The following is a 57,671-nucleotide window of genomic DNA, read 5'->3' on the forward strand; positions in this document are numbered from 1 at the left end:
TGATCACTAAGCTTTTGAAGCTCCTCTAGTAATAAACGCATGAGCAGCGTACAATCAATCGGTTCACCGATTAATTCTGATAAGGATGCCATCGTATCCGGCTGTATATCAGGAAATACTGCCTTCACTTCTTGCCGTTTATCCTTTAAGGCGGCGTCATAAAAACGGCGGATCAAGTCGGCACGTTCACGCCCGCTTCCATCTGCACACAAATAAATTTGCACAGCGACCCCACCGCGTAATCTACGCTGAGAAATGCCTGCAAATTTCTTTCCATTGATACTTAAATCGTAGCTGCCTGGACAATAAGAGCCGACTATTTCATAGGCTTCAATGTCCACCTCGTACATCGACAGCATCCGGCGGATCAATTCCACCATCGCATCATATCCGCGGTCAATATCAATGCCCTTCTTTTGTTCCGCAAAGATTAAAGACACATTCAGTACACCTTCATCCAGCACCACAGCAAGACCGCCTGAGTTGCGCACAATCACTCGATATCCCTCTTCCTCAAGCAGCTTTACGCCATCTTGGAGAAATGGAAGTCTTGTATCCTGAATCCCAAGCACAATCGTATTGTGATGCACCCAAGAACGGGCTGTCGCTGGTGAAAGGCCCTTCCCCACCGACGCGCAAAGCGTATCATCCATCGCAAAGGATTGCTTCGGGTCCACATAAAGACCAAGACTCGACTGATCGATGATCCGCCATTTTGGCTGTGTCAGTAACTCAATAGGTTCATTTTTCATCTCCTGCATATCCTCTCGTTCATAAACTGTGTTTATTATACCATGGGATGAATGGGGGGAGAATGCAAAAAAGCTCTATGACATTTGGCGTCACAGAGCGTTTCAGTTGGATGATTTGGTTTTCTTGTTCTTGCTTTTCGAGATGAAATAAACAATTGCAATTAAAACGACAGGAACCCCAACCACGAGGCATGCAGCGATCAATGTATTCCACGGCAAATCGATCATCTCCTTAATAGACTAAACTTCTATGAAACAGCCCTCATTAACCCAGCTCAACAAGTCTTCAGCGACCAATTCCGCATGCTGAGGGTCCATTACACCAGCATCCACGATCCATACCTTTTTCTCCTCTTCAGCAAGCCGCATGAGAAATACTTGCCCGCCGCCATCGTCGCCAATGGCTACATATCCGCTTGCATATTGCTGAACCTCCCATGTTGCATTTCGTTCCGCAATGTCCTCAGTGCCGTATAGAAGCACCTCACCGCCAATGGAACATCCATTTGTATGTTTCAGCAGTTCCTTATAAACATGGGGCAGCAGCATGTTTAGCTGGGATTCTGCCTCTTTGATATGTATGTCACTGGCTGGTTTGTTCACGTGCAGATGTGGGATTTGGGGTAAATTGATCATTTTTAAGGCCTCCTCTATTTTAAGTTGCTGATTTTTTCATCACCCTTTTATACAAACGAAGAAGCATTTTTAAAAGAAAATAGAAAATGACCACGTCAAGTATAAAACCCCACACTAGAAATTCAAAAGTATGATGTCCGTGCAGAACTAGCCAATCAATAGGGAAACCGCGATAATCAGCATCTGAGTAAGAAACTCCTCTCAGCAAAGCTGTTCCTATAACAATCAGAACACTGATACTTAATAGCCAGTTGGATGTTTTTTTGTTTTTGTGTTGTTTATGTTCCATATGCATTCCTTTCTCTGTTTTGCTGCCCGATACAAGACTTGATTCCAGTACTACAGACAACCGTCCTATCTATGACAGCATTTCTTTAAGCAAACTCTCTGCTTTATGTAATTCATCTAGAAAGGGGTTTAGATAGTCATTATAACTATCCAAATAAGCTCTCACCCCGCCAATGATCAAAATCTTTTGGAGATCTTCATTGTTCTGAATGATCCTTTGTGCATTTTTATATCTTTTGTATATTAATTGGAGAACACCTTGATTGATTTCTTGTGGATATTCTTTTTCTAGGATGTTGATGACTGTTTGGATTTGTTTCGTTAGTTGTTGTTTTTTGTTCATTGAACGCTCCTATTTTCAAGGTTTTATTTAAATCATTCAATGATACTTTACTGTTAATAATATTTATTGAGCTTTGATGATACACATGCGCTACCATATTTCAGCCCAAACTGCCCCAGTTATGAACCTACAGAAACCGATTTTGCCAACGATCAACTTGAAGCATATTTCGCTAACTCATAAATAATAAAAAGGCCCTCTTACCGAGCGCTTGTCAATTGTTACTCATCTGCCAATTCCCATACTATTTGACCATCTACCAAAATCTTATTTGGTGGATCATCATAAAGAGATATCTCAACTAAAGAGCTTTTCTCTTGAATTAACCAATCGTATACACTGCCACTGTTTTCATTAGGATGAGATAGAATATCATTTACTTGGAAAGCAGCAGCAATATATTCTGTAAAATGAATATCATCTTCATCTAACATATTATTTGTTTCAAAAACTGTATCTAGTTTTCCCAAGATTTTCAATCCACTATTCCATTCTAAAATCATATCTTTTTTTTCATACTTTATTAATGTTCCAATCAAAGAATCATAACCCATTTTTTACCTCCAATTCATCATTTTAAGGCCTCGCTGGTACGATGTGAGCACCATCTTTCCCATAATGTATCATTCCCTTAGTAGTCTCTTCATACTTTCCAGTATCAATATTATAGTATTTTCCTATTGCTTGGCCAAAGTCTATTCTTTCTTTATTCTTACCCAATTCTTTGCCTGTCCCTGCATATTGATCCAGCAATTCTTGTGCTTTTTTATTATCTCCGTAAAAAATGCTTTTCTTTTTTCCATTTGCTACTTCTTGCTTATAATTTGGTGTTTCTGGAATATGTTTTTCTTGAGCTCCTGATTTTACTTTTGCAGGGAAACCATTTACTTCACGGTACGGTCCTTTTGGTACGGATTGTTTACCGTAAGTAGGTGTTTTAACCCTCTTCACATTCTTCCCTTGATCCAACCTAAAAACATATTTCCCAACCTTCACTATTTTCGTTATTGGGATGATAGAGGCGGCGGATAGAGCTTGGTCTGTGCTGCTGATATTTTGGCTGGTTTCTGGGTCTTTGCCAGTAACGGCTCGGTAGCCGTCGTAGATGCCGCTGTATTCTAAGATGATGTTTTCAGTGGTTGAGACGACTTCACCGTCTAATATGCGTTTAGCGTTGCCACGGCTGCGGCTTTCTGGAATTTTGTCGACTTCTTCTATTCTTATTTCGCCGTTTGCGATATACGTTCGGATGATTTGTTTATTGGCGTAAACGGTGTATCTTCCACCAATAAAGTCAATATCCGCCGGGTCCGTGACGACTTCATCTGCGATGTCGAATTCTTTCAACTTTTTAATGCCTTTTACGTTGAATAGTTTACCATTTATGACCCTGATGTCTCTATGAATCTTGTTTTTCCCGTTCACAGCTTCCTTTTGCAATGTCGTAAGCGATGGATCGTTTTCTGTGACTTGTTTACTGATGTTTTTATAGATTTCATTCCGAACAACCGTCTCCACATTCGCCTGTTGTTTCTCTTTCAGTTTCTTCAGCATGATCATCAATGGATTGTCTTTTTGGTTGTCTATTTTATCTTTCAATCCACTGATGGTGCTGCTTATTTTCTCTTCTTTTCCATCTTTGAAAATAGAACCCTTTTGATAGCTCGTGATGTCGATTTTTGGGCCGGTGAACATGGTACTTAAGATATCTATGTATTGCTTCATTGTTTGAAGAGAGCTTTTGGTTTCATGTAAAGCACTTGTCTGCTCCCTGTCAAATGCATGAAGCAGACCGATAGTTCTTGAAGTCTCAAGCCATGCCTTTTGATAGTTCTGCTGAAACACTGATTCGTCTACATTTGGCAAATGAACAATATGACCAACTCTGCCGATGGCATGGTGTACCTCTGATACAATTTCAGAAATTGTTCGTTCAGCTTTTTTTAAGCCTTGATCAAGATCATGTTCGATAAATGCTTGTGATATATAGCCGTGCTCATTTGATTCTAGCGCGCTAAGAGCCTGCTTTGTGTTTTTCAATGCGGCGCTATATTCCTCAATGACGACCTGGAAGAATTGCAGGAAGGGAATATGGCATTCTGTATAAAAGGCGCGGATGGCTTGTCCCGCCTCTCCCTTTAGTGCGCCATCGAGTGAGATGATGTGATTGATTTGTTTTTCTAGGGAGCTGATTTGCTGTGACTGCTGCTTTAACGCATTCAGCGTTTGATCTATTCCGTTTATTAGCGCAAAGGCGTCAAGGGTTTTCATTGCGTTCTCCTTTATTTTCTTTTACTGCTGGAAGCAAGCGCCTTGTCCGTTTCAATCATGGTGTTCACCGCTTGTTCTGTTTGTACAAGCTGTTTCTGAAGAATGCCTATATAGGATGTACTTAATTCGTTCAGCTGCTGATTGATCTTTTCTAATGAGTCTGCCGTCAGGAGATGATTTCTCCCTTTGATGGTGGTTGGAAGGGCTGCATTCATTTGAGCGCCTGATTGCTTTGCATGCTGTAATACTTGTTTGACCTGACTGGCATCTATTTTAATTTCTCTCGTCATGTGACTACCCTCTTTTTTCTTCCAGTTGTTGCTGCTTTTCTTTCTCTATTTTTCTTTCAACCGAATGAATTTCATGTTCTAACGAATGGATATCGGATGTTAAATCACTGATTTTCTCATTGATTCGATTTAATAAATTGGTTAGCTGTACACCTTTTATTTCCTGACTGGCGGAAGCCATTTCGTTTCGAATGTCATCAAACGTGTCTGCCAAATGGCCAAACCATGTATGTGATGTCAGGTCTGGATGTGTGATTTTTTTGCTGGCATCTGACAGGGCCCATTTTGCCTCTTTGATTTCTTTTCGGCACATATTGAGTTCGATGATTTGTTCTTTTTTGATAGATATATCTGCCTTTAATGAATACAAGGCTGCTTTATATCCGATGATTGCTCCAGATATGGTCAAACACCTCTATTCCTTAAATAGTCCTCCGTTATGTTACCATTTACTAGCACAAGAGGCATATGATTGAAAGTGAATTTACCAAAAAATGAATCGTACGTATTGGGTTTTAATACCTATTTCTCGCGCGCAAAAAAGCTGGATTCATTTACTGAACCCAGCTTTTTATTGCTTATTTGAGCGATTCACCTGCTGATGCAGATGGATGATCGCTAAATGAGGTGTCTTTCTTTTCAGGAATATAATTTAGAGAGAAACCGACAAGACTGAAAAAGGCACTTAACACCAATGTTGGGTTTTTGAATAGGTTTGTACTTGCAATGATCATATCTCCCTTTTGCAAAAGAATCCCTAGTATTTGACCGAATACCAACAGGGCTCCTGACGTTAAGAACAGGACAAGCAGCACTTTAAATAAAAATTCCATCAATGCTCTCATGTGTTTCTCCTTTCTATACTGGAAGTATTCCCATTCCGATGAGCCAGCCAATTCCTACGATCGGCAGCATATAGTAGAGAATCAGCGGTATAAACGTTTTCTCCGGTCTGGCTCCTGCAAGACCAGAAGCAATGAAAATTGATCCTGATGCCGGCGGGGAAGCGCCTTCTGTTGATGAAAAAGCAAGAATGGCGACAACAGCCACAACTGGATCCACTCCGACTGAGACTAAAGCTGAAAATGAGACAAGTCCAACAGCTGTTAATGTGGCTGTAGAAGATAATGGTCCAGCCACCAGCGTGACAAGAATACCCACAATGAGCACCATGAGCCATTTTGGAATGGTAAGTACTGATGTGATTTGCGTCAAGTCTTCTGCCAATCCTAATTCAGCAAGCACCTGACTAGCAGCAACAGCAAACAGCATCAAGGCACCGATCGTTGTAAACTTAGGAATAGCCGACTTGAAAAACTGAGACCAATCTAGTGCAGACGCCTTTTTTCTTCCAATTGTTAAACTAATTAACATCATGAGAATCGGAATCCACGTAATTAAAGAAATTTGATCCATAGCCTCTGGTCCAATGTTTGAATTACTTTTCAAGTAGTTTGCCAGTGGACCTATCGTGACAATGATAGGAATCAAGGCACCGAAAAAAATAAAGATCGACTTCCACCCTTGTTTCACAGCTTCCCTAAAAGGAAGAATATCATCTGGCGGCATGGCCTGAATTTTATTCTTTTTCACCAGAATATACACAAGAATAAATCGGTATACAACTTGATACAGTCCTCCTATTAACAGGGCAATATATAAATCTCCCTCAGATACAAGGGCTGCAATTGGTGCAAACCCCAGCATGATAAACATTGAAGAGTTCGGAGGCAGTGCCGCCCCAAGTCCGCCATTCCCTGCTAAAATGGTCGCTGTATGCGTTCGGCTCCAGCCTGATTTAATCATCCAAGAGGCTGTGATAGAGCCAGTGGCCGCTGTGTTTGCAGAATTTGAACCTGAAAGTGCACCTAAGACTGCTGAACCTAACGTACTCATATAAGCCGCTCCACCGGGAAGTTTTCCTACAACCGAATTTAAGATTCGCAAGAGTGCATGAATTAATTCCAGCTTTTCGATTAAATAAGCCATGAATACAAATGCGACAGCTGCATAGAGCACCTCATATGTGGATGCAAATTTTAATCCATCCCAGAAAAGTCTTAATGCATCCAATCCGCCAAATAATGTGGTTGCAATAAAGCCTAATAGCATGGCTTCTCCCATATTCCGCTTCACGACGACATTCCATATAATGATGACAGCTATGAATACAATCAACGCAATAAAACCCATATCGTTTTTTCGCCTCCCCTTCGTTAAATAAAACGCTTACAATTTATTGCCCCTGCTGCATCACGTCAATGACTTCTTCCCAGCTGGCCGGCTTTTTCCCGTCAAACCGTTCAACGAATTGAAACTCTGCTAATCTCTCTAGCTTCTGTTGTGCTGCCCGAGACATACTGGCATCAACCTCTGCTTCATCCAGCATTTCAATCGAGCCAAGAAGCTCGATCGCTCGTCTTTTCGCATGAAGTGCACTCCCTGTCACAAGACGGTTCATGGTCTCTTCAAAACTTTTGCTATCCATTGTATCGCTAAGTGAAGAAATCACTTGATGTTCCACGTTGTACTTTTTTGAAATTTCCAAAAATTCAACCATGAGACCAACGATCCCCTTCATATAAACGCTTCTGATCAGCTTCAAGGCCGAAGCATCTCCTGGCTGGTCACTGATTTTTGTGATATTCATGCCATAAGCATTCATTACTTTCATGAATTGGTCAGTTCCACTTCCGCTTGCCGTGATCGGAACCTTGTGTTTGTTGACTGGAAGAGGCCCTAGCATGGCAGCATCTACGAATAGAGCTTTTTGCTTTTCAATTTCATTTGCCACTTGTTTTTTGATGTCTGGTGTTGATGCCGATACATCTACATATAATTGATTCTCTTTCAAACTTCCCGATACGGATTGGGTCACTTCTAAGGTTTTATTTGCTGGCACAGCAGCAATGACAATATCAGATTTCTCAATGACTTCACTAATACTGCTGGTTAATTGAACTCCTGTCTGCGATGCTTTTTCCTTCAACGCACCAGACAATTTCTCATTTTGTAAAAGTACATCATACGCATAAAACTGATCTAATCCTTCTGTTTTCAATCCCGTTGACAACTCATATGCAGCTTCTCCATATCCAATAAAGCCTATCTTCATCACCGATTCTCCCCTATCCCTGATATTTTTTCATTCTGCCTTCCAGCCATGCCGGTGCTAAAAGACTGATGTCTTGCTTTCCTTCGTCCACATACTGTTGAATCGTTTTTAATCTCTGATTTTCATACGCTTGTTTCTCTTCCGCTAGTGTCAGCAGATGTTCCGCCTTCTCCTTTGGAACGATGACGACTCCATCATCGTCTGCAATGACTAAGTCACCTGGTGCTACTTTGACACCGCCGCAAGAGATGATTTGATTTAATTCCCCAGGACCATCTTTAAAAGGTCCATTTGGCATAAACCCCTTACTGTATATCGGAAACGCCAGTTCCTCTAAAGCGAGTTTGTCGCGAACAAGCCCGTCAATCACGATTCCTTCTATTCCTGCAGCCTTTGCTACACCTGCCATCAATTCCCCTAAATATGCATGACCCTTATGGTCTTTTCCATCAACAATCAGTACATCTCCTTCTTTCGCAGAGTAGATCGCTTGATGTAGAAATAAATTATCCCCTGGCCGTAAGCTGACGGTAAAAGCTGTACCTACTATATTCATGCCTCTTGCAACTGGTTTGATTTGATGATCCATCGCGCCGGTGCTTCCCATCACATCTGCCAGCAAGGTCGAGCTCAGTTTTTTTGCCCGATCTATTAGATCATTTGACACGAATTGAACAGTACCCATTGTTTCCATCATCCCCTTTGAGTTATATTCATTACATTTAATTTTATATAAAGTAATATATATTACTTTTGTGATAAGATCATACCATCTCATTTTTATTTAGTAAAGCGCTTTCAGAAAATTTTAAAATAAAAAAAATGAGTCACCACACGACTAATGTGTTGTGTGATAACTCATTTTCGTTAACATATGATTGATTTGATCTAAACGAGGTTTTGTCCTTTCAGGGTCATTAATGGCTAAGGCACTTAAAATGTAATCTACGATAAAGATAGCAGATACGACAGAGTTATGAGAGCCCGCACTTGCTGAGGAACATGGTAATACATATTGTGCATACTTGGTTAGTGGAGAGCTGTAGCTGTCTGTAATTAAAAGCACTTCCACCCCATATGACTTCGCTGCCTCCAGCAAATCCTTTATACGCTTTGCATAGCGAGGATAGCTGACCGCTATAATGAAATCATCAGATTGAAAATGAACGAGTTCGTCGACCCAGTCACTTTTGTCTGCATCAATATATTGACAGTTCCCCAACAGCCGATTGATTCCAAATGACAGATACTCTCCAACAGGTCTTCCACTTCGGACACTTGTACACAGAACCTGGCGAGAGCTGGCTATTTTTTCAACAATATGCTGAAAGGTTTCTTCTGTGATATTGTCTAAAGCGTACTGGATATTTTGAAATTGCAGCTCGACATGATTATGCAAAAGCTTACTTTTATTTGAATGCTTGAGGTTCGCTTCAAGTCTCGTTTGAGGGGCAGCTTTATGCTTCATATTTGATTGAAGCTCTTTTTGAAGCTCTGAGAAACCGGAATACCCTACAGCAGCAGAGAATCTCATGATGGTCGCTGTACTCGTCCCTACTTTTGACGCCAATTTATCTACAGTTAAAAACGCAACCTCCATTGGATTTTGCACGATATAATCTGCAATTCTCCTTTGTGCCTCGGTTAATCCTGCGACCTTATGCTGAAGCTTATGTATTAAATCGTCCATTATAGCACCTGCCCATTCTATCGGCTTTATCTACGATCAAAATTTTTTCTTTTCCCCCTATATTGTACACATTTGTCATCAAAAAAACAGCCAGCACGAATCTATCGTACTGGCTGCCTTTGTCGAGATCATTATAGTGCTTGAGCTGCTGTGATAAGCGCAAGGTTGTAAACGTCTTCGGCATTACAGCCTCTTGATAGATCGTTTACTGGCTGGTTTAAACCTTGAAGGATAGGACCTACAGCTTCAAAGTTACCTAAGCGCTGTGCAATTTTGTAGCCAATGTTTCCAGCTTCGAGGCTAGGGAAAACAAATACGCTGGCGTCGCCTTTGATGACGGAATCTGGCGCTTTTTTCGCTGCTACTGAAGGAACGAAAGCTGCATCGAATTGGAATTCTCCATCAAGTACAAGCTCAGGTGCCTTTTCTTTTGCAATGCGGACTGCTTCAGATACTTTTTCTGTTTCGTCTGATTTTGCTGAGCCTTTTGTAGAGAAGCTAAGCATTGCCACACGTGGCTCGATATCAAACATTTTGGCTGTGTTTGCACTTTCAATCGCAATTTCAGCTAGATCTTGGCTGTCTGGTGCAATGTTGATTGCGCAATCAGCAAACACATATTGCTCTTCGCCGCGAGCCATGATGAAGACGCCAGATGTTTTCTTTACGCCTTCTTTTGTTTTAATGATTTGAAGTGCTGGACGCACTGTGTCAGCAGTTGAGTGTGCCGCACCGCTCACAAGTCCGTCTGCAAGACCTTTATACACAAGCATTGTACCGAAGTAGTTTTCATCCAGTAATGCTTTTCTTGCTTGCTCTTCTGTTGCTTTGCCTTTACGTCTTTCAACGAAAGCTTGTACAAGCTCTTCAAAACCTTCATATGTATGAGGATCATACACGTCAACACCATCAAGTGTAAGACCTAATTCTTTTGCTTTAGCTTCAACTTCTTGTTTTTTTCCTACCACAATTGGCTGCAATACTTTGCCATCTGCTAGTTTTTGAACGGCTGTTAGAATGCGTTCGTCCATTCCCTCAGGAAAAACGATCTTTACTCCTTTACCTGCAACCTTTTCCTGAACTGTTGAAAAAATATCTGCCACTTCAATACCCTCCTTGATTTTACAAAAAAAGCGTTCTCTTTTAAGCATACTCTTCTTCTACCTAAATTCAAACTACCAACTTATATTATAGCGCTTACAAATTAAATTCTTATTTTTCAAACTAATTTAATCAATTTTGAGAAAAGCTGTTTTTCTCGTTCAAGTTTTGATCACATCTCCATTTGGACAAACTATGTTATAGTTGGAACAGATGGAAAACTGTTAATAGGAGTGAAAGAAATGAGCGAACAACATACAACAAATGAAGCAGCTCAAACACTAGATGGCTGGTATGCGCTGCATGATTTTAGAACAATCGACTGGACAGCTTGGAAGCTGCTGACAAGTGATGAGCGCCAAGCCATCATTCATGAATTCACAGGTCTATTGGAAAAATGGAAAACAGCTGAGCAAGATAAAGCTGGAAGCCAAACAATCTATAGTATTGTCGGCCAAAAAGCAGATATTATGCTCATGATTTTACGTCCGACAATGGAAGAACTAGGTGAAATTGAACTCGAATTCAACAAGACACGACTAGCAGAGTTTACGATTCCAGCTTATTCTTATGTTTCAGTTGTTGAGCTCAGCAACTACTTAGCAGGAGGCGGCGATGGGGGAGATCCTTACGAGAACCCGCATGTACGTGCTCGCTTATATCCAGAGCTTCCTTCTTCTCAATACGTGTGCTTCTATCCAATGGATAAAAGACGTTCTGGCAATGACAACTGGTACATGCTTTCTATGGATGAGCGTAAATCTCTTATGAGAAGCCACGGTTTAATTGGCCGAAGCTATGCTGGAAAAGTAAAACAGATTATTACAGGTTCTGTTGGTTTTGATGATTATGAGTGGGGCGTTACACTTTTCTCTGATGATGTGCTTCAATTTAAAAAATTGGTTTATGAAATGCGCTTTGATGAAGTCAGTGCACGCTACGGCGAATTTGGTTCCTTCTTTGTTGGAAACCGATTAGCAAACGAGCAGCTGGCGTCTTATTTCCATGTATGATAAAATCTTAAAGCTTCGGATCTCTCCGAAGCTTTTTTATGTATTTGTTTAGAAAGGTGATCACATCATGAAAAACTTCCCCATCGCTATTTTTGCGTTAACGCTCGGTGCGTTTTCGATTGGCATGACTGAATTTGTCATCATGGGACTTTTACCAAATGTCGCGAACGACCTTCATGTATCAATTTCTGCTTCAGGACAGCTGATTACTGGATATGCACTTGGTGTCGCAGTTGGCGGACCTATTTTAACGTTATCGACTGGAAAAATGTCGAGGAAACGTCTCCTCATTCTGTTAATGATTCTTTTCGTTGCGGGAAATGCTGCTGCCGCTGTCTCGACCTCTTATGGTCTATTAATGGCCGCCCGTATTTTAACGTCATTTGCTCATGGAACCTTCTTTGGCGTCGGAGCCATTATGGCTGCACGGCTTGTGCCTAAAGAGAAAAGCGCAAGCGCAATCAGCTTCATGTTTACAGGACTGACAGTTGCCAATGTACTCGGTGTGCCGTTCGGTACCTTTATCGGAAATCAATTCGGCTGGCGTATGTCTTTTCTAGTCATTGCCGTCATTGGGCTCATTTCCTTAATTGGTATCATCAGCTTAGTCCCAAATCAGTCGAAAGAAGAAGTACTCGATATTCGAAATGAAGTATCCGTTTTGAAAAAACCACAAGTACTCGTTTCCTTTGCAATGACCATCTTTGGTTTTGCTGGTGTATTTACAGCCTTTACGTATATCAGCCCAATCTTGCTGCAAGTCACTGGCTTTCAGGAAAATGGGGTGACGCTCATCCTTGTCCTATTTGGACTTGGGGTCACTATCGGAAATTTAGTTGGCGGAAAGCTTGCTGACTGGAGGCTGATGCCAAGTATTATGGTGACACTGATCCTGCTCATTGCTGTCCTGTTATTGTTTACAGTCACTTCCGAATTCAAAGTGCCTGCCGTGCTGACCATTTTTGTTTGGGGAATCATTTCATTTATTCTTGTTCCTACCTTGCAATACCGCACGATGAACATGGCACATGAAGCACCGACACTCGCATCAACGCTCAGCCATTCTGCCTTTAATATTGGGAATGCCGGCGGTGCAGCCCTTGGCGGTCTTGCTATCGAAATCACACATTTACAGCTTGTTCCGTTATTTGCTGCAGCTGTGACATTTATTGGTCTTATCATTACAATTATGAGCTATCAGTCAGATAGACAAACAAAAAGGACCTGAGTCAGGTCCTTTTTTATTTCACCGCGGTCATTTCTGGCTCTTCTATTTGTTTCAAGCGTTCCTGAATTGGATGGGAAAAAGAGTGCTCTGACAAGACAATATGGGAGACGGTTTTTGTAAATCCAGACACTTCTTGAATAAAGACTTCAATTTCTTCAAGAGAAGAAACTGACAGCTTAATGAAAAAGCAAGACTGCCCTGCCACTCGATAAGCAAAAAAGGCGCGTGGATGCTCATTCATAAAAGTCACAAAACGCTGATACTCTCCATTTAACACCGTAACTTCCAGCAGGCAGTCAATCAGAAGTCCTAATTTTTTATAATTGACCTGAACAGAATACCCTTCGATAATCCCTGCATCCTCTAATTTACGCACTCTTTCTGCTACCGCAGGTGCTGATAAATTCACTCGTTTGGACAATTCCCTCATGGATAAGCGGGCATCTTCTCTCAATTCATTTAAAATATGCACATCTACATCGGTGATTTTCATTCGTACCTCTCCTATTCAAAAATCGTTCCATTTGAAAAGTATTTTATGATAATACTTATGATGCGAAATGTAAAATAAAACTAAATAATGGTAGAATTTATTTTAACGGAATTGAATGAAAAAGCAAGTATGGAGGGATCACTTGATGAAAGAATCTTTAGACAGCCAGGCTTCTAAAACATTTCCCATCACACTTGCCATTGCACTCACACTTGGCGTTTTTGCGGCGGGATCGGAAGAGCTGGTGATTTCACCACTGCTGCCTGATTTATCAAACTCCTTTCAGCACTCTCTTGATATTCTCGCTCTTTCCATCAGCATTTATGGGTTAGCTGTGCTGGTTGGGGCTCCGCTGCTCGTTCCTTTAGGGGACCGGTATTCAAGAGAGCTGTGTTTGATTATTGGGCTGTCTTTCTTTTTGATTGGAACTGTGATGTGTGCTGCTGCCCCAAATTTGGCCGTGTTTTTTGCAGGCCGTGCTATTTCTGGGCTGGCGACTGGTGTATTTGTGCCAACAGCCTATGCTCTCGTGGGCGACCGGGTTCCATATGAATATCGCGGCAAAGTGATGGGACTCATTGTATCGAGCTGGTCTCTTTCTCTTGTTCTTGGTGTGCCCATTGGCGCCTTTATTGGTCAAAGTTTGAACTGGCGCTGGACATTTTGGATTTTCGCCATGATGAGTCTCGTTGTCCTGCTGCTCGTCATTCTTGAATCTCGAAAACAAGACGCAGCAGCTGATCCGAAGGCATCTCAAGCGAGGGAGAAATCAGGCTCTATCTGGGGGGCTTTAAAAATCGACCGAGTCCCTGCCTATTTGACCGTGACATTTTGTAACATGCTTGGATTTTATGGCATGTACTCATTTTTAGGGGCTTACCTGCAAAGTCTGTTTTCCGGGGGTCAATCAACAGCTGGACTTCTGATCATGGCTTATGGCGTTGGCTTTTCCATGAGTATGTTTACCGGGAAATTAGCTGATTGGTTTGGCAAAACACGCTCACTTTTCTTTGTGCTGGGCGGCATTACGCTCGTTCTTGCCTTACTTCCTTATGCACCGTTCTCATGGACATTGCTCATTTTCGCTTTATTTATTTGGGGTGCCATGCAAAGTTTATCCGTCACGCTTTTGAGCACCGTCCTGAGCGACTGCTCTCAAACCCACCGAGGCAAAGTGATGGCTTTTTACAGCCTTGCTTCCAATCTTGCCGTTATGCTTGGGTCCGCTCTGATGGGACCTGTTTATGTCCATTTCGGCTATCATACGGTAGGGCTTGTATGTGCACTCATTACGCTTGTTGGTTTTCTCATCAGCTTCGTCAGCTATAAACGCGAAAAAACTTTACAGCAGAAACATAAAAATACATTTGAAACGTGAGCTCATTTCACTGCACATCTTGATATGTGCAGTTTTTTAGATCAATTTTTAATATCATCATAAAATACATTTTTTATAAATTTTGTTGACAATTGCCAATTTTATTTTTTATAATCTAGTAAAAATTTGAAAAAGATTGGATGGTAAACATGATCTTAAAGAATGATGTTTTTCATTTCAAAGAAGAGCCCATCGTTTCACCTAAGATGTTTACAGTCAATACATTAGGCCCTAAGGGGACAAGCAGTGAATATGCAGCAAAACATTTCATCTCTCATTCCACCACTACACTCGGCACCCATACGAAACTATCCCTTTACGACACATTCGAAACTTGCATTGAACATACTCTCTCTAACGCACTCCAATACACTCTCGTTCCACACGCATACGAAGGAATCAAACACTTCTACATGAGACCTGACCTACAGCTTTTACAAATATTCAGATGTGACACGCCCATGTATGGGTTGGCTGTCAGACCAGATTTCCCCTTTCAAGAACAAATGCTTCACCATTTAAAAATTGTTTCTCATCCTGCACCTGTGAATTTGATTCAATATTTTATTCATCAAAATGCTGAATTTGAGCTTGTCAATTCTACAAGTACAGCCGCACAAAAAGTAAGAGACGGAGAATTTGATTTCGCTTTAACCAATGAGGTGGCAAGAGCTACATACGGGCTCACCTTCATTCGAACATTTAAAAGCATTCCTATGAGCTGGTCTATATTCGGAAAAGGAGAGATGTAACATGACAACTGAACAAAAGGTGCAAGAATTATATTTTCCTCAAACGAAAAAACGAGAATGGGATAATGGTGTCATCCAATATTCTACTGTCAGAGGCGATACGGAAGTGTTAATTTCACACGTCCCTCCTCACACGATCATCGAACCTCATGACCATCCAGAAGCACAAATCGGCATCGTATTAAAAGGCGAGCTTCAAATGACGGTCGGCCAATCGACCCAATTGCTGACCCCATTAGAATCAGCCTATATTGCACCACCATTCGTTCCTCACGGCGCATCGAATCTGACAGATGAAGAAGTGATCGCCATTGATATTAAGAGATTAAAAGATGGCGAAGAATATACGGCTCCTCCTACTTATTTCTTAGACATTTTCAAAACGCGTGATTTACTTCCTGGCATGGAAGTGACTTTTTTTGTAGAGGACTGGATGGAGCTTATGATTGCCAACATTCCGGGAAATGGCGGGGAAATGCCTTTCCATAAGCACCGTAATGAACAAATCGGGATTTGCATTAGCGGTGGGTACGATATGACGATTGAAGGCTTTACAGAAAAGATGGAATTTGGCACGACCTACTTCTGTGATCCAAAAGAAGATCACGGCGCCATTAATCCAAAGCCAGAAGCATCAAAGTCTATTAATCTCTTCTTCCCTCCACGCTATAACCGCTTAAAGCCAAAAGCGTCTAAGGTGAAGAAATGAACATTGCCGGAAAAGTCGTCCTGATTACAGGAGGTGCGTCTGGGATTGGGCTTGCCGCCGTCAAGCTTTTCCTTGAGCACGGAGCAAAAGTAGCAGTGGCTGATATCAATGAAGATAGCGGTAAACAACTCGTTGAATCATTGCCTCATGAACATGCTGCGTTTTTCAAAACAGATATTACGAATGAGTCTGACTGTCAAAAAACCGTTCAATCCGTGCTGAGCCAATTCGGGACAATTGATGTTTTGATTAACAATGCAGGCATCGAAATTGTCTCACCTATTCACGAGATGACTCTGGAGGATTGGAACCACATTCTACAGGTCAACCTGACTGGTGTATTTCTTATGAGTAAGCATACATTGCCCCATATGCTTGAAAAGAAAAGCGGAAGTATTATTAATACTGGATCTGTCGGAGGTCTCGTTGGCTGGCCTGACATTCCTGCATACAACGCAACAAAGGGCGGTGTCATCCAGCTCACCAAATCGATGGCGATCGACTATGCCGCTCATCAAATCAGGGTGAATTGTATCGCCCCAGGCATCATTGATACGCCATTAAATGAAAAATCCTTTTTAGACAATCATTCAGAAAGTCTTGAGGTTGTCAAAAAGGAAAAAGCAAAGGTGAATCCCTTGCTTCGTCTCGGAAAACCCGAAGAAATTGCGGGCGTGATGCTGTTTCTCGCCTCTGATCTATCCAGCTATATGACTGGAAGTGTTGTCACAGCAGATGGCGGATACACCGCTAGATAAAAAGGAGTGCTTTCATTGAGTAAAAAAACCGTACTTGTCATTGCTGACTTAGGAGGATGCCCGCCCCATATGTTTTATGAAAGCGTGGCAGCATCTTATCATATCGTTTCTTATATCCCGAGACCCTTTGCCATTACAAAGGGTCACGCTGAACTAATCGAAAAATACTCCATTGCCGTCATCAAAGATCGTGATTATTTTGAGACACACCCTTCTTTTGAACACCCTGATTCTATTTACTGGGCACATGATGATTATCTGAAATCAGAGGAAGAGGTGGTGGAAGACCTAGTCCGTGTGGCTTCCTTTTTCAAAGCTGATGCCATCACCACCAATAATGAATTATTCATTGCACCAATGGCAAAAGCAGCTGAGCGGCTGGGACTGCGCGGCGCTGGGGTAAAAGCAGCTGAAATGGCACGTGATAAAAGCCAAATGAGGGCTGCATTTAACGCTGCTGGTGTCAAAGCGGTGAAAACTCAGCCTGTCACGACTTTAGCTGATTTCCAGCAAGCCATTGAACATATCGGGACACCGCTTATTTTAAAGCCTACATATTTAGCAAGCTCCATTGGCGTGACCCTTTTTCATGACAAAGCCGGCAGTGATGATCTCTTTTTAAACGTACAATCCTACTTGCAAACGATTCCCGTCCCAAACGCTGTGACATATGAAGCACCATTTGTCGCTGAAACGTATTTAGAGGGTGCTTACGAGGATTGGTATCAAGAGGATGGCTATTCTGATTATGTCAGTGTAGAAGGGTTCGTCGTGGAGGGAGAATATATCCCTTTTGTCATACATGACAAGACCCCTCAAATCGGTTTTACAGAAACGGCTCATATTACTCCCTCGATCCTAGACAATGAAGCCCAGCAAATCATCATTGAGGCAGCAAAGAAGGCAAATGAAGGGCTGGGCCTTGAAAACTGTGCGACCCATACAGAGATCAAGCTCATGAAAAATCGAGAAACAGGACTGATCGAATCCGCAGCTAGATTTGCTGGCTGGAATATGATTCCGAATATCAAAAAAGTGTTTGGGGTGGATATGGCTAAGCTGCTGATCGATGTATTAGTCGATGGAAAAAAAGCGGCGCTGCCAAAAGAGCTGCTTTCTGGACATACGCATTATATAGCAGACTGCCATTTATACCCTCAGCATTTCAAAGAAAGCGGACACATACCGGCAGAGGCCACACATATCACCATTGATCATATCCATATTCCGCAGGATGCTTTAGTTGGAGATACTGTGATCGTCAATAAATCCGTCCCGTCCAAAGGCACCTTTGTCGATCTATCTTTATTTGAAGCCTTTAACGGCATCGTGTCGCTTGAGTTAAAAGGGTCATCCTCACAGGATGTTGCCGCATCCATCCGCAACTTACAGAAGCAAGCTGCCATTCATTTAATGGATGAATTAGTCAAGGGATAGAAAGAGAGGGTAACGTGGTGGAGATCTTACCATCTAACATGATTAAACGGCTGCCAGAACAGAAATTTGGAACCGTATTTGAGAAAATTGCGCAAAAAGCACAAAACGGAGCGAACATCATAAACCTTGGTCAGGGAAATCCCGATCTTCCTACTCCTGCACATATCGTAAGCGCCCTTCAAGAGGCAGCAGCCACTTTGCAATTTCAGCAATATGCACCTTTTAGAGGCTTCGACTTTTTCAAGCAAGCCATTGCAGATTTCTACAAAAAGGAGTTCGGCACTGAGATAGACCCACAGAAAGAAGTGGCTCTTTTCAATGGAGGGAAAACAGGCCTTTATGTCATGAGTCAGTGTCTGCTTGACCCTGGGGACGTTGCCCTCATCCCCGATCCAGGATACCCGGAATATCATTCTGGGATCTTGATGGCAGACGCTAAGCCCTACTGCATCAAACTTGAATCGAAAAATGGCTATTTGCCAAATCTCTCTTCAATTGATCCGGAAGTGCTTAAAAAGGCAAAGGTTCTTTTCTTAAATTATCCGAATAACCCAACAGGTGCTGTGGCAAATGATGCATTTTTTGAAGAGGCTGCTGATTTTGCATCGGCTCACGGACTGCATGTCATTCATGATTTTGCCTATGGTTCATTTCATTATGAGCAAAAACCAGTAAGCTTTCTGAACGCTCCTCTTGGGAAAAGCGTAGGAGTGGAATTATATTCTCTATCCAAAACATTTAATATGGCAGGGTGGAGAGTCGCTTTTGCTGTAGGTAATGAGGACATCATCCAATCCATTAACGCCTTCCAAGATCATGTGTTTGTCAGTATGTATGGCGGATTTCAACAAGCCGCAACCGTCGCCTTGCAAAGCGATGACTGTCACATACAATCATTAAAAGAGGTCTACCTTGAACGAATTCACTTTTTCATCCGTCAGGCCGAAAAGCAGCTAGGATGGTCCATCGAACGTCCAGCTGGCGCCTTTTATTTATGGGCTCCCATCCCTGATGATTTTGAACATTCTCATGCATTTGCAGACTATTTACTCGAACATTCTGATGTTGTTGTCACGCCTGGGGGTGTGTTTGGAGCACATGGAAGCCGTCATGTCCGCATCTCAATGGTTGCTCCAATTGAACAGCTTGCCCTGTTTATCGACCGGCTTCGCATCCTTCCGATTCGCTTTAATCAAAAAACCCGCATATAGCGGGTTTTTTGATGTCATATACTTTTCATCGAACCACCATCGACGGATATTTGTTGTCCTGTAAGATAGGAGGCTTCCTCTGATGCGATAAAAGCGGCCAATGAAGCCATTTCACTAGCTGACCCCACTCTTTTCATTGGAATTCCTGACGCTACAGCCTGTACAGCTTCTTCCCTCGATAATGCCTGTTTACGCATCATGTTTCCGATAAATTGTTCATACCGATCTGTAGCTATAAATCCCGGATTTAAACAATTCACTGTGATCCCTGAAGGTGCAAGCTGTGTGGCAGCATTTTTACTAGCATTAATAATCGCTGCATTCATCATACTGTTCGTAAACATTTGGTCACCGGGCTCCTTCCATAGGTTCCCGACAATTTGAATGATCCGGCCATATTCATGTCGTTTCATCATCGCTGCCGCACGCTTCATCATATCAATGTACGCAATGGCTTTTTGAGAAAATGCTGCCATCATCTGCTCGCTGTCACATGAATCAAAAGTATCTGGCTTCCCCCCTGGAATGTTATTAATCAACACATCCAGTCTGCCAAACTCTTTTTCTATTTTCGTAAAAGCCTCAGCCCTCACTCCTTCATCTGACATGTCCCCACAGAAAAGAGCCACCGGCTCCTTTGTTTCTGCCATACGCCCAATGTGCTGCTGCGCTTCTTCTAGTGAGGATTGATTTCTAGAATTGATGATGATCTTTACATTGTCTTGAGCGGCAAGCTTTATGGCGATGGCCTTTCCAATCCCTGTACTTGCTCCTGTTACAAACGCAATTCTTTTAGACAAACTCATCCACATCCCTTTTCTTATCAGCTTAGTACATATACATAAAATGACACATATAGAATGTATTTCAACAAAAAAAGACCTTTCTCCTGCGAAAGGCCCCCGTTCTCTATTTAAATGTCGTTTCCCAATTAAACCCGATCGTTTCGTCATTCCAGGCGATTCTCTTTTCATCTGGGTTTTTCGGGTCATACGATTCTGTTGTGAAATACACAATTTGCAGCGGCGTCTCACCTAGTACACGGTAGCCATGCGCGACACCCTTTGGGATGAGAAGCAGCATCGGATTGTCTTCCCCCATATAATACACATCGGTTTGCCCCTTTGTGGGAGAGTCCTCACGCAAATCGTATAACACGACCTGTGCATGACCTGCCGGGAAGAACCAAACGTCGTCTTGTTTTTCATGATAATGAAAAGCTTTGATCACGCCTGGAAAGCTTTTCGACCATGACGCCTGACCAAAGCGTTTCAGCATCGGCTCATCATCTCGAATGAGCTCTGCAAAAAAGCCGCGGTCATCACAATGTTTCATGAGTTTTTTTGTTTGAACACCATCAATCATACTGTTGCCATCTCCCTTCTTTCTGCAAATATTCGTGAAGTGCATCCTTCCAATGCCTCGGCTGCCAGCCTGTGGCTTCAATCGCTTGAAGATCTAAGACAGAATAGGCTGGGCGTGGCGTTTGGAAGCCGTACTCTTCCGTGGAAATCGGCTCAATTGTAGCGGACAGGCCGCTTTTCATCACAATTTCTGACGCAAAATCAAACCAGGAACAGCTTTCTCGATTACTGACATGGTACACGCCTGCCTTCTGATCAAACAAATGAATCAAGGCCTCGGCTGCATCCTTTGTATAAGTAGGAGACCCTATTTGATCGTTCACAATGCGCAAATGATCCTTCGTTTCAGCGAGCCGAAGAATGGTATTCACAAAGTTATGCCCCTCATGTCCGTAGAGCCACGAGGTACGAATGATTTTCACTTCGTCTGACACAAGCTGAATCAATTCCTCACCAAGCTTTTTACTCTTTCCATAAATGGTTTGAGGATCTGCTTGTGCATCGACTTGGTAAGGGGTGTCCGCCTGCCCGTCAAACACATAATCTGTACTGACATGTAACACATCAGCGCCTGCGCGCTTTGCTTCCAGGGCTGTATAGTAGGCGCCAATGCCATTCACAAGATACGCCTTTTCGGTTTCTGTTTCACATTGATCAACAGATGTATAGGCTGCTGCACTGACAACAATATCAGGCTGATAGTGTCTCATCGCATGTCTAACTGCCTGCTGGTCTGTGATATTGAGCATGTTCCTCGTTAAGGCAATGACGGTCATGTCTTTTTCTTTGAGCTGTCTGCTCAATTCTTTCCCTAATTGGCCGCCTGCACCGGTGATTAAAACTTTCATCCGTCACCCTTCTTCGCTCTGATCGTATTTGGTTCGATACCAATTGATCGTTTTTTCGATACCTTCTTCAAATGACGTCTCCTGCGTCCAGCCGAGCTCGCCTTTTAGCTTACTGGCATCAATGGCATACCGTCTGTCATGTCCTTTTCGGTCTTGAATAAACGCAATTTGATCATGACTGATTCCGAGCTGCGATAGAATCGTTTTGGTTAAATCGAGATTTGTTTTCTCATTGCCGCCGCCAATATTGTATACCTGCCCGGCTGTGCCGTTTTCGAGCACCTTCTTCACAGCTCTCGCATGGTCCTCTACATACAGCCAATCGCGAATTTGCCGGCCGTCTCCATAAATCGGGATTTTCTCTCCATTGACTGCTTTTCTAATAATGGTCGGTATTAATTTTTCCTCATGCTGATACGGTCCGTAATTGTTGCTGCATCGTGTAATCATCGCGGGTAATTGGTGAGTGTGGATATAGGATTTCACAAGCAGGTCTGAACTCGCCTTGCTTGCTGAATAAGGATTATTCGGTGAAAGTGGTGTTTGTTCTGTGAAAGCAGGATCATCTGGCTCCAAATCTCCATATACTTCATCTGTTGAAATATGAATGAGCTTTTTCGCCTTTCCTTTTAAGACTGCTTCAAGCATACGATACGTTCCGAGGACATTTGTTTGAATAAAAGGCTCTGCCGATTCAATGCTGCGATCAACATGCGATTCTGCCGCAAAATGAATGATTGCATCATAGACTTCGTCAAATGCTTGATCCAGCTCATGCTGAAGGGTAATATCCCCCTGAATAAACCGAAAATGAGACAACTTTAATAATTCATCCATCTCGTCTGGATGACTGGCATATGTTAATTTATCAAAAACGGTGAGCCTGATATTTGTATCCTGAAGCAGCAGCTTCACAAAATTCAGTCCGATAAAACCCGCTCCACCTGTAATTAAATAAGACTTCGTCATTCGGATCCCTCTTTTTTCTTCATCGTTTCAAACATTTTCGCAGATGCTTCGTGGAGAGATTCATGTGTTCCTGCATCAATCCACCACCCTTTTAACATATCATAGGTCAGCTGGCTATTTGAGATATAGAGATTGTTCACGTCTGTAATCTCTAATTCGCCTCGATCTGACGGCAAGATTCTCTCAATATATTGAAAGACTTCTTGATCATAAAAATAGATGCCCGTGACGCAGTAAGATGAGCGCGGATACTCCGGCTTTTCTTCTATTGATAAAATCCGTTGGCGCGTGGCATCAATTTCTGCAATGCCAAACCGGTTTGGATCTGCCACTTCTTTCAACAAAACCTTGGCTCCTCTATCTTGCCGCTGAAAGGCTTCAACAAAAGGGTTTAGCGAATCCTCAAATACATTATCACCAAGCATCAGCACAAACTTCTCCCCTTTAACAAAGGGCTTTGCATAGGATAAGCCGTCTGATATCCCAGACGCTTCAGGCTGTACCTGATATACGATGTTCATCCCCAGTTCCTGATCGCTTTCAAGCAGCTTTTGAAACAGCGGGATTTGTTCTTCTTGTGATATGACCATCACATCTAAAATCCCTGCTTCCTTCAATTTGAACAATGACCAATAAATCATTGGATATGGACCAACCGGCAATAAATGTTTATTGAAAATCTTCGTTAAAGGCGCCAGTCGTGATCCCTTTCCTCCTGCTAAAATAACTCCCTTCACATCTACACATCCTTATGTTCTTTTTGGTGATGATTCATGAGGTGTATAAGAATGTTTTTCACTCGTTCAGTTCCTTTTCCATCGATGAGTGTCCGTCCATTGAGATGGATGCTCCTGCGGAGAAAATAGCTGCCGGACAGCCTTTCCACAGCACATCGTATATCTTTTTCATCCACAAGTTCACCTAATCCAAGATGACGGCAGGCTCCCTTTTGTGCAAAACGAGCGGCTGTCACTGCTTGGTGATCGACTTGTGAAAGGACAATACTGGGCACTCCGATACAAACTGCCTCGTATAACGTCATCCCGCCAGCCACTATTGCCAGATCAGCTTCCGAAAGGCGTGCAAGTAATTGATCTGTATGACGAATGAATTGAATATGCTCAGCCTCTATTTGTTCTTCAATGCGGGAGGCTTTTCCTGTAACCGCTAAGATGTGTAAGTGGTCAGCTTCGAGGAGTGCTGATACAGCCTTTGATAACAATCCGCATGGGTCACTGCCCCCAAGGCTGATGACCACCTTTTTGCATTCTTTTCGAACCTCATATGTGTCTTTTAATCGGCTTATCTCTTGATCTAACAATAAATAAGGTGTTCCATAAAAATATTCTGTCCCATCTACTTGCATGTGCTTTTCGTCCAGACCGCCATAAATGCCGTTCACGACAGCATCGGCAAGCTGACAAGCTTCTGCTCTTATTTCTTCAAATAAAACCAGCCTTGCAGAGCCGGAGGACGCTTTGATCAATCGAAGAAATTGGAGGTCACAATCAAGTACATCAATCAGCAGAAGATCTGGATTCAGCTCTTTTATGTCCTGCTCCATCTGAAGGAATGCCTTCGACTCCTGCACCAAATGAACGTGCCAATCTGGACCTGAGAGCATTTCTACACAGATCTGTTCATTTGTATAGAAAGATATGTCGTTTCCTTCTTGAAGCAGTTGATTTGCCAGCCGTTTCATTCTGACGACATGCCCCATCCCTCTTAAAAACCCACCATACACAACAATCATGATTTTCTTGTTCATTCAGCATCCTTCTGTTTCACAAATTGATTCAACCGAACAATATCAGGGTCTTGTTCGCAAATGGTGATGAGTTCAGCCGTAGGCACAGCAATGGAGCCGCCAGCTTTCTCTAGTAAACGGGTCGCAAACACATAATCTTCTTCTGTATCAATCGTGAATCGATAAGCAGGATATGCAAGTTCTTTGGGCGGTGTGAATAATTGCAGGTGAAATTGCTCAGGATGCTTTCTGATATAGAGCGTGACATGCTCACGCTCTGGCTGCGTAAGGGGAAAATTGTCGATTTCACTTAAAATCTGTGCGTCGATCATTTCCCCGGAAATACCCAGTGGCGTTCCAGCCGTATACGTGTAATCAGCCTTCTCTTGTCTATGTTTTTCAAGCATTTTCGACAAAAGGACTGGATCTATAAATGGGTTATCTCCCGTTAAACGCACAATGGTTTGCGGTTCAAAATGACGGACAATCTGCGCAAATCGCTGCAGTACATCCGTCTCACTGCCACGAAATACTTTATAGCCCTTTGATAAACAATAATGAGCCAGCAGATCATCTTCTGCCTCAACTGTTGTGGCGATCATAAGGTTCTGCGTTTTGTGATTGTAATGAGCTGATTGCTTTACCCGTTCAACAATCAGGTCGATCAGCGCCATACCGCCGATCGGTTTCATTACCTTTTTTGGCAGCCTTGTTGAGCCCATTCTCGCCTGTATGACAAAAAGGACATCATTGTTCATTTGGCGTCTCCTTCATGAGTACATCTTTCCACGAAACCCCTGTATGGGCTGGGATATCTCTGACAGCCTTTGCGCCAAGTAAAACCGCCATATACCTTGGATGCAGACCTTGGCTTTTTTGTCCTGGACGTAACACAGCTAGATTTTCTGCGGTCAATGTCTCGCCCTTCGCAATGCCTTTTGTCGTAAAAATGCCTCGATACGCAAATTCACGAATCTTGCCTTCAATAGCTGTTGTCGTTTTATAAGAACTGCCAAGGAGCTCTTCTGGCACTGAATGAATGTCAGCTTCTTTTAAATTCCGCTGCTTTTCTGCCGCTCGAATATGCTGAACCATTTCCTTCAATTCTTCAGGATCAAGCGCAAAGGAATGATCAGCCCCAGGTAACGTTTTATCGACTGTAAAATGCTTTTCAATGATTGCCGCCCCAAGCTTCACAGCAGCTACAGGCGCTTCAGTTGGATGCTCACTATGATCAGAAAAGCCAATGACTGCGTCGGGAAATGCCGCAGCTAAAGTTTGAAGCACGCGCAGATTCGTGTAAGCTCTAGGTGCTGGATACTTTGCTACGCAATGCATGATAGCGACCTGCTGATTTTGCTCGCTTGTAATCGCCTCGTATGCTTCATGGACATCCGAAATGGTTGCCCCGGCTGTTGAGAATATGATGGGCTTTTGAAAAGATGCCGTGTGACGCATAAGAGGCAGATGATTGATTTCATAGGATGCCAGCTTGAAAGCCGGCGGATCGGTTTGATTCAATAGATCCGCAGATTCTTCGTCACACACTGTGCTTAAAAATATCAGCCCTTTTTCCGCGCAGCGTGACAATAACACCGGGAGCCATTCTGGCGGCAGCTCCATTTGTTCCACTAAAGAAAAAATAGACACCTCTTCCCCCTTGGCTGTTTCGTACAAACCCGGTTCCTTTTGATACATCCGATCAGCTTGAAACATTTGAAACTTCACCGCATCGGCACCTGCTTCTTTTGCCACATCAATTAAAGCAAGCGCCTGATCCAGCTTTCCATCATGGTTAATGCCTGCCTCTGCAATGATAAAGACAGGCGCACCATCCCCTACTTTGCGATCTCCGATATAGAAATGCGCCATCTTACCTCTCTCCTTTTTTCGGCCACACATGGTAATACAAGAAGGCATTTTTTGTTCTAAAGCCCAGCTTTTCGTACAGCTGAATCGCGGTTGTGTTATGCATCTGAGTTCCGGCAGACATAAACCGATGCCCTCTCTCATAAGAGGCTTTTATTATCGCCATCACGAGCTTTTTTCCGATCCCTTTTCCTTGTGCATCCGGTCTAATGGACAATAAATCAAGCACTAGTTCATCGCCCTTTGTCACCCCTTGAATCAAACCAATGACTTCATCGTTTACCTTTGCCGCGAGATTGATATCTGCACGTCCGAGTAAATTGTTTCTCATCCATTCCTGAAAGAAATGCTGGACGACATTCTGATCTAAAAAAGGATCAAGTGCGTACCGGCTTTTCCCAAACGCCTGATGAGCAAGTGAGACCGCCTCATCGTAATCCTTTTCATTCGGCAGACTAATAACCACATCTTCACCTGTTGATGGAAGCTCCATATGAACAGGCGGCGCCTCAAGACGAGTGAGACCTCCCACATAGTACACATGTGACAGTCTTTGAACGATACGGTTTTTTACAAGATCAGACGCTTCAAGACGTAAAAAGAAAAAATCGCATTTTTCAGTTCTCATCCAATTGATGAAACGCTCCATCAATTCTTGAAAAGAAGACGCTGACTCCGCTTCCACAAACTTCACATGAAAAATATGCTGATCAAAAATGCCGCTTTCCCATTTTGACCATTCATATAACAGGACTGCTTTGAGCTGGGCGCCATTAACAAGAGCAAACTGCTTGAATCCGTTCATTTGTTCCGCTTGTTGACCGTATTTCTCCAGCCAAGCAGCCAGCACCTGATCATCTACAGCATGAACGACCTTCATGATGATGCCCTCTGTTCTTTTAAAATAGACAACACCGCTGTGATAACATCCTGCACATCTTCATCTGTCATACTTGGATAGAGCGGCAGTGAGAGCGTCTGCTTGTAGTATGCGAGTGACTCAGGGAAATCCTCTGGTGAATAGTGATATGTTTCCTGATAGTATGGATGCAAGTGAACAGGGATAAAGTGAACACTCGTGCCGATTTTATATTCCTTTTGCAGCTGATCAATCAGTTCATCCCGCGTGATGAATGCTTCTTTTGGATTCACTTGCAGTACATACAAATGCCATGCATGTCTTCCATCTTGATGCACAGGCGGCAGGATAAGACCCGCTTCTTTTTGAAAAGCCTGATTGTATGCTTTTGCAATCTGTTCTCTCCGTGCCTGCATCTCATCCAGACGGTTTAGCTGAACAAGCCCTAACGATGCCTGCACGTCAAACATGTTCATTTTATAGCCTGGTTCCTCGACCTCGTAATACCACGTTCCTTTTTCTCCATAACGATTCCACGCTCCCTTGCTCATCCCATGCAGCGCTAGTCTTCTAATCCGAGCAGCAAGCGCATCATCATTTGTTGTCAGCATGCCGCCTTCACCAGTCGCTAGGTTTTTCGTTGCATAAAAGCTAAAAGCGGTCGCATCACCAATGGATCCAACGGGCTGACCGTGGTACGTTGTGTAAAGAGCGTGGGCAGCATCTTCAAGTACAAATAGATCATACTTTTTGGCAATCGCTAAAATTCGGTCCATGTCGCACGATTGACCGGCAAAGTGAACAGGAACAATCGCTTTTGTATGTGGTGTAATGGCCGCTTCTATTTTCTCTGCATCTATGTTGAGGGTCGCTGGATCAATATCGACAAATACAGGCGCTGCCCCCGTATGGATAATCGTATTAGCTGTTGCGCAGAATGTCAGAGGGGTTGTAATCACCTCATCCCCAGCCCCAATCCCTCTTGCCTTTAAGGCTAAAAATAAAGCAGCCGTACATGAATTGACAGCGATCGCATGTTTTGCACCTGTCAGCTGCTGAAATTCTTCTTCAAACTGTCTTACTTTTGGTCCAGTTGACAGCCAGCCGGACTTTAATGTTCCAATGACTTCATCAATTTCCTCCTGCTCAATGAAAGGCAGAGCATAAGGAAGAAATTGTGCTCTCTTTTTTCCCATATCGCTTGCACACCCCTATCTTCATCTCTGAAAATCCACACCAGTTTTTGTTTTGAGCAGAGAAAGCAGAACATCGATAGATCGCGCATGCGGATAATGTTGTTTAATGAACTGAGCTCCTTGCTGCTTTGCCAGTTTCATCTCTTGTTCATCCGACAAAATACGAATGGCTTTCTCAGCTAGTTCAACAGGGTTTTCCATATGATAACTGCCAAGCGACTCGTAATATGGGTATCTTCTGCCTTCTGTCATTTTCCCGATCAGCACACTCTTTTCAAAAAGCATCGCTTCAAGACCAACTGTAGATGTGAGCGTAATCACGATATCCACATATGGCAGCAGGTCATACAGGTCAATTTCTTTTTTAATCAATTTCACATGATTTCCCGCTCGTTCAATAGACACATAGTCATTTAATCGATTTCGAGCAATTTCCCAAGGATGCGGCTTCATGATCAGCTGAATGTCTTTCCGTTTGGCGATCGTTTTAAGAACATCGCCATAAAAGGCTTCAGAAAACGGCTGCGTTGCCACAAGCACGGTCTTTTTAGCCGGACTGAAATTCAATTTACGAAAAATGAGGTCCTGTTGAAGCGGCGTTCGCTCCTTCACCAAATCAAACCTCGGATGACCTGTGATTTCCACCTGTTCCGGCTGACAGCCTTTGTCTACATACCAATCCTTTTCATACTTTCCAAACACCCCATGACAAGTCGTAAAAATCGGTAAAAAGGCTTCGTCTCCCATAAGCGCGCCGTGCTGAAGACAGATACTCGTAAGCTGGCGTTTCACTGTTTGCAAAGCGAGTACGCGGCTGTAGACATCCTCTGTCGTTCCAACAATAACAGCTGCAATCGGCTGCATTTGAAATAGCATTTCTATCTGGTCAATGACATCAATAAATTGCACAATGTCCTTCCGCAATTTTTCTCTAAAAAAGACATTGCCAAAGACAGGGTGGTGAGCGTAAGGTTTAAGGAGAGCATTTGCTTTTTCAATATATTCAGCGTGGGCTTCTTTATTAACCTCTCCGGCTAATTCCGGCTTACTGATCACGGGTAATCCGTAATAATCCGCCTTCTTCCAGCGAGCGAGCACCACCGTTTGGTTTGGATGGAACCGCGTGTAATTTTGTTCCGTAAAACGCAGGTGTTCAAAGTGAAGCAATACCTTTCCATTCGCCGGACGATAAGCCACACGCTTGATCTGCTGTTTATGCTGATCAAAAAATGGCTGAATCTCTTCCGGTAATGGACAAGCGGTTGTCAGTTCTTGACCGAATGCTTCATCTTCCATGCGTTCCCTCACTTCAGGACTAATATATTGATAAAAATTACTGATCAACCCAAGAGGAATTTGCTTGTAGGACAAATCCTTCATCAGATTCACATACTCAAAGTACACCTGCCAATAATGATGAATATAGTGCGACACTTCAGGTCACCTCCCATGTCTTTGTTTTAATATACTGCGAAGCTCCCAGCAGGTGGACTGCTCGGGAAGTGCTTGAATAAAGGCACTTTTCTCTTCTTCTGCCAGCTGATAATGAATGGACTGTTCTGTAATGTAATTTGTATCTAATATTTCATCAAAGGGATAGAACGGATAAAAATGATTTAAGCGGAAAAAGAAACGGGCATCCCCTATTCGGTAAAAATGCGGACTCTCGTCCCAGTAAGACCCAAATTCCTCATGAATTTTTGATAAAATGGATGTACGATGCACGACCGAGCAATGATCTATGGCGCAGGGGGCATTCCATTGCACTGTTTGCGCCGGCCGAACTGTTTCCTTCACTGGCTCTTTTTTGCTATTTAAATAGATCACTTTAGAACTAGAATAGACAATATCTTTACCTGGATGGGCATCTAGATAATGAGTGAGCTTCTCTAAACGGTCCGGGGCGTAGACATTGTCATCTGTGGCATAGGAAATATACTCCCCTTTTGCCAGTTCTAATGCTTGATTAATCAGCACGGCGTAGCGAGTTTTCGCTGTTCTCTCTTCCAGCGTTTTGACACCGCTTTTAATAAAATGAACGCGGGGATCTTTGCGAAACGGTTCAATAGCAGCAAGGGTTTTTTCGTTTGATCCATCATCCATGATAAAAAGTTCAAAGTCTGACAGCGTCTGCTGCAGGACCGCTTCAATCGATCTGCCGACGTAAGCCGCCTTGTTATAGCTCGTCATAATGACAGTTACTTTTGTCAAAGTTTTCACCTCGGTCTCTTTCAAACTATGTTTATCATATGTGTCTCCTCTTAAAGAGACTGTAGAGTGACCTATTTTTTATAAAATTGTATTTTTTTATTGATCTATCTTTGAAAAATGCGAACTTTTTGGTAATATAAGTAATCATTTGTGTGTATTAAAGGAGTAAAGAACATTGGAAGCTATGAAGAATGATCACTCCCAAGAAGAGGAAGTAAAAGGATTTTTTCGATTTTTTAAAATTTTCGTCGCAACAAAAACGATTATTCGCTCATATCAACATTCCAATATTCCCATTTGGCTGATGATGCTCCTTGCAAGTATCGCCGGTACAGGCTGGATCTACGAAGGGTATTTTAGCGAGTATATGGGCAATCATATTCCATTCCCTTTTATTCTGATACAAGGAGCGGGATATGGTATTTTGGCAGGCAATATGATTCTATTTTTCGGTGTCCTCATCATCAAGTGGTTAGGACGTCTCTTTTTCGGCTGTCAAACGGCGTATCGAGATATACTCAAAGCGTGCACACTGACGGTCTTTTTCCCTTCTGCTTTATTTTCACTTACTTGGATTTTCACTGTTGCGATGCTTGGTCCGTACACGTTTGTTAAAATCTCACCATATTTAGATCAGCATTATGAAGTATGGTATTATCTCGATCTTTTACCTCTTACGGAAGCATATGCAAAGACGTGGATATTGGGAATGGCTGTTTTAGGCATTGTCGCTGTGATGAAGCTCAGATTATGGCAAGCCTTCATCATTGTGATTACACCGCTCGCCGCTTTTTTTCTCATCATGACACTTTTATTTGATATTCAGCACGCTATAAACTGGATCATGTAAAAAGGACGAGTACCGATAGAATACGAGGGATTGTCTTCACGCTGAGGAATTGCATAGCAGTTCCTTTTTTTCGTTCAATGTACATATTCTCCCCTCCTGTCTCATAGTGTGAAAGAGAGAAAGAATGCTATGGAAACAACAGGTGCTTTAGCGCCTTCTGTTTAGAACACCATGAGGAAAGAGGAGGAACGTTATGAAATTGAAAAATCAATTTGGGCAAGGTTCGGGTTTCGAAGGTCAAGATTTCCGCCAGCAACAATATGGAGCAAATCCGTATCCTGCGCAGCAGATGGGTTATTCAGTCCCTCCCCAAACGCAGGGTCAAATGCAGCAGGGGTTTTCACCAATGCCGTCAACCGGTACTTCACAAGGAGGCCAAGGAACGCAGGGCGGCGGTCAGCCCTATCAAATTCCTTCTGGACCGGTTTATCAGCAGAATGTCACAGGACAGCTGCCTATTGAGCAGTCCTATATTGAAAATATTCTACGATTGAACCGCGGCAAGGTAGCCACGATTTATATGACGTTTGAGGCGAGTAAGGAATGGAATTCGAAGATTTTTAGAGGCGTCATAGAAGCTGCAGGGCGTGACCACATTATCATTAGTGATAATAAGACAGGAACACGATACTTACTATTAACAATCTATCTTGATTACATTACGTTTGATGGAGAAATTCAATATGATTATCCTTATTCGATGTCAACATATTCTCCGAGATAACGTCAAGCATGGCAAAAGCAAGGACTCAGGTGCCCTTGCTTTTTTCTTTTGTCTAGGTTTTTGTCACACCTCTAGAGCGCTGCTCATAAGATGCCTAGTAGTTTTTATCAAAAGCCTAGAGGTGACATCAATGACTGTTGAGCTGGATTATACATCACCAAATGTCAAATTTTCATACGATCTGAATCAAAGCCCCCTTGTGAAATTCGATCAGCATAACCTGATTAATGTGTTAGGAAAAAAACAATTAAACTCGTTGGATCAAGTGTCCCTGCTGGATATATATTTGAGTAAAAGCAAAGTCGTAGAGCCTCATTATCATCAAAATGCGGCAGAGCTTGTTTATTGTATAGCCGGTTCTGCTGCCGTATCGATGCTGAATCCATTTACAAAAAAACTGCACACCTACACCATCACACCTGGACAGGTGGCAAACGTGCCTCAAGGCTGGTGGCACTATGAAGTCGCTCTCCAAGACAGAACTCATTTGTTAGCCATTTTTAACGCATCTACACCTGAAGTGATCCTAGGCTCAGACCTTCTCACCCTCACCCCTTCTCACATCATGGCCCATACTTATTGCATGAACGAAACACAGTGGAAGCAGGCGATAAAGCCTGTGAAACCAAGTGTGTTTATCGGACCATTTTGCCACCGGGAGGAAGAGTCTCAAACGCATCCTGTCCCTCCATCTCACTACGTCCCATATTATCAAGCACCGCCCAACTATACCCCTTACTGGAGTTAAGAAAAAAACCGATGCCCCTATGAGAGCATCGGTTTATTGGCTTATAAATTTTTTGCTGCTGCAATGACAAGCATGATCCAAGAGGCGATAAATGCTACTCCGCCAATAGGAGTAATGGCACCTAAAATCTTCACCTGCGTCAATGCCAGCACATAAAGGCTTCCTGAGAAGAAAAGGATGCCTGCAAGCATCACCCATCCAGCGGTTGGAACTAGGGAAACACCTGACAGCTTATCTGCAAGAAAGGCGACAATAAATAGTCCTATCGCATGGAACATCTGATATTGAACACCTTTATTCCATATTTCTATATATTTTTCAGGGATTTTCCCTTCTAGACCGTGCGCACCGAAGGCTCCAAGTCCAACAGCAAGCATGGCGTTAATGGCACCTAAAATGAAAAATAGTTTCATTCGTCATTCTCCTTATCTCGTCAATTATATTTATCATAGCGCGGGTGAAGGGCGACATTCAACTTTCCCTTTACGTTGACACGAGATTGTCGGATTTCTTTTTCTTTCGTAACAAGACTTGGTCGACCACGATCGCAATGAGTGTGCCTAGAACAAGACCGTTGCTTAATAATGAAATGAGCACAGGATGCATCCCTTTCAAGGCCCCCTGAGGCACAAACATCGCCCCTACGCCCGCTAAAACAGCAATCCCAAGAACAAAGCGAATCCGCGGAATTTCTTCTTTCTCATACTGATCAAACTCCGACATCGCAATCCCAATCATAGAAGAGAAGACCACAAAGTTTACAGCAAGCCCCACAGGGGGTGGCAATGCAGAGAAAAAGCTCATGAGCAGGGGAAACAAACTAATGAGAACAACAAGCAGACTTCCTATGAAAAAAGGCTTTCTCGAAGGAATTTTGGTTGTCTGGATAAATCCGGCTGCCCCCGAAATAGGTACAGGCGCAATCGCCCCGATCAGCCCGCTTAATAAATGACCAAATGCTGCGACAAAACCAGCAGGACGTGCTCTTTTCCGCTCACGCAGTTCACCAAATGCCTTCACTGAGCTTTCCACAATTCGAATACTTGCCAGCATGTTCACAATGAGTAAAATCGTTATAAAAAAGGACGTGACAAGCAATCCACTGTCAAAGACCGGCATACCGAATGGAAACAGCTTCGGAAACTCGATGATTTGTTCTGGAATTCGGACCGGCTTCGCCAATCCGAGTAGAGCGAATAACAGCCATCCGCCTGCAAGTGCGAATAACACAGAAAACTGTCTTAAATAATGCCATTTTGAGCGGCTGATCATGAAGGTAAGGATAATAATCAAGATCGATAAGCAAAAGACAAGCCCGTCTACTTGATTTCCCCGATAGCCGATGCCCATCAGCCCTTTCATAATTGGCTGACTTAGCTGCACAACAAGCAGCAGCAGGTAAATGCCTGTGACGACTGGCGTAAATAAAGACGCGAGCCAATTGATGATTTTAAATAGACTAAAAATAAAAAAGAAAACAGCACTAAAAATTAAAGCCCCTTGTAATGCTTGCAGGGTTTCAGGATACGTCGCAAAGATTGTACCTGTCATGCCGGCATAAAGGGTATACACACCCCACCAAAGCCCTGCTGGACTTTCATTAATCGGCAGCATATGGCCGCATAAACACTGCACCATTGCCACAAGACCAAGTGAAAAGAAAGTACTTTGAATCAGCTCCGCCGATTGCACTTGATTCAATTCAAATGCTTGTGCAATCGCAATTGGTACGGCAATAGAAGCTGCGATAAAAAATGCCATCCACTGAATGGCGCCCAAAAATAGTTTCAAACCGATCACCTTCCCTTTGTCGTGACAAGACCATTAAAAATCAAAAATAGAGTCGCCGTTCCCGTCCTTCTCTTTTTGACCCTCATCATTTTGCTGAAATTTCTTCGCACCACTTGTGCCCATGAGTTTCTCCAGCATGGCTTGATCTGCAGACACAGATGGTGCTGATGGTGTATGTATCGATGAAGGTGGTGAAATGACCGGCGACTGCGGCATTTGCACCTGTGATGGTGCGTCGAGAATGACATCACATAGTGAAGAAATGGCCGCCACTTGACGTTTCACCTCTTCATCATTCCCACTTTGTTTTGCTTTTTGAACCGCTTCCTCCATTTTTTGAAGCAGGCTTGATATATGAATATTCAAGGGTAGACCCTCCAATCTAAAAAAATCTCTTTTCAACATTATTTTACCAAATGAACAAACCAAATGGGTTCATTTTTTCAAAGCAGTGCGCTCACGACTCTCTTATTTGACCCGTCATCTTCATTCACACATAATAAAAGAAACAACATCGTCTATGAAAGGATTGAATAATGGACAAGCTCACTGCTCTATTTCAGAAACAAAAAGTCTTTCAGAAGCCGGCGGTTCAAGAACGCATCCGCATTCTTCAAGACTTAAAAGCAGCAATTAAACAGCATGAAAAGGATATTTTACAGGCCTTAGCCCATGATTTACATAAATCCGAACAGGAAGCCTATACAACAGAGGTCGGGATAGTGTATGAAGAAATCAATCATACCCTCAAGCACCTTCACAAATGGGCGAAGCCAACTCGCGTGAAAACACCGCTGACTCATATCGGATCAAAAAGCATGATCATCAAGGAACCCTATGGAAGTGTGCTCATCATTGCTCCTTGGAACTATCCTTTCCAATTGGCCCTTTCTCCATTAGTCGGTGCGATTTCTGCGGGAAATGCCGTGATTTTAAAGCCGTCTGAGCTGACGCCGGCAGTCTCACAAGTGATCAGCACTATCATCAAACGTGTATTTCAAGAAGACCATGCGGCTGTCGTAGAGGGCGGTGTTGAAGTCAGTACAGAACTGCTGAAACTGCCCTTTGATTATATCTTCTTTACTGGAAGTGTGGCAGTTGGCAAAGTCGTCATGGAAGCCGCCGCAAAACATTTGACCCCTGTCACACTTGAGCTTGGCGGAAAAAGTCCCAGCATCGTCATGCCTGATGCCGACATCAAATTAGCAGCGAAGCGGATCACCTTTGGAAAATTCACCAATGCAGGGCAAACCTGCATTGCACCAGACTATTTGCTCGTTCATGAATCCATCAAAGAGGAACTTTTGCGAGAAATGACGGCCTGTATCCGTGACTTTTATGGTGAACATCCCGAAACGCATCCGCACTTTGGAAAAAATGTCAGCCAGCGTCATTTTGACAGGCTTACACAATTTCTCTCAAATGGAACGATCGTCACAGGTGGACAGCGCAATGAACAGGAGCTCAAAATCGCTCCGACCATTTTAGACCACATCACATGGGAAGATCCCGTCATGCAGGAGGAAATTTTCGGACCGATTCTGCCTGTCATGACCTTTGATTCTCTGCATGAGACAGTTCATATGATCAAAGCAAGGCCAAAGCCGCTTGCGCTTTACTTATTTACAACAAATAAAGAAACAGAAACCTATATTCTAGACAACCTCTCATTTGGCGGAGGATGTATCAATGACACGCTTATGCATGTCGCTACACCTTACCTGCCATTCGGAGGCGTCGGCGAAAGCGGCATGGGGCGATATCACGGGAAGGACAGCTTCTTTACTTTTACGCATGAAAAAAGCGTCCTGCGGCAAACCAATCGCTTCGATTTTTCCTTCCGTTATCCAAATGCGAAAAACGGACTCGACTTGGTTCGTAAATTTTTAAAATAAACAGGACGAAGGGTCTCTCCCCTCGTCCTATTTTCATTCAATATCCTTGATACACCAATTGATTTCTTCAATCCCCATTTGCTTTAAATACGCGTTTACCTTTGAAAACGGCCGGCTGCCAAAAAAGCCGTTTCTTGCAGAAAAAGGACTTGGATGAGGTGACTCAATGATGAAATGCTTGTTTTGATCAATGCGTTCTTTCTTGTTTTGAGCATGTCTTCCCCATAACACAAAAACGACGGGCTGTTCACGCTGATTCAGCACATCAATCACGCGGTCTGTCACACGTTCCCAGCCCTTGCCTTTATGAGAATTCGCCTCGCCTTTTCTCACAGTCAGCACAGTGTTTAACAGCAGCACACCCTGCTCTGCCCAGCTGACAAGTGAGCCGTGGTTTGGAACAGGACAGCCAAGATCATCCTTTAGCTCCTGAAAAATATTTCTCAAAGATGGCGGGTGTTTGACGCCCGGCTGAACAGAAAAGCTTAATCCATGTGCCTGCCCTGGGCCATGATAAGGGTCTTGTCCTAAAATCACCACTTTGACTTTTTCATATGACGTCAAATGAAGAGCACGATACACGTCATCTGGTTTTGGAAAAACGGTCTGCGTGCGATATTCTTCCTTCATCCATTCACGTAATTCCTGATAATACGGCTGTTCAAATTCACTTTTCATCACAGCCCACCAGCTCTCATTTAAAAATGGCTTCATTGTGGTTTTCCTCCTTCTACTTGCTGCGCTAGTCTGGAGATCATCGGTTTTCCATCCCACACAATCTCACTCTCTGATTCTCTTTTTTTCATCGCTGGTTCTTCTAATAATATAGCAAAGTTCGCTGTCGGCAGATTGCCCAGTTCATGCTTTTCACTTAAATCATCTAAGTAGTTTTTCCTTGTTTCACCAAGATCACTAGACTGATTTCCACCGCCGTCAAAAAACGCATAGATCACGCTCGCAGCTGGCACCCGTTTCACTCGGGCATGCTGTGATACACGCAAAAAGAAGTCCCAGTCCCAATAATGATGCATCGCTGGATCAAAATAGCCAATCTCATCGTGTATACAGCGCTTGTACATACTGCCCGAAGGAACATATGTAGAAAAGACACGCATATCCTCAATATCTGCTGTATAAGCAAACAAACGTCTCGACAGCGGAAAACGGGTCGCGCCTTTTTCTTCAAATGATACAATTTCTGCATCAGAAAAGACAAAATCGGCATCCTCCAGCGCCTTGCTCATGCGTTCGATATGACAAGGTGTGAAGTAATCATCGTCGTCACTCAGCATGATGACGTCGCCTGTCAGCTCCCGCACCCCCACATTTCTGGCATTTACATGCTGGACATTCTCATCTAAATGAATCAAGCGGATCGGAAGCTCAGGGTAAAGTTCCTGAATGATGTCGACTCGCTCTCCTGCATCATTGACGACAACAATTTCAAAAGGCTGTACGGTTTGTCTTGTAATGGATTCAAGCAGCTCACACAGTGCGCTGAGCCGGTTATGTGTCACAATTAATAAGGAAATCTTCATATGCAGCTTACTCCTTTAATAGATTCGTCTTTTTCCATTAAAACATAAATTGACTTTCTTCTCATGATATAAAAGGCGGTTTGATTTGATGGGAAAATGGGAATTTTTGATGAAAAGGAGTGATGATGATGGAATATATCACGGTGGAGAATAGTAAAGAAGCAAAACAGACCATTGACCACATTCATTCATCGGGATCATCAAAGGACGCTGTTTTTGTTTTTGCCTACGACCCAGAACGCTCTGATACCGTAACAGAGCATACAGACGCCAAAAGCATGACAGCGGTCGATCAAGGAATTTTGGATCAAGTCGCCAATGTCATTCGCACCCGGGATGATGAACTGATGGCCAAAATGATGTCAACTGGGGCCGATCAAGAGTTAGCCTTAACCCTTTTAGACGAGCTGAAAAAAGGGAAATTGGTGATTTGTAAAAGGTAAGAAAGAGAGGCGTTCCGAAGAGAGGAACGCTTTTTTATGCCGTTTCATTGTGATAAACGGAAAAGCTGATTATAATAAGGGATAGAACAATAACTGTTACACATCACATTGGAGGTTCAGCAACTATGTCTATGAATAAAGCACTCACCATCGCAGGTTCGGATTCAAGCGGCGGTGCAGGTATCCAAGCAGATTTAAAAACGTTTCAAGAAAAAAACGTCTACGGGATGACAGCTTTAACTGTTGTCGTTGCAATGGACCCACATAATCATTGGGATCATCAGGTGTTTCCAATTGATACGGCGACAATTCGCGCGCAGCTCTCTACCATTGTAGAAGGCATTGGTGTAGATGCACTGAAAACGGGTATGCTTCCTACCGTCGACGTGATCGAGCTTGCAGCTGAAACCATCAAAACATATGACCTTAAAAATGTCGTCATTGATCCTGTTATGGTTTGTAAGGGTGCAAACGAAGTCCTTTACCCAGAGCACGCAGAAGCACTGCGTGAAAAGCTCACGCCACTCGCAACCGTTATCACACCTAACCTTTTCGAAGCAGGTCAATTAAGCGGAATCGGCGAGATTAAAACGATCGAACAAATGGAAGAAGCAGCAAAACGCATTCACGAACTTGGTGCAAAGTATGTGGTTATCACTGGAGGCGGTAAGCTCAGCGAAGACAAAGCCATCGATTTACTTTATGATGGACAAACCTTCGAACGCCTTGAAACAGATAAAATCGACACAGAATACACACACGGCGCAGGCTGCACATTCTCAGCAGCAGTCACAGCTGAACTAGCGAATGGATCAGACGTGAAAGAAGCCATTTATGCAGCAAAAGAATTCATCACGGCTGCCATTAAAGGCTCTTTCCAGCTAAACGAATACATTGGACCAACAAAGCATTCTGCTCATCGTTTTGACAAATAAAACAGAAAAAACCGATTCGCCTTGTTAGGAGGTGAATCGGTTTTTGTTTATCGAAAGCTTCGTCTCTGTGCAAACAGCCAATCTGTTAAGCCTGGCGTCTCATAAGCAGGCGTCCATGATGCATGGTCATATCCATACTTACTTGCATACTCCGTATAAAGCGGCTGGCCGCCAGCTTTTTGAATAGCTTGAATGGTATTTCTTGCATAGCTGATAGGGATAATGGAATCATCTTCTGCATGAAATGCCCATATTGGCTTGTGTGCTAAAATTCCTGCCTTGCTTGGATCTGCACCCCCCGCAATAGGAATCATTGCTGCAAACAAACGAGGATATGTGATGTTCAACTGGTACGTGCCAAATCCACCTTGTGATAAACCCGTCGCATAAATTCTTTTCTGATCAATCTGATAAGAAGTTAACACATGCTGAAGGACATCATAAGCTTTGTGTAAATCTGGTGAAAATTGAAACACGTTCGTCAGATCAATTTCATTTTGCACATTTCTTGTTAATGCAAAGCCTCCATCGACAGCATTTCGCGCCTGAGGTGCAAGTACGTACGAAGGATGTTTCTTTTGGACTTCAGGAGAAGCCCATAAAACTGCACCATCATTCGCAAGTAACTGCTTTTGATTGTCTGTTCCCCTCTCCCCGCCTCCATGTAAGAATAGGACGAGAGGATAGGCTTTACCCCTTTTATGGTTTTTTGGAATATACAGCCGATAAGGCATTCCTTTGTATTCGAAAGATAAAAAAGATGATGCAATGTCCTCTCGTGTGACAAAACGATAATTGTACGTAGACGTGGAAAGGCGGCGGTTTTTCTTGTAAACGCTTACTTTTAAAGTCGTATCAGTTTCGATATGAATGGGCTTTTTGTATAACTGACTTTGAGTTGTCGGCTGGCTGCCATCTGTTGTGTAATAAAGAGAAGCTTTTTGAAAGTGAGAATGCAGAGCTACCTCTTGTGAACGATAATATTGACCAGACGGGACTGAAGCAGTTGATGCAGCATACGACGTATGATTTCGGGCAGAAGAAACGGAAGGAAAAAGAAAACTCATAGAAAATAGGACAATCATAAAGGTGATCAGGCATTTCTTGGTTGTATGGTTCATATCGTTCCTCCTGTACATGCTCAGATGAATTTATTATTGATCATGAAAATATAAATGTCAACGCTTTCATTTAAATTTCCGAATAATCAGTCAGAATACAAAAAAGCGTACCCGCACGCAGGTACACTCTTTTATCCATACATGAATGCCTATTTTTGCTGATCGGACTCTTTCGCCATTTTTCGAATAAAGGCTTCAATGGATTCAACAAATAAAGCATATTCTTTCATTTGTTTATACGTATCTGACAGCTTCTCTTTCACTTCTTCCTGCTCTAAAGAAGGTTCACCGAGAATAGATTGAACTTGAATGAGCAATTCTTTATATTCTTCACGTTTATCTTCAACATGATCTGCCATTGTCTCCAAGCGTTTTCTAGTCGTCGGCTGCTGTTTTGAATTCAAGTAAACAACCCCTTTTTTTGTCCTACCGCATTTGGATAAACGTCAGCCTCAGCTGTATATATTTTAAAATGATACCATAATTCCACCTGTTATCATATATGTAAAACGTCATCAAACCGCTTTAGGCCAACCTTGTATATACACGCTATAGGCTCTAAGATACAGGCTGATCTCACTAGAAAAAAGCAGATCATTGATCTGCTTAGATTGTAGAGAAATCCATGTTTTTCTAAAATTTTTTACGTAAGTATGATGAAGTGTTTTAATGAAAAAAAGCCTCCCATAATCCGAACATTTTTTCACAAGCAACATTTATTTTTTGCAAAAATGAACGACAGTTCCGATTGAGTTTATCCTCTTTCTATTCCTGAACCATCATTTTGTACCTGGCATCAATCAAGCTAAAGTATATTAAGACATTTTGGTCTTCTTCCATATTTTTGCGGGCTATTACAATCTCTTTTCTTTTACTTTCTGCATTTAGTATGTCCTGTTTCTTTATAAAGCCGTTCCAATCACCGATCATCTTAGCAACAAGTGGGCTTGCTACTTTCTCTGCCAAACAGACCTCCCCCTATCATTTTCCCTTTATTTTCATTATTACAAGTTGGATGGGAAATTTAAAGAAAATATGTAAAAAATAATTAATACAAATGTTAAAATAAATAAAGCTCATGTTCGTGAACACAAGCTTTGACTGGTTACTATGCTCTTTTATAGCCATAATACACGTCTCGAATAATTTTTGTAATTACAGTGGTACACATGCATATAAAAGTCACAATCCCTACCCAATACATATTTGACATGTCAAAACCAGTATAGGCAAATATGAAAATGGTTGATGTGATAAATGTGATCATTAGAACCACATAAACCTTCTTAAAAATTAAATAGCCAATAACCCCCCAAGTTAAATACAACAACGGCAATGTGAATAACACAAGACCCATGGGTTGAAGATAATGTAAGTTAATATACTCCACTCTCCTATACAGCTATCTTATAACTTCCATGCTTGTCATTTCCCAATCTCTATCAGATTTTAGAGATATTTCTTTGGAGTCTTTGCTTTCAATATTATATTCAATAATTCTGCCAATAACTCCATCCTTATCTCTATCAAACATTCTTACCAATGCATAAATCTTGCCGCCTAAAATCTTGACCTCTTCTAAACGTTCGTCATCTGATTTAAAATGAAGTGGAATTTTTTCAGACGATATCTCTTTGAGGTCTTTGTTGAATGTCTTGACTTCTCCTTCATAGGAAACTATCGTAACTCTCTCCTTGTCTACATTGATCTTGTAGATAGTGAAACCTTTATCCATGACAATCTTTCTTTTCGTATCTAGAGTTTTCTTGTCAAGTATAACCAACATAGAATTTTTCTTACTATCAACGGCATCATTTACGGCAACTAACAATTCTTTATTGTTTAATGACTTCAAAGATTCATTGTTGTCAGGGAAGAAGACCGAGGCCATGTCTATCTCTTTTCGTTTTTCTTTATGATTTTTTGAGTCTATGGAAGAAGCTATAACACTATCGTTATTATTATTAATAACGGCATATATTTTCCCATCTTCAAATACTGCTGAAGTCAACGATCCTTCAAGTTCAACCTGTTTTTTATTGCCTCTATCTTCTTTCCAGTAGACTAATTCTCCTACTAAGCCATTCTCTGTAAAACCAACGTTAATGTCGTGTAATACATACCCATTAGAGTAGTTAATAAAGAATGCACCCTCGTCATCTGTAGATTTTGAAAGTGATTTTGTTTGTAGGTGATTTACCTCACCATTATTCTTATCTATTAATACATGATAATTAGACCTATTAGATGAGAAGTACATATTATTATCACTCTGAGTAGACGAAGTAAATCCAACGCAGTCTTTTAATGACACGCTTGATAGCTTACTCCCTGTATCGTTGTAGTTTACTATCTCGCATCCTCTGTCCATCATCTTTGAATGAATTACAGCAAATTTACTATCTTTCATATTGCTCAGTTCTCCCTTAGAAGAGTCTCCCACAGCCTCTTCTTTCTTTGAACATGCTGAACAAACAACTGCTATGGCACAAGCTAATAAAAATAACTTAAAGTATTTCATTCAATCATCTCCTTTCGATTTTAAACAAGCAAAGCAATCGGGGAAAATCCCCGACTGCTCAATAACTTACTTTTTTTTATGATAAAAAATCTTCGTGTTGTTAGAGTTTACTAATTCCATTGGAGACACAACTAAATCGTTTTTATAATGGTCGATATCGTGACCTTGATTTTTCCAAGCTCTCCAAGCTAATTGAGAGCAATAGAATTTTTTTGTAGTTTTCTTGTCAAACCAGTTCAAATTGTATGGCTTCTTTTGATTAGCTTGTTTTTCTGCATACTTAGCTGCATTTACATATTTGGTATTATTAGACTTCTTCACCCACAGCCCATATACCTTTTTTCTATTTCCCCAAGTATTATTATAGAATCTAACTCCATGCTGTTTAATTGGACTCCAACTTTTGTGCCAAGATTCTACGGTATTTGTCTTAGTTCTCGACACAACAGCCGCATGTCCAAAGCCAATCGCTGAACTACCTGAATCCAAGTCGTAGCTAACCAACACATCTCCTTTAGTTCCTAATGTCTTGGACTTTGCATTGACATTCATCTTATCTTACTCTTCATTGTACTTAGGTAAATACTCGTCGATCACTCCATCTTTGATGTATTGATCGATATCTTTCTGCGACTCTTCGAATATAGCTTCTGCTTTTGCTTCCGTAGATACAGAATCATATTCCTTTTTGCTCATCTCGTAAAGCTCATTAATCTGTTCAGAGGTCATTCCCTCTGCTTTCATTTCTTCTATTTCTTGCTTGGCTCTTTCAGTGTTCATAGAAGGGTATACCTCTTTCGCTTGCGCATTTCCCCCCAATCCAAACCCAGTGAATAACACGGATGCTGACAACAAGGATGTGACAATAACATTACGTTTTTTCGTATTACTACCTCCAATTACTTTTTTAGCGCGGTCCACATTTACCATAATATTAGTTAATATGGATTACGTAAACATAAATAGAATTTTAAGGATATTTAATATGTAATGAATTGACATGTTAATTTTGAGTGAATTTTTAAATTAAAAAAGAGACTATTCGTATTAGTCTCTTTTTCACACAGGTACATTTTCTTATTGTCTACTCGATCCAACATCTTGATAACTCTCTCGTGATGACAACCTGTTTCCTCTAATTCTTCTCTTGAAACATCAATGTCTAGGAGTGGCTTCTTTTTGTCTTTGGAATTAACCAAGGCGTAGCAGACGTAGACATTTTCTCTACTTGTTTAGCAGATCAAAAACCTGCTTCTCTTTGTAAATGCCAAGTCTTCAGTTTCAGCTTTGTTTCATTTCTTCCACTGATGGAGATCGATTTATTTCCCGGGGAAGGAAAGTAACGTGCAGTAAAAACTTCTCGGCCTCCGTTTACAAAAATCTCAATTGACGATGAGTCGATAAAGATATGAAGGTCGTGTAATTCCTCTATAAGTGCTTCACGAACTTCCTTTGATCGATCTTCAAATCGATCCCGCTCTAATGTCAGCTTCCCTTCCTCTTTATCATAGATGATGCGTGCTGCTGCACGGATACAGCATTCAAACCCTTTTTGTGTGTCAATTTGATCTATGAATACCTCTGCGCTCGTAATATCCTCTACAGGGATGGAGTGAACAGAACGTTTAATATGAAAAACATGCTCTTGTTCATTGGTCCGCATGGATTGAAGTTCACTTACTGGTTTTTGAATCAGATGTCCGTCCTCATCTAAACGGAGTTCTCTCGGGATCGTGAGGCAGTGTATCCATTGATAAGAAATCGTCGGATGATGCTCTTCTCCTTGATCAGGCACCCCCATCCACCCGATTAAAAGTCGTCTGCCTGATTCGTCTAGAAAGGTTTGCTGCGCATAGAAGTCAAAGCCACGGTCCAGTTCCTCAAACGCTCCGTGTGTATATTGATACGAGTGATCATCCAATGTGCCAACAAAATAGCCTGATTGATGTGTGTTGTGATATTTTAAGCCATCCGGCTCTAGTCCTTGCGGTGACACAATCAATACATCCCGGCCGTCTAATTCAAACAGATCTGGACATTCCCACATATAGCCGAAATTGTCTAAACCATTTTTTCCGCTGCCTGCAATCGTGCCTTGAAACGTCCAATTATCTAACGTATCAGAGGTAAATAAGACAAGGTGTCCTTTCAGGTCTAAGCTTTGTGCACCAAGGACCATGTACCACCGGCCATTTCTCTTCCATACCTTCGGATCTCGAAAATGGGCAGTGAACCCTTCAGGGAGCGTTGCCACGACACCTTTTTTCTCAAAGTGAATACCATCTTCCGAAACAGCTAAACATTGATACGTCTCACGGTTCCCTTGTTCATCCCGAACGTTTCCAGTGTACATCACGTGCATCTGCCCATCGTCTATAAATGCACTGCCAGAATAACAGCCGTTTTGATCAAACCAATCACTTGGGGCAAGAGCGGCTTCTTCGTGCTGCCAATTGACTAGATCTGTCGATGTATAATGCCCCCAGAATTTTGCACCATGCCCCGTTTTGAATGGCTGCCACTGATAAAAGACGTGGTAAATTCCTTTCCACTGAATCAGCCCATTCGGATCATTTAAAAGACCAACTGGCGGCATCAAATGAAAATGCTGCCGGTACACATCCTTTTTGACCAAATGCTCATAGTTTCGAATACGGTCTGCTATCTTTTGACGAAGTGCTGCGTCAGTTGTTGTCATGACTGTGACCACTCCTTGATTATTTTTCGACTTCTTTTACTTTAAAAATGATAGTGAGAATAAATGAAACAGCAACAGCGATTAACATACCAATCACATAATTGACCACATTCTGAATACCGAATGGTGCTGCAATCGCAATCATCGGAATGCCTGTTAAACCATAAGCATTGGCAGCTACCTTCGTGAAAACGACGAATGCCCCGCCCAATGCGCCTCCAATCATCGCCGCAATAAATGGTTGACGATAGCGAAGGTTTACACCGAATATGACAGGCTCGGTAATTCCTAAAAAAGCAGAGAAGGCAGCAGGAAGGGCAATTTCTTTTGTTTTTGCACGCTTGGCTAAGAAAAAGACAGCCAATCCTGCTCCGCCTTGCGCGACATTGGACATTGCCCAGATCGGCAGCAAATAGTTACGCCCAATATCATTCAGCAATCCTGCCTCAATCGCATGGAAGCTATGATGAACCCCTGTGAGCACAATTAAAGAGTAAGCACCGCCGAAAATGAGTCCTGCTAAGAACCCTGCATGGTCATAAATAAATGTCAGTGCACTCGAAATTCCTGTACCAAGCATTCTTCCAAGCGGTCCAACTGCAATAAACGTCACAAATCCAGTGACAATTACGGTCACAAATGGGGTCACAAGTAAATCAATACTGTTCGGAACGACTTTTCTTAAATTCTTCTCAACAAGGCACATGATATATACGGTCAATAACACTGGAATGACCGTCCCTTGGTAACCAAGAAGAGCAATATCAACATTGAATAAATGCATATACTCTGGTTTTGCTTCCGTCAATCCCCACGGATTAAGCAGATTCGGGTGAATCATAATTCCCCCAATGACAGCCCCTAAATACGGATTTCCGCCAAACTCTTTCGCTGCACTGACCCCAATTAAAATCGGTAAAATGATAAAGGCTGCACTTGAGAACATATCAAGCATTTGAAAGATCGCAGAGCTTGGATCAGCCCATTTGAAGGCTTTCATCATGCCTAAGAGACCCATTAACAAACCGCTTGCCACAATTGCTGGAATGATCGGTACAAAAATATTCGATAGCGTCTTTGCAAAACGCGCAAGTGGATTCATTTTTTGTTTCACTGCTTCATCATGGCTGACAGGCTTTTGATTCTCGTCGCCTGTCTCAAGACCAGTCTCACGAGCAAATGGTTCATACACTTTGTTGACAGATCCCGTTCCTAAAATGACCTGAAATTGCCCTGAACTTGAGAAAGCCCCTTTCACACCTTCAAGTTCTTCAATGGCCTCTTTGTCAATCAAATCCTCATTTTTCACCACCAATCTGAGTCTTGTTGCACAATGCGTTGCACTGATGACATTTTCCTTGCCGCCTAACAGTTTCATTAATTCTTTAGCTGTTTTTTGATAATCCATGATGTCTCCTCCTTTTTTAAAGCAAAAAAGACCTAAAATTCACCAACGAGTAAAGGACATACACGTCCCCTCGTTACGCAAATTTTAGGTCTTGCCTGCCTGACAGTCACAATCCCGCGATATCAATTTTTGATGACGCTTTCATCATAGTATAAGACTGTGACATGCGTCAACCTCTTTTTTCAAATCCAATGACCCATATACACTAATAAGAGTAGTGTGCATAAAAAAAGCCTGCATGCAGGCACGATCATTTTAAACCAATTCGGCTTCCTGCAGACGCTGGACATGCAGCGTGATGTAGCCGATCTCCGATTCAGGGAGATGAAGTCCATATTCATCTTTTAACAAATCAGCGAGTCCAAGTGCACACCGGTACGCCGTATCATACTTTGTTTGGATAAAAATCAGCATGTCTTCGTCCATGATTTGAAATGCCTCATTCGATTCCAACCTGCCTAATGCATACCTCAAATGTGTCACAAGCCGCTGATAGGAAATACTATCCTCATCAATTGAATGCTGAAAATAGCTTTCAATATGCTCGATCATTTCTTTAATCATCGTTGTATATTTCACGGTCTTTTTCATGGACTCCGTATTCATTTTGGCCGTATGAATATGAAGTGCCACATATCCTGCCTCATCGTCCGGCAGTTCAACCCCAAGCCGCTCCTTTACATAACGAATGGCATACTTTCCAATCTCATATTCCTGCTTATATAAGACTTTGATCTCACCAAGCAATTTATTATATAGCACAATGCCTTTTTGAAGGCGTTCAATGGCGAAGGACAAATGATCAGTCAGTGATATGTGAATGTGATCACTGAGCGGCATCATGAGTTTCCCCTCTGCATAACTGATGATATGCTCTGCCACCTCAATATGCGCTTCTGGCAATGTGGCAAGAATTTGTTTGAATTTCTCATTTTCTTCACGCACAACAAAGATTTTCTCTATTTTTTGAAGAGGAACGACGTCATTTTTCCCCTTCTGAAAAGCAATTCCGGGTCCCATCACAATTTTCTCCTGATCGCCCTCCTTCACAACCACTGCGTTGTTATTCAATATTTTATATATCTTCAAGGGGTATCCTCTCCCAGCAGATAACATTTCTTAAGTGGGATTTTACCCTGTTTCACTTTTTCTGTAAAGGTAAGAGCGGACCAGCACGCGCCTCTCGCATCGTCTTCTCTTCAAGCATCATCAGACTTTGTGTAAACCGCTTCTCTGCCCTGCGTTTCTTCTTATGTTCTTCTGCCAGCTTCTCCAGCTCTCTCTCTTTCACTACTTGAAAGAATCCGGCATCCGCCGCGGCCGCCTGAAACCCTTGATTCTTCATCATCACACCAGGGTTCACAAGCACATTCATCATGAAACCAAACCATACGCTCAACCAGCTTTTTAATTTCTTCACTGAACATCCCTCCGCTTTTCTTAGAATCTAGCAGCTCTAGCAAAACAACTGCTCCTATCATATCCCGAGAAAAAAGAGAGGTTTGTCACAATCTGGGTGAAAAAACCAACTAGTTTTCAGAAGTTTTGTTGAAAAGTGCAGAAGATCATCATGTGCCTGGATGTTTCATTGAAAATTTTATACACACGCTATCCCAAAGATAAGCACACCTTATCAACAGGGTTTATCCACATATCAACACCCTTTCACTAGATTTTGTGTATGTAAATTTTTTATTTTCCATATATGCATCTGAATAATCGAGTTATCAACAGACATTTGTGAATAAGTGCAACTTTATAAACAAAATAGTTCTTTGTAACTATGTAAAATAAGACCATTTTAGTAAAGGAATTGTTTTCAACGTATTGAATACTTAATAACGGGCAGTGAATCTTTCCTATTTATCCACAAAAAGAAAGGCTATCTCCCTAAAAACACAGCTAGAAAGGGGAAAATTAATGAAAAAAGTAATATCTCGTTCTTCTGTTCTATTGTTCTCCACTATTTTTATTTTATCCACATTCTTTACCGGTCAACAGGCGGCGGCTGCTCCCTCTAACAAAAAGATGGAACTAGAAAAAGCAGAAATCTTCGGTGAAATCAATGTCAACTCGAGAAAACAAACCACTGTCATTGTTGAATTAAAGGAAAAATCCTTAGTTGAAGCCAAGCAAGAAGGCGAAGCACAAACAAAAGCCTCCCTCAAAAAATCTCGAACAAAAGTAAAGAACGCAGCACTCAAAGAGGTAGATAAAGCGAGTGTTCGTCAAGAATATGAAAAAGTCTTCTCTGGTTTCTCTATGAAACTTCCTGCAAACGAAATCCCGAAGCTGCTCGCAGTTGATGGAGTAAAAGCCGTTTATCCGGATGTTACATATAAAACCGATGAAGTGAAAAAGGAAAGCATCCAGCTTCCAAACGAAGATGTCTCCCCGCTTATGGATAAGAGCGCTCCATTTATCGGTGCACCAAAAGCATGGGATGCCGGCTATTCTGGAAAAGGGGTCAAAGTCGCAGTCATTGATACTGGAGTAGACTATACCCACCCTGATTTAAAAGGAAACTTCGGTTTATACAAAGGCTATGATTTTGTTGATAATGATTATTCTCCGCAAGAGACACCTAAAGGAGATCCTAGAGGCGAATCCACAGATCATGGCACACACGTTGCAGGAACGATTGCGGCAAATGGACAAATTAAAGGGGTCGCAAAGGATGCCACTCTTCTTGCATACCGTGTACTTGGACCAGGTGGCTCTGGAACAACTGAGAACGTTCTTGCAGGCATCGACCGGGCTGTTACTGACGGAGCAGATGTCATGAACCTCTCTCTTGGAAACAGTGTCAATAACCCTGATTATGCAACGAGCATTGCACTTGATTGGGCCATGTCTGAAGGCGTTGTAGCTGTTACTTCGAATGGAAACAGCGGTCCTAATAACTGGACTGTCGGTTCTCCCGGCACGTCAAGAGAGGCCATTTCTGTCGGGGCAACTCAGCTTCCGTACAGCCTTTACAATGTGAAATTCCCGAATTATTCTACTGCAAAAGTCATGGGATACTACCAAGAGAGTGATTTAAAAGCGCTTGACCAAAAACAAGTCACACTCGTCCAAGCAGGAATCGGTGACGAAAAGGCATTTGAAGACATCGATGTTAAAGGAAAGGTGACCGTGATTGAACGTGGTGCCATTGCTTTTGTGGATAAAGTCGACAATGCAAAAGCCGCTGGTGCAATCGGCGTTGTGATGTATAACAATACCGATGGAGAGATTCCAGTCGACGTACCAGGTCTCGCACTTCCTACAATTAAGCTGTCAAAAGCTGAAGGAACAGCGCTTATCAAAGCCATTGAGGCTGGAAACGATACAACGGCTTTCTCCATTCAATTTGTCAAAGAACTTAGTGAGCAAGTCGCTGACTTCTCATCCCGCGGACCGGTTGTGGATACGTGGATGATTAAGCCTGATTTATCAGCACCCGGTGTCAGCATTGTGAGTACGATCCCAACGCATGATCCTTCTCAGCCTTACGGATATGGTTCTAAGCAAGGAACAAGTATGGCATCTCCGCATGTGGCAGGAGTTGCAGCGATCATCAAACAAGCAAAACCATCGTACTCAACTGAACAAATCAAAGCATTGCTGATGAATACAGCAGAAAAACTGTTTGACGCAAATGGCAGCCCATTCCCTCATAACACACAAGGAACAGGCAGCGTTCGAATCATGGAATCACTTCAAGCGTCTTCTATCGTTTCTGATGCGAGCTATTCTTACGGCACTTTCTTAAAGGAAAAAGGCGTTCAAATCAAAACGAAGAAATTTAAGGTAGAAAACCTTTCAAAAGCACCGAAAACGTATACCATTGATTACAAATTCAATGGCAGCGGCATTAGTACAAACGGAACGAAAAAAATCACCGTCAAAGGGAATTCCACTGGATCCTTTACTTCCGCAGTACAGGTGAATTACGGAAAAACCAAAAAAGGGACGTACCAAGGCAGCATCACCATTCGCGAAAATGGCAGAAAGGTCACGGAAATCCCTACTTTATTGATTGTGAAAGAGCCTGATTATCCGCGCGTCACTTCTGTTTCCGTAGAGCCGGACAATCGTGCTGGAAGCTATGTCATTAGCAGCTACCTGCCTGGCGGCGCTGAGAATCTTGCATTCCTTGTCTACTCAACAGATGGAGAGTATTTAGGTGAAGCTGGTGTTTATCAACATGTTGATAAAGGCGAGCACCGCGTAAAATGGAATGGTACGATCAATCAAGGACAGAAGCTTGAATCTGGTGAGTATACAATGCTTGCGTATGCAAGTTTGAAAGGAAAATCAGATACCGTTCAAACGAAAGAACCTTTCGAAATTTACCCTGAATAAATGTGAAGCACAAGAAAAGCCTTGTATGAGCGGATAAGCTCCTCAAGGCTTTTCGATCATATATGGAGGAAAGAGAAATTCATGTTGATATGGCTATGGATCGTTTCTTTTTTTACTGCTTTTTTTCTAACGATCACCTTGGTTTATTTTCTAACCTTTTTACATACGAAGCAGCCTCGTCCTTTTCATCAAGCATGTGAGCTATCTGTTTATACTTCCTGTATCTACCCGCTCAGCCTGCTCGTGTCAGCCGCCTTCTTCCTCACCATGATACTTCTTTTCCCCTTTTATTGGCTGCGTGGACGATAAATATACATACGTTATGCATCAAAGGCTTCTTTTAATAAACGATACGATGTGAGCCGGTCTTGCATGTCATGTGTGATGGTCACTGCGATCAATTCATCTGTTCGATAAGCCTTCGCGAGTGTGGTTAGCTGCTTTTTAACCGATTCTGGTGTTCCAACGACCATCCTTTGACGATTGGCAGCCACTCGTTTTTGTTCATATGGACTGTAGGAATAGCCCTGAGCTTCTTCATATGAAGGAAAACGGCTAAGATTCAGACCCTGTTCATTGGCGAGTAAAGATAAATCTAAGCTGACAGCCAGTTTTTCTGCCTGCTCCTCTGTTTCGGCACATAAAACGAAAACTGCCAGACTAACACGCGGTTCATCACCGAATACTGAAGGTTCAAACCGGTTGATATATTGCGCCACAGAGTCTTCTCCGCCTTCACCATTAATAAAAAGAGCAAACGTGTAGCCTGCACCCGCTTTCGCCGCAAGCCTTGCACTCCCTCCTGAGGAACCAAGCATCCATACTTCCGGCGCAGTCTCTACCTTCGGAGAAGCAGTCAAATGAGGCAGCGGGTAAAATTCATCCGCTAGATCATGTAAATAGACCTTCAATTCTTCTACTTGCTCAGGATATTGATCACCTAAACGCTTTCGCTCCCCATGATGAAGGGCAATAGATGAAATGGGCATACCGCCAGGGGCACGTCCAATCCCAAGATCAATTCTACCAGGAGCCAACGCTTCGAGAACCCTGAAGTTCTCTGCTACTTTATAGGCGCTGTAGTGCGGGAGCATAACGCCGCCCGAGCCAATGCGTATATGCGACGTAACGGCTGATAAATGGCCGAGAAGCACCTCTGGACTCGATCCTGCAAGCCGGTTTGAAAAATGATGCTCTGATACCCAAAAACGGTGATAGCCCCACTTTTCCGCCTGCTTCGCCAGTTCAACCGTCTGCTTCAGTGCTTCAGCAGGCGTTGCGTCTCCAATCAAAGGAGATTGATCCAGTATACTTAATTTCATCATGCTGCACCTCTTACAGAAATCCCCCTCTCTTAATGGAAAGGGGGATTTCTTATTTATTTTCGATTAAAGCCCTTTTCTTTCACAAATTCTCCAAGGAAGGCACGCTTTGGCTGACTAAAGCCTCGCAGCATCTGCTCAGACCAAGTATCTTTTCTCTCGCCATTTGTTCGTTCTTCATAATATGCCGAAATACGATCATCGTATTCTTTTAAATAACGATCCACATGCGCTTCATCTTGCTGATATGAATTTTCATGATATATGAGTTCAACTGGCAATCGTTCCTTTTGTGACGACTGGCTGGATGGATGGCCAACAGCTAGACCGAATAACGGCAGCACATAAGATGGCGTTTCAAGCACTTCAGAGACTTCTCTCAGCTGATTACGCAGTCCGCCAATATAGCAGATCCCAAGTCCCATTGATTCTGCAGCAACACTGACATTTTGTGCAGCCAATGCCGCATCAATGACGCTAATGAGAAAGGCTTCTGTATTCTCAAGCGCCTCCTGATGATTCTTCCCTGCTTTTTTTGCAATATGATCATGGCGTTTCAAGTCTGCACAGAAGACAAAGAAATGCCCGTTCTTCTCAACGTAAGGCTGATTCCCAGCCAGTTCAGCAAGCTTGGCCTTCTTCTCCTGATCTGTTACACCAATAATACTATACGCCTGTACATAGCTTGATGTTGAAGCAGCCTGTGCACTTTTGATCAGTGTCAGTACCTCTTCTTCTGTCAAACGCTCGTCTGTAAACGAACGGATGGATCGATGATTTAATATGGTTTCTATCGTTTTGTTCAATTCGAAGACCTCCTTCACTTCTTCTATCATAAGGCAAAGACATAGTGCTTTTCAAAAATTAAAACTCGCATAAAAAAAGACAGCCTATGCTTAGACTGCCCTTACCCGTTTTATTTAAATAAATAACTTTGATATTTCGTTAATTGAACACTTGCGTTATATGCGATCCCGAATCCAATGAGAACGGACAAGACAGAGCTTCCTCCAAAGCTGATAAATAAGAGCGGAATCCCTGTTACCGGCATCACGCCTATGTTCATCCCAATGTTCTGGAACGTATGGATCACAATCAGCGCTGTATATCCTACGCAGAAAAATGACGCGAACCGGCTATAAGGATGTATTCGGTCAATCAGTACGACCAGCCGGTAGATCAAGAAGAAGAACATGATCACAACAAACGCACAGCCGATAAAGCCAAAGGCTTCACCTATAATGGAGAAAATCATATCCGTTTGTGCTTCAGGAACATAGACCTTTAAGTTTTTAATGCCGTTCCCAAAAATCTGACCTGCACCAATGGCCATAATCGCCTGCTCCACTTGATATTTATCAGATCCAGATGCATCCTGCGTCTGTGCTTGGTTAGCTGACGTAGAGCTATCAGGCAGCCAAGCGGTAATCCGGTTGATTTGGTACTGTTGAATGCCGATTGTTTTCGCAAAATCAGGGAAGAGAATGATGACGGCTAACACAGCGGCAACCAATAGTACAACCACTGAACCGATGAGAGAGATCAGCTTCCAGTTGACCCCTGATAAAAACACCATCACGACAACAATAAACATACAGACCGCCGCCGTCCCTGCATCCTGCAAGAAGATCAGTCCAACTGGTACAGCTGCCACTCCGGCAATTTTTAATAGAAGGAAAATATCATCTTCTAATGTCCGTTTTCCTCTAGGTGAAGACTTTCCAATGACAGATGCGAGCATCATAATCAAACCAATTTTCATGAACTCTGAAGGCTGAAATGTCCCTATTCCAGGTAACACAAACCAGCTTTTCGCCCCATTTTTGATTGGAGCAAAATCATGACCTCCGATTTGTGCAGGAGCAACTTTCAGAAAAAGTAACAGCAGTATGCCGCCTATAAATATATATAAGCTCAGCTTCTCTAATTGCTCCAAATCAAAGTAATTTATGGCTACAATACATATAACTCCGACCATGTAGTAAATAATCTGTCTGGTCCATGCATTAGATCCGTACTGCCCAAATTGACCCGCAGCATAAATCGCAATGACACTGATGGCAAAGAAGGCTAAAAATATAAAAATCAAATCTCCTTGATAGTAAGGAGATGTATTCTGCTTGTTCATGAACTAACCACCCTTATTACAAAACATAAAAGCCCTTATTTATATTAGATTGAAATTTTCACAAAATCAACTCACCTTAAATATGACGGAAGATACATCCGAAAGGTTCCATTCATTTTTCAAAAAATGAAATACTTTTCATCCTAACAATAGGAAAAAATTCCTTTACACTCTTTTCATTCAACCGATCTCAAGTCCTTTAAAAAGATTATTTTACAGATTTTAAGGGGAAAATTCAATGACCTATGTGGCAAGAAGACAAGTAAACATCAGATTAGCATAAGCTGCAATGAGGATTGAGGAATAAAACCATTTTGTATGGAATAAGGCCCATTTTCCAATTATTGCGTTTACTTCAAAGTCAATTGTGGTATAATACCTGTAACAAAATGTTCACAATATCTCCTAAAAACAGACACAATTGCATCCTGACCTCTCATTTGATTTGAACATCAACTTACAAAGGAGTTGGATACGATGGATATGTTCTTTGCGTACCTATGTATTGCAACGGCTACACCCCTGTTTTTATGGCTGGAAAACAGAAAAATTGCATTAGCTTCTATTCCACCCATTATGATTATGTGGATTTTCTTCGGTCTTTACATGACAAGCAGTTTATCTCCAGCAGGACATACCTTCATGATCGCATTCTTTGCCATTAACGTGATTTTGGCTCATATTGCAGCGTTCCTCATCTACGGACTTCCATTCATTCGCAAAAGATTCAGCAGCAGATAGATATCGCCCAACTATTGGAAGCGTTATCACTATCATGATAAAAACCACTCACCTTCAAGAGATGAGTGGTTTTTTATTATTTCTCTGAATGCTCAGACTGCTTTGGTGCAGACGGTGAATAACCGTCTTTACTGTTCTCTCCGTGGCTGTAGTGAGCCGCAAAGATCCAAACAGATCCGATGACGAAGATAATCGCACAGAACAGACCAAACAAAGTATTTCCGACTTGAACAGTTCCGTTCTCGCTCTCTGTCATGTGCATAAACATGAACAGCTGCAAGAATGCTTGAATGAACGCAAAACCAAAGATAATCCATAGTTTTGCGGAACTGCCAATTTCAGCTCCAATGGCAATCCAGAATGCTAAGATTGTCAGCACAATGGATAGAATGAAGCCAACTACGTGTTTCCAAGGGAAGTGTTCGTGCTCTGCTGAGGAATGTGTTTTTCCAGCCATATCACAAAAGCCCCCCTAATCCGATCAAGTAAACAGCTGTGAAGATGAAAATCCATACAACATCAAGGAAATGCCAGTATAGACTTGAGATGAAAATCTTCGCTGCTGTTTGTGGAGTTAATCCACGTTTTTTAATTTGGAACAAGATCCCGGTAATCCAGAAGATACCGATCGATACGTGTAGTCCGTGAGTTCCTAAAAGTACAAAGAATGCAGACCAGTACGCACTTGTATGGATGCTTGCACCCTCATGTACATAATGGAAGAACTCAAAAATCTCAAATCCAACGAAGCCTGCTCCTAGAAGCAGTGTGAGAATCGTCCAAATGACAACCCCTTTTGTACTTCCACGGCGCATTTCATGAACGGCAATCCCGCATGTAAATGAACTAACCAATAGCAGGAATGTCATGATCAATACAAGCTTCATATCAAACAGCTCAGCTGGTAAAACGCCGCCAGCTGTTCTGCCATGTAGAACAAAGTAGGTCGCAAAAAGTGTTGAGAACAACACGATTTCCGCGCCAAGGAATATCCAGAAACCAAGGATGTTTAAACGTCCAGTTTCAGACTGATATTCAAGCGGTGCATTTGCATAGCTGCTATCATTATGTCCCATTACTTCTGCGCCTCCTTATTCTTTTTCTCTGTTTCAATCACTTCTTCAACAGGAATATAGTAGCCATTGTCATATTCGAATGAACGTAAAATCATCGTTGCGAATACACCAATTAAGCCAATAACGCCAATCCAGTACCATTCAAATACAAGACCGAATGCACCAAGTCCAAAGAATGCAGACATGATCAGTGGTCTGCCTGAATTATGCGGCATGTGAATTTTCTTGAATTCTTTTTCAGGATGAACGTCCACATTGTTTTGCTTCCAATGATGGAATGCATCTGGTGTTGTCACTTCTGGAAGTGCTGCAAAGTTATAATGCGGCGGAATTGCAGAAGATGTTGCCCAGTCAAGTGTACGTCCTTCTCCCCAGCTGTCTCCAGACACTTCACGTTTCGCGTGTCTCCAGCTGTAGTAAATGTTGTAGCAAAGGATGATGAATCCGATACCCATCATAAATGCACCAATTGTTGAAATAAAGTTTAGTGCAGTCCAGCCATCTTCTGGTCCATACGTATAGATACGTCTTGGCATTCCTTGCAGTCCTAAGAAGTACTGCGGGAAGAAACAGATGTTAAATCCGATCATAAATACCCAGAAGAACCATTTGCCGATTCTTTCGTTTAACTTGTAACCAAACATTTTTGGATACCAGAAAACAAGACCAGCAAAACATGCAAATACAGTACCTGCGATTAATACATAGTGGAAGTGGGATACAAGGAAGTACGTGTTATGGTACTGGTAATCCGCAGCTGCCATCGCAAGCATAACCCCAGTTACACCACCGATTACGAAGTTCGGGATGAAACCAAGTGCCCAAAGCATTGGTGATGTAAAGCTGATACGGCCTCG

General features: G+C 42.4%; 65 protein-coding genes (2 of these 65 cut by a window edge). 16 read left to right on the forward strand and 49 right to left on the reverse strand.

Annotated elements, in window-relative coordinates; translation table 11 throughout:
* From NSU11_RS18085 to pta, 14 genes are all read right to left on the reverse strand, one after another.
* On the reverse strand, nt 1-752 hold the 5' portion of the coding sequence (locus NSU11_RS18085; protein WP_044330979.1) for a lipoate--protein ligase family protein. The gene continues 94 nt to the left of window position 1, outside the view; 752 of the gene's 846 nt are visible here — the first part of the coding sequence; its start codon is at nt 750-752; the stop codon falls past the left edge of the window.
* A 240-nt stretch (nt 753-992) separates the two neighbouring features.
* Nucleotides 993-1,406 (reverse strand): SMI1/KNR4 family protein, encoded by a 414-nt coding sequence (locus NSU11_RS18090; protein ID WP_342493912.1) that lies wholly within the window; start codon nt 1,404-1,406, stop codon nt 993-995.
* 1 nt (nt 1,407) lies between these two features.
* Entirely contained in the window at nt 1,408-1,677 is a 270-nt protein-coding gene (locus NSU11_RS18095; protein WP_111927021.1) for a hypothetical protein, read from the reverse strand.
* A 69-nt stretch (nt 1,678-1,746) separates the two neighbouring features.
* Nucleotides 1,747-2,019 carry a hypothetical protein gene (locus NSU11_RS18100; RefSeq protein ID WP_024426384.1) on the reverse strand — a complete coding sequence of 91 codons (273 nt, stop codon included), beginning with the start codon at nt 2,017-2,019 and terminating at the stop codon, nt 1,747-1,749.
* Between the two features lie 221 nt (nt 2,020-2,240).
* On the reverse strand, nt 2,241-2,573 hold the full coding sequence (locus tag NSU11_RS18105) for a hypothetical protein (RefSeq protein ID WP_024426385.1): 333 nt from the start codon (nt 2,571-2,573) through the stop codon (nt 2,241-2,243).
* Between the two features lie 22 nt (nt 2,574-2,595).
* The gene (locus NSU11_RS18110) at nt 2,596-4,290 is read right to left on the reverse strand and encodes a T7SS effector LXG polymorphic toxin (protein ID WP_342493704.1); all 1,695 of its coding nucleotides are present in this window, start codon (nt 4,288-4,290) and stop codon (nt 2,596-2,598) included.
* A gap of 11 nt (nt 4,291-4,301) precedes the next feature.
* A complete protein-coding gene (locus tag NSU11_RS18115; protein WP_281237503.1) occupies nt 4,302-4,580 on the reverse strand; it encodes a YwqI/YxiC family protein in 279 nt (92 codons plus the stop codon).
* A gap of 4 nt (nt 4,581-4,584) precedes the next feature.
* Nucleotides 4,585-4,983, reverse strand: coding sequence for a DUF5082 family protein (locus NSU11_RS18120; RefSeq protein WP_342493913.1), 399 nt, complete (start codon nt 4,981-4,983; stop codon nt 4,585-4,587).
* Nucleotides 4,984-5,158: 175 nt separating this feature from the next.
* Nucleotides 5,159-5,425 carry a hypothetical protein gene (locus NSU11_RS18125; RefSeq protein WP_024423787.1) on the reverse strand — a complete coding sequence of 89 codons (267 nt, stop codon included), beginning with the start codon at nt 5,423-5,425 and terminating at the stop codon, nt 5,159-5,161.
* Between the two features lie 13 nt (nt 5,426-5,438).
* The gene (locus NSU11_RS18130) at nt 5,439-6,773 is read right to left on the reverse strand and encodes a TRAP transporter large permease subunit (RefSeq protein WP_185853920.1); all 1,335 of its coding nucleotides are present in this window, start codon (nt 6,771-6,773) and stop codon (nt 5,439-5,441) included.
* Nucleotides 6,774-6,816: 43 nt separating this feature from the next.
* Complete coding sequence (locus NSU11_RS18135) at nt 6,817-7,695, reverse strand: prephenate dehydrogenase/arogenate dehydrogenase family protein (RefSeq protein WP_185853921.1); 879 nt, start codon at nt 7,693-7,695, stop codon at nt 6,817-6,819.
* Nucleotides 7,696-7,708: 13 nt separating this feature from the next.
* Nucleotides 7,709-8,380 carry an RraA family protein gene (locus tag NSU11_RS18140; protein ID WP_185853922.1) on the reverse strand — a complete coding sequence of 224 codons (672 nt, stop codon included), beginning with the start codon at nt 8,378-8,380 and terminating at the stop codon, nt 7,709-7,711.
* Nucleotides 8,381-8,533: 153 nt separating this feature from the next.
* Complete coding sequence (locus NSU11_RS18145; RefSeq protein WP_122631617.1) at nt 8,534-9,385, reverse strand: MurR/RpiR family transcriptional regulator; 852 nt, start codon at nt 9,383-9,385, stop codon at nt 8,534-8,536.
* Nucleotides 9,386-9,516: 131 nt separating this feature from the next.
* Complete coding sequence (gene pta / locus NSU11_RS18150; RefSeq protein ID WP_024423792.1) at nt 9,517-10,488, reverse strand: phosphate acetyltransferase; 972 nt, start codon at nt 10,486-10,488, stop codon at nt 9,517-9,519.
* Nucleotides 10,489-10,728: 240 nt separating this feature from the next.
* Here pta and hemQ point away from each other — a divergent pair, with 240 nt between their 5' ends.
* Nucleotides 10,729-11,499: a hydrogen peroxide-dependent heme synthase gene (hemQ, locus tag NSU11_RS18155; protein WP_024423793.1), complete on the forward strand. Its 771-nt coding sequence runs from the start codon at nt 10,729-10,731 to the stop codon at nt 11,497-11,499.
* Between the two features lie 67 nt (nt 11,500-11,566).
* Nucleotides 11,567-12,727, forward strand: a complete 1,161-nt coding sequence (locus tag NSU11_RS18160) for an MFS transporter (RefSeq protein ID WP_149126170.1) — start codon at nt 11,567-11,569, stop codon at nt 12,725-12,727.
* Nucleotides 12,728-12,740: 13 nt separating this feature from the next.
* Here NSU11_RS18160 and NSU11_RS18165 read toward each other — a convergent pair whose 3' ends face one another.
* A complete protein-coding gene (locus NSU11_RS18165) occupies nt 12,741-13,220 on the reverse strand; it encodes an Lrp/AsnC family transcriptional regulator (protein WP_342493705.1) in 480 nt (159 codons plus the stop codon).
* A 145-nt stretch (nt 13,221-13,365) separates the two neighbouring features.
* On the opposite strand from NSU11_RS18165, the gene NSU11_RS18170 reads away from it, so the two are divergent.
* The 6 genes from NSU11_RS18170 to NSU11_RS18195 all read left to right on the forward strand — a co-directional run bounded on the left by NSU11_RS18170 (nt 13,366) and on the right by NSU11_RS18195 (nt 19,465).
* On the forward strand, nt 13,366-14,598 hold the full coding sequence (locus NSU11_RS18170; protein ID WP_149126168.1) for an MFS transporter: 1,233 nt from the start codon (nt 13,366-13,368) through the stop codon (nt 14,596-14,598).
* A gap of 149 nt (nt 14,599-14,747) precedes the next feature.
* Nucleotides 14,748-15,350, forward strand: coding sequence for a bacilysin biosynthesis protein BacA (locus NSU11_RS18175; RefSeq protein ID WP_024423797.1), 603 nt, complete (start codon nt 14,748-14,750; stop codon nt 15,348-15,350).
* 1 nt (nt 15,351) lies between these two features.
* Nucleotides 15,352-16,059: a cupin domain-containing protein gene (locus NSU11_RS18180; protein ID WP_034621858.1), complete on the forward strand. Its 708-nt coding sequence runs from the start codon at nt 15,352-15,354 to the stop codon at nt 16,057-16,059.
* Nucleotides 16,056-16,817, forward strand: a complete 762-nt coding sequence (locus NSU11_RS18185) for a glucose 1-dehydrogenase (RefSeq protein ID WP_034621859.1) — start codon at nt 16,056-16,058, stop codon at nt 16,815-16,817. The genes NSU11_RS18180 and NSU11_RS18185 overlap by 4 nt, the downstream gene beginning before the upstream one ends.
* 15 nt (nt 16,818-16,832) lie before the next feature.
* A complete protein-coding gene (locus tag NSU11_RS18190; RefSeq protein ID WP_034621860.1) occupies nt 16,833-18,254 on the forward strand; it encodes an ATP-grasp domain-containing protein in 1,422 nt (473 codons plus the stop codon).
* Between the two features lie 17 nt (nt 18,255-18,271).
* The gene (locus NSU11_RS18195; RefSeq protein WP_034621923.1) at nt 18,272-19,465 is read left to right on the forward strand and encodes a pyridoxal phosphate-dependent aminotransferase; all 1,194 of its coding nucleotides are present in this window, start codon (nt 18,272-18,274) and stop codon (nt 19,463-19,465) included.
* A 14-nt stretch (nt 19,466-19,479) separates the two neighbouring features.
* Here NSU11_RS18195 and NSU11_RS18200 read toward each other — a convergent pair whose 3' ends face one another.
* The 12 genes from NSU11_RS18200 to NSU11_RS18255 form a co-directional block, all read right to left on the reverse strand.
* Complete coding sequence (locus NSU11_RS18200; RefSeq protein WP_269780168.1) at nt 19,480-20,271, reverse strand: SDR family oxidoreductase; 792 nt, start codon at nt 20,269-20,271, stop codon at nt 19,480-19,482.
* A gap of 103 nt (nt 20,272-20,374) precedes the next feature.
* Entirely contained in the window at nt 20,375-20,830 is a 456-nt protein-coding gene (locus NSU11_RS18205; protein ID WP_024423802.1) for a dTDP-4-dehydrorhamnose 3,5-epimerase family protein, read from the reverse strand.
* Complete coding sequence (gene rfbD, locus NSU11_RS18210; protein ID WP_149126167.1) at nt 20,823-21,677, reverse strand: dTDP-4-dehydrorhamnose reductase; 855 nt, start codon at nt 21,675-21,677, stop codon at nt 20,823-20,825. The genes NSU11_RS18205 and rfbD overlap by 8 nt, the downstream gene beginning before the upstream one ends.
* A 3-nt stretch (nt 21,678-21,680) precedes the next feature.
* Complete coding sequence (gene rfbB / locus NSU11_RS18215; RefSeq protein WP_024426396.1) at nt 21,681-22,646, reverse strand: dTDP-glucose 4,6-dehydratase; 966 nt, start codon at nt 22,644-22,646, stop codon at nt 21,681-21,683.
* Nucleotides 22,643-23,383 carry a sugar phosphate nucleotidyltransferase gene (locus NSU11_RS18220; protein ID WP_125585818.1) on the reverse strand — a complete coding sequence of 247 codons (741 nt, stop codon included), beginning with the start codon at nt 23,381-23,383 and terminating at the stop codon, nt 22,643-22,645. The genes rfbB and NSU11_RS18220 overlap by 4 nt, the downstream gene beginning before the upstream one ends.
* 2 nt (nt 23,384-23,385) lie before the next feature.
* Nucleotides 23,386-24,414, reverse strand: coding sequence for a glycosyltransferase (locus NSU11_RS18225; RefSeq protein ID WP_025093840.1), 1,029 nt, complete (start codon nt 24,412-24,414; stop codon nt 23,386-23,388).
* Nucleotides 24,411-25,151 carry a glycosyltransferase family protein gene (locus NSU11_RS18230; protein ID WP_171464768.1) on the reverse strand — a complete coding sequence of 247 codons (741 nt, stop codon included), beginning with the start codon at nt 25,149-25,151 and terminating at the stop codon, nt 24,411-24,413. The genes NSU11_RS18225 and NSU11_RS18230 overlap by 4 nt, the downstream gene beginning before the upstream one ends.
* Nucleotides 25,141-26,265 carry an N-acetylneuraminate synthase family protein gene (locus tag NSU11_RS18235; RefSeq protein WP_185853923.1) on the reverse strand — a complete coding sequence of 375 codons (1,125 nt, stop codon included), beginning with the start codon at nt 26,263-26,265 and terminating at the stop codon, nt 25,141-25,143. Before NSU11_RS18235 ends, NSU11_RS18230 begins: the two co-directional genes overlap by 11 nt.
* A 1-nt stretch (nt 26,266) precedes the next feature.
* Nucleotides 26,267-27,142 carry a GNAT family N-acetyltransferase gene (locus NSU11_RS18240; protein WP_025093837.1) on the reverse strand — a complete coding sequence of 292 codons (876 nt, stop codon included), beginning with the start codon at nt 27,140-27,142 and terminating at the stop codon, nt 26,267-26,269.
* Nucleotides 27,139-28,317 (reverse strand): DegT/DnrJ/EryC1/StrS family aminotransferase, encoded by a 1,179-nt coding sequence (locus NSU11_RS18245; RefSeq protein ID WP_185853924.1) that lies wholly within the window; start codon nt 28,315-28,317, stop codon nt 27,139-27,141. Before NSU11_RS18245 ends, NSU11_RS18240 begins: the two co-directional genes overlap by 4 nt.
* 21 nt (nt 28,318-28,338) lie before the next feature.
* Entirely contained in the window at nt 28,339-29,751 is a 1,413-nt protein-coding gene (locus NSU11_RS18250; RefSeq protein WP_327831074.1) for a CDP-glycerol glycerophosphotransferase family protein, read from the reverse strand.
* A 6-nt stretch (nt 29,752-29,757) separates the two neighbouring features.
* A complete protein-coding gene (locus NSU11_RS18255; protein WP_342493706.1) occupies nt 29,758-30,528 on the reverse strand; it encodes a glycosyltransferase family 2 protein in 771 nt (256 codons plus the stop codon).
* 184 nt (nt 30,529-30,712) lie between these two features.
* Here NSU11_RS18255 and NSU11_RS18260 point away from each other — a divergent pair, with 184 nt between their 5' ends.
* The 3 genes from NSU11_RS18260 to NSU11_RS18270 all read left to right on the forward strand — a co-directional run bounded on the left by NSU11_RS18260 (nt 30,713) and on the right by NSU11_RS18270 (nt 32,850).
* On the forward strand, nt 30,713-31,378 hold the full coding sequence (locus NSU11_RS18260) for a YIP1 family protein (protein ID WP_342493914.1): 666 nt from the start codon (nt 30,713-30,715) through the stop codon (nt 31,376-31,378).
* Between the two features lie 193 nt (nt 31,379-31,571).
* Nucleotides 31,572-32,102 (forward strand): spore coat protein GerQ, encoded by a 531-nt coding sequence (gene gerQ / locus NSU11_RS18265; protein WP_024426405.1) that lies wholly within the window; start codon nt 31,572-31,574, stop codon nt 32,100-32,102.
* Nucleotides 32,103-32,232: 130 nt separating this feature from the next.
* Nucleotides 32,233-32,850, forward strand: coding sequence for a cupin domain-containing protein (locus NSU11_RS18270; RefSeq protein WP_024423814.1), 618 nt, complete (start codon nt 32,233-32,235; stop codon nt 32,848-32,850).
* Nucleotides 32,851-32,891: 41 nt separating this feature from the next.
* Here the strand turns inward: NSU11_RS18270 and NSU11_RS18275 are convergent, their stop codons facing one another.
* The 3 genes from NSU11_RS18275 to NSU11_RS18285 all read right to left on the reverse strand — a co-directional run bounded on the left by NSU11_RS18275 (nt 32,892) and on the right by NSU11_RS18285 (nt 35,007).
* Entirely contained in the window at nt 32,892-33,263 is a 372-nt protein-coding gene (locus tag NSU11_RS18275) for a DUF423 domain-containing protein (RefSeq protein WP_003215282.1), read from the reverse strand.
* Between the two features lie 70 nt (nt 33,264-33,333).
* Complete coding sequence (locus tag NSU11_RS18280; RefSeq protein WP_185853926.1) at nt 33,334-34,641, reverse strand: purine/pyrimidine permease; 1,308 nt, start codon at nt 34,639-34,641, stop codon at nt 33,334-33,336.
* A gap of 33 nt (nt 34,642-34,674) precedes the next feature.
* Entirely contained in the window at nt 34,675-35,007 is a 333-nt protein-coding gene (locus NSU11_RS18285) for a YwdI family protein (RefSeq protein ID WP_024423816.1), read from the reverse strand.
* 170 nt (nt 35,008-35,177) lie between these two features.
* Between NSU11_RS18285 and NSU11_RS18290 the strand changes: the two genes are divergently transcribed.
* Nucleotides 35,178-36,536 carry an aldehyde dehydrogenase gene (locus NSU11_RS18290; RefSeq protein WP_342493707.1) on the forward strand — a complete coding sequence of 453 codons (1,359 nt, stop codon included), beginning with the start codon at nt 35,178-35,180 and terminating at the stop codon, nt 36,534-36,536.
* A 33-nt stretch (nt 36,537-36,569) separates the two neighbouring features.
* Here NSU11_RS18290 and NSU11_RS18295 read toward each other — a convergent pair whose 3' ends face one another.
* Together NSU11_RS18295 and NSU11_RS18300 are read right to left on the reverse strand one after the other, a co-directional pair.
* Nucleotides 36,570-37,250, reverse strand: coding sequence for a uracil-DNA glycosylase (locus tag NSU11_RS18295; protein ID WP_342493708.1), 681 nt, complete (start codon nt 37,248-37,250; stop codon nt 36,570-36,572).
* Entirely contained in the window at nt 37,247-38,074 is an 828-nt protein-coding gene (locus NSU11_RS18300) for a glycosyltransferase family 2 protein (protein ID WP_342493709.1), read from the reverse strand. The genes NSU11_RS18295 and NSU11_RS18300 overlap by 4 nt, the downstream gene beginning before the upstream one ends.
* A gap of 128 nt (nt 38,075-38,202) precedes the next feature.
* Here NSU11_RS18300 and NSU11_RS18305 point away from each other — a divergent pair, with 128 nt between their 5' ends.
* A complete protein-coding gene (locus NSU11_RS18305) occupies nt 38,203-38,517 on the forward strand; it encodes a general stress protein (RefSeq protein WP_024423820.1) in 315 nt (104 codons plus the stop codon).
* Between the two features lie 125 nt (nt 38,518-38,642).
* A complete protein-coding gene (locus NSU11_RS18310; RefSeq protein WP_024423821.1) occupies nt 38,643-39,452 on the forward strand; it encodes a bifunctional hydroxymethylpyrimidine kinase/phosphomethylpyrimidine kinase in 810 nt (269 codons plus the stop codon).
* Nucleotides 39,453-39,499: 47 nt separating this feature from the next.
* Here NSU11_RS18310 and NSU11_RS18315 read toward each other — a convergent pair whose 3' ends face one another.
* From NSU11_RS18315 to NSU11_RS18365, 11 genes are all read right to left on the reverse strand, one after another.
* Nucleotides 39,500-40,573: a chitobiase/beta-hexosaminidase C-terminal domain-containing protein gene (locus tag NSU11_RS18315; RefSeq protein WP_024423822.1), complete on the reverse strand. Its 1,074-nt coding sequence runs from the start codon at nt 40,571-40,573 to the stop codon at nt 39,500-39,502.
* A gap of 149 nt (nt 40,574-40,722) precedes the next feature.
* Entirely contained in the window at nt 40,723-40,977 is a 255-nt protein-coding gene (locus NSU11_RS18320) for a hypothetical protein (RefSeq protein ID WP_024423823.1), read from the reverse strand.
* Nucleotides 40,978-41,338: 361 nt separating this feature from the next.
* Complete coding sequence (locus NSU11_RS18325; protein WP_024423824.1) at nt 41,339-41,539, reverse strand: RapH N-terminal domain-containing protein; 201 nt, start codon at nt 41,537-41,539, stop codon at nt 41,339-41,341.
* Nucleotides 41,540-41,681: 142 nt separating this feature from the next.
* A complete protein-coding gene (locus NSU11_RS18330; RefSeq protein WP_167364640.1) occupies nt 41,682-41,930 on the reverse strand; it encodes a DUF2651 family protein in 249 nt (82 codons plus the stop codon).
* Nucleotides 41,931-41,975: 45 nt separating this feature from the next.
* Nucleotides 41,976-43,094: a hypothetical protein gene (locus NSU11_RS18335; RefSeq protein WP_044331046.1), complete on the reverse strand. Its 1,119-nt coding sequence runs from the start codon at nt 43,092-43,094 to the stop codon at nt 41,976-41,978.
* 66 nt (nt 43,095-43,160) lie between these two features.
* Nucleotides 43,161-43,646, reverse strand: a complete 486-nt coding sequence (locus NSU11_RS18340; protein ID WP_238550002.1) for a hypothetical protein — start codon at nt 43,644-43,646, stop codon at nt 43,161-43,163.
* A gap of 6 nt (nt 43,647-43,652) precedes the next feature.
* Nucleotides 43,653-43,874 (reverse strand): hypothetical protein, encoded by a 222-nt coding sequence (locus NSU11_RS18345; protein WP_238550003.1) that lies wholly within the window; start codon nt 43,872-43,874, stop codon nt 43,653-43,655.
* 460 nt (nt 43,875-44,334) lie between these two features.
* Complete coding sequence (locus NSU11_RS18350; RefSeq protein ID WP_270126710.1) at nt 44,335-45,792, reverse strand: sucrose-6-phosphate hydrolase; 1,458 nt, start codon at nt 45,790-45,792, stop codon at nt 44,335-44,337.
* A gap of 19 nt (nt 45,793-45,811) precedes the next feature.
* On the reverse strand, nt 45,812-47,200 hold the full coding sequence (locus NSU11_RS18355; protein ID WP_034621897.1) for a sucrose-specific PTS transporter subunit IIBC: 1,389 nt from the start codon (nt 47,198-47,200) through the stop codon (nt 45,812-45,814).
* A gap of 255 nt (nt 47,201-47,455) precedes the next feature.
* Complete coding sequence (locus NSU11_RS18360) at nt 47,456-48,289, reverse strand: PRD domain-containing protein (protein ID WP_024423828.1); 834 nt, start codon at nt 48,287-48,289, stop codon at nt 47,456-47,458.
* Between the two features lie 52 nt (nt 48,290-48,341).
* Nucleotides 48,342-48,620, reverse strand: coding sequence for a hypothetical protein (locus tag NSU11_RS18365; protein ID WP_024423829.1), 279 nt, complete (start codon nt 48,618-48,620; stop codon nt 48,342-48,344).
* A 500-nt stretch (nt 48,621-49,120) separates the two neighbouring features.
* Here NSU11_RS18365 and NSU11_RS18370 point away from each other — a divergent pair, with 500 nt between their 5' ends.
* Nucleotides 49,121-51,547: a S8 family serine peptidase gene (locus NSU11_RS18370; RefSeq protein ID WP_342493710.1), complete on the forward strand. Its 2,427-nt coding sequence runs from the start codon at nt 49,121-49,123 to the stop codon at nt 51,545-51,547.
* Between the two features lie 320 nt (nt 51,548-51,867).
* Here NSU11_RS18370 and NSU11_RS18375 read toward each other — a convergent pair whose 3' ends face one another.
* From NSU11_RS18375 to NSU11_RS18385, 3 genes are all read right to left on the reverse strand, one after another.
* Nucleotides 51,868-52,872 carry an LLM class flavin-dependent oxidoreductase gene (locus NSU11_RS18375; RefSeq protein WP_048237747.1) on the reverse strand — a complete coding sequence of 335 codons (1,005 nt, stop codon included), beginning with the start codon at nt 52,870-52,872 and terminating at the stop codon, nt 51,868-51,870.
* A 53-nt stretch (nt 52,873-52,925) separates the two neighbouring features.
* Nucleotides 52,926-53,675, reverse strand: coding sequence for an oxygen-insensitive NADPH nitroreductase (nfsA, locus tag NSU11_RS18380; RefSeq protein ID WP_342493711.1), 750 nt, complete (start codon nt 53,673-53,675; stop codon nt 52,926-52,928).
* A gap of 110 nt (nt 53,676-53,785) precedes the next feature.
* Nucleotides 53,786-54,997 (reverse strand): FtsW/RodA/SpoVE family cell cycle protein, encoded by a 1,212-nt coding sequence (locus tag NSU11_RS18385; RefSeq protein ID WP_048237750.1) that lies wholly within the window; start codon nt 54,995-54,997, stop codon nt 53,786-53,788.
* 477 nt (nt 54,998-55,474) lie between these two features.
* On the opposite strand from NSU11_RS18385, the gene NSU11_RS18390 reads away from it, so the two are divergent.
* Nucleotides 55,475-55,738 (forward strand): spore morphogenesis/germination protein YwcE, encoded by a 264-nt coding sequence (locus tag NSU11_RS18390; protein WP_008345491.1) that lies wholly within the window; start codon nt 55,475-55,477, stop codon nt 55,736-55,738.
* A 76-nt stretch (nt 55,739-55,814) separates the two neighbouring features.
* Here the strand turns inward: NSU11_RS18390 and qoxD are convergent, their stop codons facing one another.
* The 3 genes in view from qoxD to qoxB are tightly spaced (at most 1 nt apart) and all read right to left on the reverse strand, a layout consistent with a single transcriptional unit that may run on beyond the window.
* On the reverse strand, nt 55,815-56,195 hold the full coding sequence (qoxD, locus tag NSU11_RS18395; protein ID WP_007497818.1) for a cytochrome aa3 quinol oxidase subunit IV: 381 nt from the start codon (nt 56,193-56,195) through the stop codon (nt 55,815-55,817).
* A gap of 1 nt (nt 56,196) precedes the next feature.
* Nucleotides 56,197-56,814: a cytochrome aa3 quinol oxidase subunit III gene (qoxC, locus tag NSU11_RS18400; RefSeq protein ID WP_008359616.1), complete on the reverse strand. Its 618-nt coding sequence runs from the start codon at nt 56,812-56,814 to the stop codon at nt 56,197-56,199.
* Nucleotides 56,814-57,671, reverse strand: the final stretch of a protein-coding gene (qoxB, locus tag NSU11_RS18405; protein WP_048237752.1) for a cytochrome aa3 quinol oxidase subunit I. 1,101 nt of this gene lie beyond the right edge of the window; the window shows 858 of its 1,959 coding nt (coding positions 1,102-1,959); its start codon lies off the right edge, out of view; it ends in the stop codon at nt 56,814-56,816. Before qoxB ends, qoxC begins: the two co-directional genes overlap by 1 nt.

Source organism: Bacillus sp. FSL R5-0712, from assembly GCF_038593285.1.
GTDB lineage: Bacteria > Bacillota > Bacilli > Bacillales > Bacillaceae > Bacillus > Bacillus safensis.

Coding starts and splice junctions, on each gene's coding strand:
- NSU11_RS18390 (WP_008345491.1), top strand. CDS start 55,475: ATGGATATGTTCTTTGCGTACCTATGTATTGCAACGGCTACACCCCTG.
- NSU11_RS18315 (WP_024423822.1), bottom strand. CDS start 40,573: ATGAACCATACAACCAAGAAATGCCTGATCACCTTTATGATTGTCCTA.
- hemQ (WP_024423793.1), top strand. CDS start 10,729: ATGAGCGAACAACATACAACAAATGAAGCAGCTCAAACACTAGATGGC.
- NSU11_RS18260 (WP_342493914.1), top strand. CDS start 30,713: ATGAAGAATGATCACTCCCAAGAAGAGGAAGTAAAAGGATTTTTTCGA.
- NSU11_RS18175 (WP_024423797.1), top strand. CDS start 14,748: ATGATCTTAAAGAATGATGTTTTTCATTTCAAAGAAGAGCCCATCGTT.
- rfbB (WP_024426396.1), bottom strand. CDS start 22,646: ATGACGAAGTCTTATTTAATTACAGGTGGAGCGGGTTTTATCGGACTG.
- NSU11_RS18300 (WP_342493709.1), bottom strand. CDS start 38,074: ATGAAGATTTCCTTATTAATTGTGACACATAACCGGCTCAGCGCACTG.
- NSU11_RS18305 (WP_024423820.1), top strand. CDS start 38,203: ATGGAATATATCACGGTGGAGAATAGTAAAGAAGCAAAACAGACCATT.
- NSU11_RS18275 (WP_003215282.1), bottom strand. CDS start 33,263: ATGAAACTATTTTTCATTTTAGGTGCCATTAACGCCATGCTTGCTGTT.
- NSU11_RS18100 (WP_024426384.1), bottom strand. CDS start 2,019: ATGAACAAAAAACAACAACTAACGAAACAAATCCAAACAGTCATCAAC.
- NSU11_RS18135 (WP_185853921.1), bottom strand. CDS start 7,695: ATGAAGATAGGCTTTATTGGATATGGAGAAGCTGCATATGAGTTGTCA.
- NSU11_RS18310 (WP_024423821.1), top strand. CDS start 38,643: ATGTCTATGAATAAAGCACTCACCATCGCAGGTTCGGATTCAAGCGGC.
- NSU11_RS18355 (WP_034621897.1), bottom strand. CDS start 47,200: ATGGATTATCAAAAAACAGCTAAAGAATTAATGAAACTGTTAGGCGGC.
- NSU11_RS18205 (WP_024423802.1), bottom strand. CDS start 20,830: ATGATTGATGGTGTTCAAACAAAAAAACTCATGAAACATTGTGATGAC.
- NSU11_RS18245 (WP_185853924.1), bottom strand. CDS start 28,317: ATGGGAAAAAAGAGAGCACAATTTCTTCCTTATGCTCTGCCTTTCATT.
- NSU11_RS18290 (WP_342493707.1), top strand. CDS start 35,178: ATGGACAAGCTCACTGCTCTATTTCAGAAACAAAAAGTCTTTCAGAAG.
- NSU11_RS18110 (WP_342493704.1), bottom strand. CDS start 4,290: ATGAAAACCCTTGACGCCTTTGCGCTAATAAACGGAATAGATCAAACG.
- NSU11_RS18145 (WP_122631617.1), bottom strand. CDS start 9,385: ATGGACGATTTAATACATAAGCTTCAGCATAAGGTCGCAGGATTAACC.
- NSU11_RS18225 (WP_025093840.1), bottom strand. CDS start 24,414: ATGAACAAGAAAATCATGATTGTTGTGTATGGTGGGTTTTTAAGAGGG.
- NSU11_RS18115 (WP_281237503.1), bottom strand. CDS start 4,580: ATGACGAGAGAAATTAAAATAGATGCCAGTCAGGTCAAACAAGTATTA.
- gerQ (WP_024426405.1), top strand. CDS start 31,572: ATGAAATTGAAAAATCAATTTGGGCAAGGTTCGGGTTTCGAAGGTCAA.
- NSU11_RS18295 (WP_342493708.1), bottom strand. CDS start 37,250: ATGAAGCCATTTTTAAATGAGAGCTGGTGGGCTGTGATGAAAAGTGAA.
- NSU11_RS18240 (WP_025093837.1), bottom strand. CDS start 27,142: ATGAAGGTCGTTCATGCTGTAGATGATCAGGTGCTGGCTGCTTGGCTG.
- NSU11_RS18385 (WP_048237750.1), bottom strand. CDS start 54,997: ATGAACAAGCAGAATACATCTCCTTACTATCAAGGAGATTTGATTTTT.
- NSU11_RS18335 (WP_044331046.1), bottom strand. CDS start 43,094: ATGAAATACTTTAAGTTATTTTTATTAGCTTGTGCCATAGCAGTTGTT.
- NSU11_RS18375 (WP_048237747.1), bottom strand. CDS start 52,872: ATGATGAAATTAAGTATACTGGATCAATCTCCTTTGATTGGAGACGCA.
- rfbD (WP_149126167.1), bottom strand. CDS start 21,677: ATGAAAGTTTTAATCACCGGTGCAGGCGGCCAATTAGGGAAAGAATTG.
- NSU11_RS18125 (WP_024423787.1), bottom strand. CDS start 5,425: ATGAGAGCATTGATGGAATTTTTATTTAAAGTGCTGCTTGTCCTGTTC.
- qoxC (WP_008359616.1), bottom strand. CDS start 56,814: ATGGGACATAATGATAGCAGCTATGCAAATGCACCGCTTGAATATCAG.
- NSU11_RS18230 (WP_171464768.1), bottom strand. CDS start 25,151: ATGAACAATGATGTCCTTTTTGTCATACAGGCGAGAATGGGCTCAACA.
- NSU11_RS18105 (WP_024426385.1), bottom strand. CDS start 2,573: ATGGGTTATGATTCTTTGATTGGAACATTAATAAAGTATGAAAAAAAA.
- NSU11_RS18160 (WP_149126170.1), top strand. CDS start 11,567: ATGAAAAACTTCCCCATCGCTATTTTTGCGTTAACGCTCGGTGCGTTT.
- qoxD (WP_007497818.1), bottom strand. CDS start 56,195: ATGGCTGGAAAAACACATTCCTCAGCAGAGCACGAACACTTCCCTTGG.
- NSU11_RS18235 (WP_185853923.1), bottom strand. CDS start 26,265: ATGGCGCATTTCTATATCGGAGATCGCAAAGTAGGGGATGGTGCGCCT.
- NSU11_RS18185 (WP_034621859.1), top strand. CDS start 16,056: ATGAACATTGCCGGAAAAGTCGTCCTGATTACAGGAGGTGCGTCTGGG.
- NSU11_RS18140 (WP_185853922.1), bottom strand. CDS start 8,380: ATGGGTACTGTTCAATTCGTGTCAAATGATCTAATAGATCGGGCAAAA.
- NSU11_RS18130 (WP_185853920.1), bottom strand. CDS start 6,773: ATGGGTTTTATTGCGTTGATTGTATTCATAGCTGTCATCATTATATGG.
- NSU11_RS18330 (WP_167364640.1), bottom strand. CDS start 41,930: ATGGGTCTTGTGTTATTCACATTGCCGTTGTTGTATTTAACTTGGGGG.
- NSU11_RS18165 (WP_342493705.1), bottom strand. CDS start 13,220: ATGAAAATCACCGATGTAGATGTGCATATTTTAAATGAATTGAGAGAA.
- NSU11_RS18370 (WP_342493710.1), top strand. CDS start 49,121: ATGAAAAAAGTAATATCTCGTTCTTCTGTTCTATTGTTCTCCACTATT.
- NSU11_RS18345 (WP_238550003.1), bottom strand. CDS start 43,874: ATGAACACTGAAAGAGCCAAGCAAGAAATAGAAGAAATGAAAGCAGAG.
- NSU11_RS18340 (WP_238550002.1), bottom strand. CDS start 43,646: ATGAATGTCAATGCAAAGTCCAAGACATTAGGAACTAAAGGAGATGTG.
- NSU11_RS18200 (WP_269780168.1), bottom strand. CDS start 20,271: ATGAGTTTGTCTAAAAGAATTGCGTTTGTAACAGGAGCAAGTACAGGG.
- NSU11_RS18170 (WP_149126168.1), top strand. CDS start 13,366: ATGAAAGAATCTTTAGACAGCCAGGCTTCTAAAACATTTCCCATCACA.
- NSU11_RS18270 (WP_024423814.1), top strand. CDS start 32,233: ATGACTGTTGAGCTGGATTATACATCACCAAATGTCAAATTTTCATAC.
- NSU11_RS18350 (WP_270126710.1), bottom strand. CDS start 45,792: ATGACAACAACTGACGCAGCACTTCGTCAAAAGATAGCAGACCGTATT.
- NSU11_RS18095 (WP_111927021.1), bottom strand. CDS start 1,677: ATGGAACATAAACAACACAAAAACAAAAAAACATCCAACTGGCTATTA.
- NSU11_RS18180 (WP_034621858.1), top strand. CDS start 15,352: ATGACAACTGAACAAAAGGTGCAAGAATTATATTTTCCTCAAACGAAA.